This is a genomic window from Pseudochelatococcus sp., assembly GCF_050946405.1.
Classification (GTDB): domain Bacteria; phylum Pseudomonadota; class Alphaproteobacteria; order Rhizobiales; family Beijerinckiaceae; genus Pseudochelatococcus.
Map to the genome: position 1 here is coordinate 287,739 of NZ_JBMNUS010000001.1, position 56,460 is coordinate 344,198.

Sequence of the window (56,460 nt, forward strand, 5' to 3'; positions counted from 1 at the left end):
TCGCCGATCAGGGGCACAGGCTCGTCATCGGGCGGTTCTGCTCCATCGCCGACAAGGTGGAGATCCTGCTCGGCGGCGGCCATCACCTGCACTGGACGACGACCTACCCGTTCTCCGCCTTTCCCGACCGCTGGCCCGGAAGCGGCGCGTTGCCGGACTACCGCGGCGGCGGCGGCGATGTCGTCATCGGCTCGGACGTGTGGATCGGCTCGGGCGCCATGATCATGCCGGGCGTGACCATCGGCCATGGCGCGGCGATCGCGGCGCGGGCGGTGGTGACGCGCGACGTGGCGCCCTACACGCTTGCCGCCGGCGTGCCCGCGCGTCCCGTCCGCCGCCGCTTCGACGACGATACCGTCGCGGGCCTGCTGGAAACCGCATGGTGGGATCTGCCGGATGCGGCCATCGCCTCCCTGCTGCCGCTGCTGCAAGGCGAACGGGCCGGGGAACTCGTCGCCGCCGTCAGGCGGCTGCGGGCGGACGGCGGCTTGCCGCCCGCATGAGCCGCCCCTTGAGCGCCAGCGCCGGTTGCTCCGCCGCATACCACGACGCGGCCGCCACCAGCGCCGATATCGCGATGGCCGGCGCCAGCAACGCTAGGCCGCCGACAGCGGGAAACAACGCGAACAACGCCTGCTGCACCGGCCAGCCGTAAAGGTAAAGGCCGTAGGACAGATCGGCCCGCGGCGGCGCTCGCAGCAAGGGAGGGAGACCGAGCGCCAGCCACAGCACGCCGTAGGCCTGCGCCATGAACAGGAGCGCATGGTAGAACGGCGTACCGGCCGCGAGCCATGCACTCAGCGCAAGCATCGCCACCAGCGGCAGGTTGAGCACGATCCTGTCGCGGTACAGAAAAAGCGCGCTGCCGGTCAGGAAAATCAACAGCAGCCGGATGGTGGTTTGCGTGCCCTTGCCCGCTTCCGGCACGAGCACGTCGACACCGAGACAGGCGGCGAACAGCGCGCCCACGAACAACGCCACCGCAAGCCGATGCCGCAACGCCCCGAGCACACCGAGCAGCAGCACGAGCACGTAGCAGATCACCTCGTATTTCAGCGTCCAGACCGTGCCGAGCGGAAAGCGGAACGGGTTTTCCGTGAACACGCCCGGCAGGGGCGCGGTGCTCTTCAGCGTGGTCAGCGTGGCCTGCACGAAACGCCACAGCGCGGGATCGCGAAAATAATCGCTCAGCGACAGGACGGTCATCGCCGGCCCAAGCAGGAAGGCGCAGGCCAGCACGGCCGCGACCAGCGCGGGCGCAATGCGCAGGGCACGGGCAACGGTGTAGTCGAGCGGCCCGCGCCGCACGAAGCTCATGGCGACGAGAAAGCCCGAGATGGCGAAGAAGCCGTTGACCGCATGCTCGCCCAGCGAAAAACCCGTCGCGGCATGCAACGGCTCGTCCGCGCCGATGCCGGTGCCGACGCTGAAGGCGTGAGAAACGATGACGGCCAACGCCAGCAGGTGCCGCAGCAGGCTGAAGTTGTCGCCGCCGCGCGCCATCGCCGCCGCTATCGTTTGCCCGCGCAGGCTCATGAGCCAGCCGCCCCCGCGAGCCCTTCTTCTGCGGGCCCTTTCTTCTCAAGCCCTTGCCGCGACAATGCATCCCGCCCGCGCAGCCACGCCCATGCGCCGGCGGCCGAACCGCCGTAGCGGGCGGCGCGCGCGCGGTCGAGAATGAGCAGCGATCCCAGCGCCTTGAGCCCGTTCACGAGCGCCGCGCCGGGCGCCGGATCGGGCAGTCCGTATTTGCGGCTGACATAGGCGCGCGACCACGCCAGATGCCAGCGCACGTTGAACGCGCGGGCAAGATCGGGCGCGCTCGATGCGCCGCGCCGGTGCCGCGCCGTCGCCCCATGCACATGGACGAGCGAGCGGCCGGCGTCCGCGAGGCGGCGGCACAGGTCGTCATCTTCGTAGAACAGAAAGATATTCTCGTCGAAACCGCCGATCGCCAGAAAGACGTCGCGGCGCACCAGCAGCGCCGCGCCCGACAGAAACGGCGCGCAGCAATCGCCCTCGGGAAAACGGCGCGCGCCGGACGGGTTGGCGAGAAAGGAAGACAGCAGCGAACGGAACTGGAAGAAGAAGCGCCCGTCGTTCTCGACGATGCGCGGCGCGAGCAGGGCGGCATCGGGATATCTCTCCGCCGCGGCGAGCAGCCCGGCCAGCGCGCCGGGATCGAGCACCGCATCGGGATTGATGACGAGCGCGTAGTCGCCGTCAGCGGCGCGGATGCCGATGTTGTTCGCGCGTCCGTAGCCCTCGTTGCGCGCGTTGCGGATCACCCGCGCGCCATGCGCCTGCGCCACGGCGACGGAATCGTCGCCGCTCGCGTTGTCCACCACGATCGGCCTCGCGCCCTCGCGCCGCAGCGCATCGAGGCAGGAGGGCAGCACTTGCGCGCTGTTGAAGCTGACGACGACAGCCTCCAACCGGGCGTCACCCGCGTCCATCAGGCAGGCTTTTCGGGCAGGTTCAGGCGGATGTGCAGTTCGCGCAACTGCTTCGCCGTCACCTCGGAAGGCGCGCCCATCATGATGTCCTCGGCGCGCTGGTTCATCGGGAACAGCACCACCTCGCGAATGTTGGGCTCGTCGCACAGCAGCATGACGATGCGGTCGATGCCCGGCGCGATGCCGCCGTGCGGCGGGGCGCCGTAGCTCAGCGCGCGCAGCATGCCGCCGAACTTCGCCTCCAGCACGTCGTCGCCGTAGCCGGCGACGGCGAACGCCTTGCGCATGACGTCCGGCCGGTGGTTACGGATCGCGCCCGACGACAGCTCGATGCCGTTGCAGACGATATCGTACTGGAAGGCCGTGATGCCGAGGATGGTCGCCTCGTCCGCCGGATCGAGCGCCAGAAAGGCGTCGTGGTCGAAGTTGGGCATGGAGAACGGGTTGTGCGAGAAGTCGATGCGCTTCTCGTCCTCGTTCCATTCGTACATCGGAAAATCGGTGATCCAGCACAGGTCGAAGCGGTCTTTCGCGGAAAGGCCGAGTTCGTCGCCGATGCGGATGCGCGCCGCGCCCGCGAGCTTGGCCGCCTTCGCTTCCTCGCCGGCCGCGAAGAACACGGCGTCGCCCGCGCCCACGCCGGCCTTTGCGGCGATGGCAGCCTGCACCTCGGCCGGGATGAACTTGGCGATCGGCCCCTTGCCTGCAAGCTTTCCGCCTTCCTCCTCGAACACGACATAGCCCAGGCCCGGCGCACCTTCGCCGCGCGCCCAGTCGTTCAACCTGTCGAAGAAGGAACGCGGCTGGCTCGCCGCCCCCGTCGCCGGAATGGCGCGCACCACGCCGCCCGCCTCGATGACGCCCCGGAACGCCTTGAAGGTGACGCCTTCCGCCATGAATTCATCCGACACGTCGGCGATGACCAGCGGGTTGCGCAGGTCCGGCTTGTCGGAGCCGTATTTCAGCATGGATTCCTTGTAGGGAATGCGCGGGAACACCTGCGTGACCGGCTTTCCTTCCGAAAACTCCTCGAACACGCCGCGCAGCACCGGCTCGACCGCCTGGAACACGTCTTCCTGCGTGACGAAGCTCATCTCGATATCGAGCTGGTAGAACTCGCCGGGAGAGCGATCGGCGCGCGCGTCCTCATCGCGAAAACAGGGCGCGACCTGGAAATAGCGATCGAAGCCCGCGATCATCGTGAGCTGCTTGAACTGTTGCGGCGCCTGCGGCAACGCATAGAACTTGCCCGGATGCAGGCGGCTCGGCACGAGGAAGTCGCGCGCGCCTTCGGGTGAGGAAGCCGTCAGGATCGGCGTCTGGAACTCGAAGAAGTCCTGTTCGCGCATGCGCCGGCGAAGCGAATCGATCACCTGCCCGCGGCGAACGATGTTGCGGTGCAGTTTCTCGCGGCGCAGATCGAGGAAGCGGTACTTGAGCCGCGTTTCCTCGGGATAAACCTGATCGCCGAACACCTGAAGCGGCAGTTCGGCCGCCGTGCCCAGCACCTCGAGGGCGGTGATGTAGATTTCCACCTGGCCCGTGGCTAGATCGTCGTTCTGCGTGCCCTCCGGGCGGCGGCGCACCTTGCCGTCGATCCTCACCACCCATTCCGAGCGCACCTGCGAGACGGCATCGAAAGCCGGCGAATCGGAATCGGCGACGCATTGCGTCAGGCCGTAATGGTCGCGCAGGTCGATGAACAGCACGCCGCCGTGGTCGCGGATGCGGTGGCACCAGCCGGACAGACGAACCTCGGCGCCGATATCGGCTTCGCGCAGGGCGCCGCAGGTGTGGGAACGATAGCGATGCATGACGGAACAAGCCACGGTAAGATGACGGAAAAAGGCGAACGCCCGGTCGACGCGCCCGATCCGGCGGAGAAGTCCACGATGGACCCCGCTTGTCAAGCTTCGCTCGGAAAAAGACGCCGGAATGACGCGCAAATCGCCCCGCCCCCCGCGACAAGCGCCCGTCGCTTCGCTATAGCAGATGCATTATGAATCTGATCGCGACAACAGAAACGCTGGCGGCGGCCTGCGCCCGCCTTGCCCGGCACCCCTTCGTCACCGTGGACACCGAGTTCCTGCGGGAGACGACCTTTTTCGCGAAGCTGTGCCTCATCCAGATGGCGAGCCCGGACGAAGCCTTGCTCATCGACCCGCTCGCGCCCGACATCGATCTCGCCCCCTTCTTCTCGCTGATGACGGACGAGGCGGTGATCAAGGTGTTCCATTCGGCGCGGCAGGATGTCGAGATCATCTGGCAGCGCGGCACCGTCATCCCCACGCCGCTGTTCGACACGCAGGTCGCGGCCATGGTCTGCGGCTATGGCGATTCGGTGTCCTACGAGCAGCTGACGAACGACCTTGCCCACCAGCGCATCGACAAGTCGTCCCGTTTCACGGACTGGTCGCAGCGCCCGCTCGACAACCAGCAGTTGCTCTACGCTGAATCCGACGTCACCCATCTGCGCACCATCTATACCGCGCTCTCCGCCGACCTCGCGAAAACAGGGCGTTCCGCCTGGCTGGACGAGGAAATCGGCATCCTCACCTCGCCCGCGACCTATGAGCTGAAGCCCGAAGACGCCTGGCAGCGCCTGCGCGGGCGCGTGCGCAAGCCGCGCGAACTCGCGGTGCTGATGGAGATCGCCGCCTGGCGGGAAAACGAGGCGCGCACCCGCGACGTGCCGCGCTCGCGCGTCATGAAGGATGACGGGCTGATCGACATCGCCGTCCACGCGCCCCGCTCGGCTGAAGCGCTGGGGCGCCTGCGCTCCATCCCCAACGGCTTCGAGCGCTCGCGCGCGGCGGCGGACATTCTCGCGGCGGTCGAGCGGGGCCTTGCCCGCGATCCCGCATCGCTGCCGCCGCAGGAGCGCCCGCGCGGGCGCAACGGGGGCGGCGCCGTGCTGGAAATGATGAAAGTGCTGCTGAAAAGCGTCGCCGAGACGGCACGCGTCGCGCCCAAGATCCTCGCCACCGTCGACGATCTGGAGGCCATCGCCACGGACGACGACGCCGATGTGCCGGCGCTGCAAGGCTGGCGGCGCGCGCTGTTCGGCGAACAGGCGCTCAAGCTCAAGCACGGCAGGCTCGCGATCGCCATCGAGGGCAACCGGGTGATCCTGATCGACCGCTAGGCGTTGTCTGCATTCATCGTATCCAGATCATGGCACATGCGAGGTGCACGAAGCCCATAAAGGCTGTGAGGGTTTTCTCACAGCGCAGGGCGATCCTTCGGAAGCGTTTGAGCTTATTGAAGAAGCATTCGATCTGATGACGCTCTTTGTAGAGCCTCCAGTCGATTTTTGGGCTCGTGGTGCGTGTAGGGTTGGCCTTGATCTGCGCTGTCGCACCGAGCTCCTGGGCAATGAAGGCGCGTAGCGGATTGGCATCATAAGCGGCGTCGGCGATGACATGGCCGACGCCCTTCAAACCGCGCAGAAGCGCCTCAGCCTGTGGGCAATCCCCGTATTGTCCCGGTGTCGGATGGATTCTCAACGGCAAGCCGATCGCATCGACTACGGCGTGCAACTTGGTCGTCAGGCCGCCGCGCGAACGACCGATGGCGGCAGCTTCAGCCCCCCTTTTGCACCCGTCGCATCAGCATGGACCTTCGAGATCGTGCTGTCGATCAGCACATACTCAAAGTCTGGCGTATCGGCCAGCGTATGGAAAAGCCTCTCCCATACACCTGCATGCGACCAGCGTCGGAAGCGTGCATGAACAGCAGTCCATTTGCCGAACACCTCCGGCAAGTCACGCCAATGAGCCGCATTGCCTGCCATCCAAAGAATCGCATCGACAAACAGTCGGTTATCCACCCCACTACGCCCAGGCGTTCCAACACGACCGGGAAGATGCTTCTCGATCCGGCTCCATTGCTCATCTGTCAGTGTCCGTCTGCTCAAGGTCTGTCTCCTTCAACAACCTTGAATCAGAAACACAACGAAAACGGAATCCCTGAATGCAGACAACGCCTAGAGCAGTTTGCGTTCAAATCGATCCATCGGGTTGAATGCAAGTTGCGGTAAAATATAAAATTTAGAGCGGCGTGACGATTCCACTTGAATGCACGCCGCTCCAAGGCATGCCGACTCACCCGTTCGACATCAAAACCTGCGAGGCGCTCCGCGTTTCAACGAAATGCAAAGCGCCTTGAAAGAAAGGCGCTCCCAGGGGCGCCTCGCTTCTCAGCTCATATGTCCGGCACGGCGGTTCACGCGACAGCGCCGCCGGGCTTCGGCACCGTCACCACCGCGGGCTCGCGACCCACGATGCGCGCCAGTTGCCGCACGCGGTTCAACAGCCGCTCGTTCGCGAGCGGCTCCAGATCGGCCGGCAGCGACAGCACGAGCCGGGCGCCGCTGCCCACCAGCGGGGCGCGCGGCAGTATGCCCGGCATCGCGGCCGACACCAGATAAGCCACCCGCAACATGCCGCCCAGAATACGGGCGCGATTCAGCATGCGCGGCGACACGAGTTCCCGCATGCGTGAGCTGGCGCCGTCAAGCGACAGGCCCTCGTGCCGGAAGAAGACGGACAGCGCGACGAAAGCGCGGCCGGGATGGTCTATGCCCGTCAGCCCCGCATGGGCGATGAGGCTCAGGCTCTGCTCGCCGCGATAATCGGGATGCGTGCGCCAGGCGAGATCGGACAGCAGACACACCGCCTCGCGCTGGCGGCGTTCGTCCTCCGTCTCGTCGAGATGCAGCGAGGCGCTCAGGCGCGCCGTCCAGGCGACAAGATCCGCCGCATGAACGGGCGAACGCGCCATCAGCCGGTTAAGTTCACCGGCACTCGCCAGCAGCGGATCGGTGCGGCGCTCCTCATCGCCGAGCAATTCGTAAAGGAAGCCTTCACGCACGCCCTGCGCCGACATGACGATGGACTCGGGCTTGCCCCGCCTGATGATCTCATCGAGCAGCAAGGCGCCGTAGCCGAGCAGGGGACGGCGTGCTTCGGAGACGGATTCGATCGATTCCAGCATGTCCGTGTCGGCGCGCTCCACGAGCTTGCTGAACTCCGCCGCATCGCGCGCCGGAATGGTGTAACCGTGCATGACATGCAGCGGATAGGCTTTCTGCGCCATATGCAGCGCCGCAAGCGCGCGCCAGGTGCCGCCCACCGCATAGAAGCTGCGGCCGCGCAGCGCATCGAGCGGCGCCGCGGTCGCGAGCGCGTCACGGATCACCTTGACGGCCCGCTTCAGCGATCCGCCGGTGACATCCTGCAACGCCAGCCCGCCGAGCTTGGTCGTGATGCCCTGCGCCACCGTGTTGCCGATGACGTCGACGAGCTCCAGGCTGCCGCCGCCGAGATCGCCCACCACGCCATCGGCATGGTGAAAGCCGGACAGGATGCCGTAAGCGGAAAGCTGCGCCTCTCGCCGGCCGGACAGAAGCTCGATCCTTCTGCCCAGAATGCGCTCCGCCTCGGCGATGAAATCGGGACCATTGGCCGCGTCGCGCGCCGCGGCGGTGGCGAGCACATGCACGCGCTCCACCCCGACGGCCTCGCACAGAATGCGGAAGCGGGCAAGCGACCGGAGCGCCTTCTCGACAGCATCTTCCGCCAGCCGGCCTGTGGAGACGACGCTGCGCCCCAGCCCGCAAAGCACCTTTTCGTTGAACAACTGGGCCGGCGCGCGCGCCAGCTCCTCATAAATCACCAGTCGGATGGAATTCGATCCGATGTCGATGATCGCAATGGGCGAGCCGTTGGCGGCCCGCCCCGATTGTTGCAACCGTTCCGCCGCGCGCGCCGCATCGCCGGATGCGCCCTGCACGGCGGCGCCGTTATCCGGCAAGATGCGATCGGCCAATGAACCGCTTTCAGCCAGCGAAGCCTTTGGCGAGGCTCCGGGGGCGGGAATTTCTGAGAGACTTTCCACGTCCAGACAAACTCGGGTTGGTCATAAAGTACTCATGGGCGTTGAACGGCTCCTCACCCTCGGCAGGCTGGATGCGCGTGCTCTTCCCATCCGGGAGGATGGACCAGCTCTGCTCGTTATCGAGCAAATTGGCAAGCATAATTTGGTCGAGAACCTGTTGATGAACGGTCGGGTTCGAGATCGGGCACATGGCTTCCACACGCCGGTCGAGGTTGCGCTGCATGAGGTCGGCGGAGGAAATATACAGATGCGCCTGCGGGTTAGGCAGCTCCTGACCGTTGCCGAAAGCGTAGATGCGGCTGTGTTCGAGGAAGCGGCCGACAATCGACTTGACGCGGATATTTTCCGACAGGCCGGGCACGCCGGGGCGCAGGCAGCAGATGCCGCGCACGACGAGATCGATCTGCACGCCCGCCCGACTCGCCTCGTAAAGCGCGTCGATGACCTCGGTGTCGACCAGCGAATTGCACTTCAGCCACACGGAGCCGGCACGGCCGGCTTTCACATGCTCGATCTCTTCCCGCAGATGCTGAAGGATGCGCGGCTTGATGGTGAGCGGCGAGACGGCCATGCGCTCCAGCTCCGCCGGCTCGGCATAGCCGGTGATGAAGTTGAAGATGCGGGCGACGTCGCGCGCGACCGCCGGATCGGCGGTGAAGAACGACAGGTCCGTATAGATGCGCGCCGTGATCGGGTGATAATTGCCGGTGCCGACATGGCAGTAGGTGACGAGCTGGCCGGCCTCGCGGCGCACCACCGACGACAGCTTGGCGTGCGTCTTGAGCTCGATGAAGCCGAACACGACCTGCGCGCCGGCGCGCTCCAGATCGCGCGCCCAGCGGATGTTCGCCTCCTCGTCGAAGCGCGCCTTCAGCTCCACCAGGGCGGTGACGGACTTGCCGGCCTCGGCGGCTTCCGCCAGCGCCTTGACGATGGGCGAGTCGGAGGAGGTGCGGTAGAGCGTCTGCTTGATGGCGACCACGTTGGGATCGCGCGCCGCCTGCTGGAGGAACTGCACCACCACGTCGAAGGACTCGTAGGGGTGATGGACGATCAGGTCCTTCTCGCGGATCGCGGCGAAGCAATCGCCCGCGTGCTCGCGGATGCGCTCGGGATAGCGCGGATTGTAGGGCGTGAACTTGAGGTCGGGCCGGTCGAGGCCGACGAGCTGCGACAGCTCGTTCAGCGCCAGCATGCCGGTGGAGACGAAGATCTCGTCCGGCAGCACGTTCAACTCCTTGGCGACGAAATCACGCAGGTTCTCCGGCATGGCGCCCTCCAGCTCCAGCCGGATGACGACGCCGCGCCGGCGCTGCTTGAGCGCCGTCTCGAACACGCGCACCAGATCCTCCGCCTCTTCCTCGATCTCGAGGTCGGAATCACGCACGACGCGGAAACCGCCCTGCCCCTGCACGGAATAGCCGGGGAAGAGACGGTTGACGAACAGCACGAGCACCTGCTCCAGCACGATGAAGCGGGACGCGCCCGTCTCGGCGAAATCGGGCAGCTTGATGAAGCGCTGCACCTTGCTCGGAATGCGGATCAGCGCGTTCAGCGTCTTGTTGTCGCTCTGGCGATGCAGCGAGAGCGCCAGCGAGAAGCCGAGGTTCGGGATGAAGGGGAAGGGATGCGCCGGGTCGATGGCGAGCGGCGTCACCACCGGGAACACGTAATGCAGGAAGTAGTCGTCGAGCCAGTTCAGCTCGGCGCGCGTCAGTTCCTCGGCGTCGATCAGCACGATGGCGTTCTCGACGAGTTCCTCGCGCAGCTCCAGCCAGCGCTTCTGCTGGTCGCTGGCAAGCTTCGCGACCTCGGCGCCGATGCGCGCGAGCTGCTCGGCCGGCGTCAGGCCGTCCTGCGAGAGAACCGACACGCCCGAGCGGAGCTGGCCGCGCACGCCCGCCACGCGAACCATGAAGAATTCATCGAGGTTGTTGGCGGAAATCGACAGGAAGCGAAGCTGTTCCAGCAGCGGATGGCGGCGGTTGGACGCCTCTTCCAGAACGCGCCGGTTGAACTGCAACCAGGACAGCTCCCGGTTGACCAGACGCTCCGGCGAACCGAGCAGCTCCGCGCCGGCGGCCTCCGCCTCGGGAGCGCCCGCATCGGCGCGAATCCCGGTGTCCTCGTTTGCCACGTTCTGAACCGCTTCGATATCCGTCATGGTGAATCTCCACCTTCGTCCCTGGCCGCGTTCGATGCTCGCCCGCCATTATCCGCACTCAAGCCGCGTTGTCGCAATCTTGTGCGACATTTCCACGACGAAAAATCATGAAACCACAACACGAAACACCTGCTAGGCGCCATCGCCGGCCACGCGGTCCAGCACTTCGAGGGCAAAAGTGCGGGTAATGCGCCGCCCGACGCTCAGCGCCTCGCGGTCCAGCACCTCCACAAGCTCCCGCGCCGCCGCGAGCGAGCGCTCCATGCGCCGCCCGAGCGCCTCGATCACGTTGGCGTCGACGACGAGTTGCCGGTCCAGGAAGAGCTTCACCAGCACGGCCCGCAGCAGGACGTCGTCGGGCGGCTCGATGGCCACGGAGGGCGACAGGCGCAGGCGCGACAGCAGATCGGGCGTGGCGAGCCCCCAGGCCTCCGGCGCGCCGCGCGCCGTGATCAGCATGGAGGCGCCCGTGCGCCGCACCACGTTGAGCAGGTGAAACATCGCATGTTCGTCGAGCGGCGTCCGGTCCGCGTCCTCGACCACGAGCGCGCTCGCCCGCGCGAGTTCCTCGACATTCCCGGCCGCGACAGCCCCCGCCGGCACGATGCGCCCGCCTGCCCGCCGCGCCCAGATCGCGGCGAGATGCGTCTTGCCCGAGCCCGCCGGGCCGATGACGCGCAACAGCCCGTCCGGCCAGGCCGGCCAGCTCTCGATCATCGCGAACGCCTGCGCGTTGGCCGGGCCGACCAGGAAATCCTCCGCGCCGAGACGCGGCTCCACCGGCAGGTCCAGCGGCAGTTGCCGCGGCACTTGCGGGCCGAAGGCGTCAGACATCGAGGCGAATCCGCGGCGCCTGCTCCTCCTCCACGCCGGTGTAGAGGGGGCTCGCCAGGTAGAGTTGCAGCGCGAAACGCGTCAGCACGCCGATGGCGGCGGCGATCGGCACCGCGAGCAGCAGGCCCACGAAGCCGAACAGCGAGCCGAAGGCCACCAGCGCGAACATCAGCCACACCGGATGCAGCCCCACCGCGTCGCCCACGAGCTTGGGCGACAGGATGTTGCCCTCCACGAACTGGCCGAACAGGAAGATGCCGACGGTGACGGCGATCATCGTCCATTCCGGCCAGAACTGCACCAGCGCCACCCCCACCGACAGGACGAAGCCGGTGAACGAGCCGACATAGGGAATGAAGGTCAGCGCGCCGCTGACAAGACCGATCAGCAGGCCGAAGTTCAGCCCGATGGCGGTCAACGCGATGGCGTAGAACGAGCCGAGGACGAAGCACACCAGCGCCTGTCCGCGGATGAAACCGGCGATGGCGCCGTTCATGTCCTGCGCCAGCGTGCGGATGGTATCGGCATGGCGGCGCGGCAGCCAGCTGTCGATCGTCTCGACCATCCGCCCCCAATCGACCAGCAGGTAGAAGGCGACGACCGGCGTCACGACCAGCAACGCGAATACGCTCATCACCGCCTGGCCGCCCGACCACAGCGAGGTGGCGAAGGTGCCCATCCACCGCGCCGCCTGCCCGACGAGATCGGTCAGCGAGCGCTCCACGTTGGCCAGCGCCTCCTGCCCGCCGAGACGCTCGACCAGCGGGCCGCCGTATTCCACCGCGAGCTGTTGCAGACGCCTCGCATTCGCCGGGAGGTTCTCGATCAGCACGCCGAACTGGTTGACCACCACCGGCAGCAGCAGCAGCAGCGAGAGAATGAAGGCCAGCACGAAGAGCAGCAGGATCAGGAGCGAGGCGGTGAGCCGCCCCATGCCGATCCGCTCCAGCCGCGTCGCCACCGGATCGAGAACATAGGCGAGCGCCAGCCCGGCGACGAAGGGCAGCAGGATGCCCCGCAGCAGGTAAACCCCGACGAGCAGCACCGCCAGCGCCACGATCCAGAAGCGCATCTGACGCTCGACAGGGGAGAAGTCAGTCATCCGCCAGTTCATTTCCGCCAACTCCGTTCCCGCCGGCGCATCGCGCGAAGAATATCCGCTTCCGCACCATCTAATACCGATTTTTCATTCGGCCATATGACGAAGCCACAGTGCGAGATAGGCGCCCGCAGAAGCAAGCGTCAAGACGACGACGGCGGCCATGCCCGCATTGAACAGCCACGGCGCGGCCGCGTCCGGCCCCGCGCCCGTGAGCCCGAGGCTGCCGAGGGCGAGCGCGGCGAGCCCGATCTGCGCCGCCGTGTTCAGCTTGCTGACCAGCAGCGGGCTGATCGCCACCGGCCGCGCCATCAGCCAGGAGATGACGACGGCCATCAGAATCAGCACATCGCGCGAGACGACGAGAATCGCCATCCACCCCGGCAGCACGCCGGCGATGGCGAGCGAGACGTAGATCGACACCAGCAGGGCCTTGTCGGCGACGGCGTCGAGATAGGCGCCGAGTTCGCTGCGCATGTCGAACCGGCGCGCGATGTAGCCGTCGACGCCATCGGAGAGGCCGGCGATCACAAAAAGCGTGAAGGCCGCGACCCATGCCCCGGCGCCGATCGACACCACGATGACAGGCACCAGCAGCAACCGCACGATCGTGATCAGGTTGGGAATCGTCATGATAAGGACGCTCGTCCTCCGGCTTGCGGGCCGCGCCTTCCTCGCCGCGCGGCCCTGAAAGGGCACAATAGCAACTCGCATTCGCCTTATACCGCTTCTCGGCGAGCTTGACCCGTTGAGAAACGGTCAGGCCCATCGCAGACCGGGAGCATCGGCGTCAATGCGCGAATCGGGCGCAAGTTGCACAAAGAGATGCAAATCGCGCAGAGGGATGAAGACGGAAGCGATTCATGCGGCAGGCCCGGTCCGGCGCACGAGCGCGGGCGGGTTGGCCTGCCACGGTTTCCGGGGCTTGCCCCTTGCCTTTGAGCTTCCGGCAGCGTAGGTGCCTGATGAAGGGCAGCAGCGGGAATTGCAGCGATGTCGCAGACCGAACATGACGAACCGGACAGGAACGGATTGACCTACGCGCAGGCGGGCGTCGACATCGACGCCGGCAACGCCATGGTGGAAGCGATCAAGCCGCTCGTGCGCACGACGCGCCGCCCCGGCGCGGACGGCACCATCGGCGGCTTCGGCGGCCTGTTCGACCTGAAAGCCGCCGGCTATACCGACCCGATCCTCGTCGCCGCCAACGACGGCGTCGGCACGAAAGTCAAGATCGCCATCGAGACCGGCCGCCACGAGACGATCGGCATCGATCTCGTCGCCATGTGCGTCAACGATCTCGTCGTGCAGGGCGCGGAGCCGCTGTTCTTCCTCGATTATTACGCCACCGGCAAGCTCGACCCGCGCGAGGGCGCCCTCATCGTGCAGGGCATCGCCGAAGGTTGCCGGCAGGCGGGATGCGCCCTGCTCGGCGGCGAGACGGCGGAAATGCCGGGCCTCTACGGCCACGGCGACTACGACCTCGCCGGTTTCGCCGTGGGAGCCGCGGAGCGCGGCGGGCTGCTGCCGCGCGGCGACATCGGGCCGGGCGACGTCATCCTCGGCCTGCCCTCCTCCGGCGTTCATTCGAACGGGTTCTCGCTCGTGCGCCGCATCGTCTCCGCCGCCGGTCTCGGCTGGGACGCGCCCGCGCCGTTCGCGCCTGGAAAATCCCTCGGCGAGGCGCTGCTGGAGCCCACGCGCATTTATGTGCGCCCGCTGCTCGCGGCCCTGCGCCGCACGGACGCCATCAAGGGCCTCGCCCACATCACCGGCGGCGGCTTCATCGACAACATTCCGCGCGTGCTGCCGGAAGGCACGGCCGCGCGGCTCGATCTCGGCCGCATCGCGCCGCCGCCGGTATTCGGCTGGCTCGCCCGCACCGGCGGCGTGGCGGAAGCGGAGATGCTGCGCACTTTCAACTGCGGCATCGGCATGGTCGTCATCGTGGCGGCCGGGCAGGCCGATGCGGTGACGCAGGCGCTGATCGCCGAGGGCGAGGCGCCGGCGCCGATCGGTGAAATCACCGAGGCGGGCGAGGGACCGCGCGTCGTCACCGCCGGCGGGCTGGCGCTGTGACCGGCGCGACGACCGGGCGGCTGCGCACGGCGGTGCTGATTTCCGGGCGCGGCTCCAACATGGCCGCGCTGCTGACGGCGGCGGCGGCAGCGGACTTTCCCGCCGAGATCGTGCTCGTCGCCGCGAACCGGCCGGACGCGGGGGGCCTTGCCACCGCCCGCGAGGCGGGGATCGCGACGGAAACCGTCGATCACAAACCCTTCGGGCGCGATCGCGAAGCTTTCGAGCATGCGCTCGACGCGCGGCTTGCCGCGCACGGCATCGAGCTCGTCTGCCTCGCCGGCTTCATGCGCATTCTCACGCCGTGGTTCGTCGGGCGCTGGCTCGGGCGGCTCGTCAACATCCACCCGTCGCTGCTGCCCTCCTTCCCCGGCACGCGGACCCATGAACGCGCGCTCGAGGCCGGCGTGCGCCTGCACGGCTGCACGGTGCATTTCGTGGAACCCGAGGTGGATGCCGGCCCCATCATCGCGCAGGCGGCCGTGCCGGTGCTGCCGGGCGACACGCCGGAGATGCTGGCGGCGCGCGTGCTCGTGCAGGAGCACGGGCTTTATCCCCGCGCGCTCGCCCTCGTCGCGAGCGGGGCCGTGCGCTTCGTGCCGGGACAACCTTCCGGCAGGGCGGAAACGAGCGCCGCCGCCGACACCACGCCCGCCACGCTCGCCCTTAGCGTTCCAGCCTGAAGCGACGCCCCGGCAAGCGGGGCCGCGACGCAAGGCTCGGGGCACAAATGCGCCTGCGGAAAACGCGCCCTCGGGCGGGAGCGCGGCGCCCCCGCCCTCTGTTGAAGAAGCGTCAGCGCAGCTCGCGCGGCGCGGCGCTCACGGTGACAGCCGCGTTCTGGCGCACTTCCAGCACCGCCAGCGCACGATCGTTGGTGCCGTTCGTGTTGAAGCGGAACACGCCGTCCGCGCCGGCGAAGCCAGCCCGGTTGGTCAGCACGGCGGTGGAGAAGCGCTGCGACCCCTGCGTGCGCACGAGCGCCGCCGCCAGCGACACCGCGTCATACGTCAGGCTCGCGATGCGCGCCGGCTCCGCGCCGTATTTCGCGCGGTAGCGCTGCGCGAAGGCGTTGAAGCCCGCGCCGTCGGGAGCGGCGAACCAGCCGCCCTGAAGGCCGGGCGCCGCCAGCGCGCGCTGGTCGTTCCACAGCGACGTGCCGAGCAGTTTCACCCGCCCCGTATCGACGCCCGCCGCGCGCAGGTATTGCGCGATGCTCGGCAGCGTATCGGCGTTATCGGGCAGGAACAGCGCATCCGCGCGGCCGGCGCTCGCGGCGATGCGCTGCACGGCCTGCGGCAGGTTGGAGCGGTCGGCGGCGTAGGATTCGATGGCGACGACACGCCCGCCCGTGGCCGCGACCGTCTCCTGGAACGCCGCCCGCACGACCTGCCCGTAGGCGTTGTCGGGAATGAGCGCCGCGAACGAGCGACGGCCCCGCTGGGACGCGAAGCGGATGATGCGATCCACCTCCGTTTCCGGCAGGAAGCTCAGCAGGTACACGCCCGGCTGGGCGACGTTGCTGTCGGTGGAGAAGGAGATGACCGGCCGGCCCTGCTGCCGCGCGACGGAGCCCGCCGCGGCGGTGGAGGCCGAGAACAGCGGGCCGAGCACCAGCTCCGCCCCCTGGCCGATCGCGGCGCGCGTCGCCTCGCGCGCGCCGGCTTCCGAGCCGCGATCGTCGCGCACCAGAATCTGGATGTCCGGCTCGTTGAATTCGCTGATGGCGAGTTCCGCCGCGTTGCGCAGCGATTGCGCCGTCGCACCCGCGCCGCCCTGCGCCGACAGCGGCAGCACCAGCGCCACCTTCACCGATCCCGCGCCGATCACGCTGTCGGCCACAGCCCCGGACGCGGCGCCGTCATCCGCGCCGCCGAGGCCGAAAAGCCCGCCGGAACCGGAGGAGCAGCCGGCAAGCATCAATCCCGCGCACAGGGCGGCGGCAAGGCTCCTGAGCCCCGCACGCCGCGCGCGCGACTCCGGCGCCCCGATCTGCGGCCGGCAAGTCTGCGGCCGGCAAGCGTCCGATCGTGAAGATTTGGCTGGCAGACTGCGGTTGAACGCTCGGATCACGGAACTCTCCCTGGCTACGGACAAGACAGGCTCACTCACAACGCAAGCGTGCATCCTTCCGATACAATCTTGCGGGGGGCCGACGCAAGGCCGATACAAGCGCAATGCGCAAACGTTGCCGATACTACCGACCTGTCGCTGTTTCGCAATCAAAGCTTAACACCCGTTTACGTCACGGCGAAAACGTCGCCCTCGCGCAGGCGCCATTGTCGGGCGCGCCGCGGGCTGCTATCCCCATTTATCGGCGGCCCGGTCCCGTGCCATGCTTGTGCCATGCCACAGGCCGCGAACCGCGATCGCGCACGCGGCCGAAGACGCGGCGGGCGTGAACAGGATGTTGATGACATGAGCGATGACAAGCGCGCGCCAGCGCCAGAAACCGACAGCGCGACGAATGCGCCGACTCCCGCGCCGCTTCGCGCCCCGCCCGCTTCCCTGCCCGGCGCCGTGCCGTCCGCCTCGCATTTCACCGCCTTCGGCCTCGCCGCGGAGGCGGAGCCGATCGCGCCGGGGCTGCATATCGTCGCGACGCCCATCGGCAACCTCAAGGACATCACCTTCCGCGCGCTCGGCACCCTCGCGGCCGCCGACGCCGTGCTCGCCGAAGACACGCGCGTCACCAAGGTGCTGCTCGCCCATTACGGCATCACCACGCCGCTCATCGGCTATCACGAGCACAACGCGGAGCAGATGCGCCCCAAGGTTCTCGCCCGCCTGCAAGCGGGAGAGGCGCTGGCGCTGGTGTCGGACGCCGGCACGCCGCTCGTCTCCGATCCCGGCTATCGGCTCGTCGAGGATGCGCTGGCGCACGGCATCCGGGTCACGTCGAATCCCGGCCCTTCCGCCGTGCTCACGGCGCTCGTCGTTTCCGGCCTGCCGACCGATCGCTTTTTCTTCGAGGGGTTCCTGCCCGTCAGGAGCGGCCCGCGCCGGGCGCGGCTGGCGGCGCTGGGCGAGGTGCCGGCGACGCTGGTCTTCTTCGAATCGCCGCGCCGGGTCGGCGACATGCTGGCCGATGCCGCCGCCGTGCTCGGCGAGCGCCCCGCCGCCGTGGCGCGCGAACTGACGAAGCTTTACGAAGAAGTGCGGCGGGACACATTGCCGGCGCTGGCGCAAAGCTACGCGCAGGAAACGCCCAAGGGGGAGATCGTGGTGCTGGTCGGCCCGCCGGGCGCGGATGCGCGGGCGCTGTCGCAGGCCGATCTCGACACGCGCCTTGCCGCCGCCCTCGCGCGCCACAGCGTCAAGGACGCCGCCGCCATCGTTTCCGCGGAGACGGGGCAGCCGAAACGCGAGGTCTATGCCCGCGCGCTGCAACTGACCGCCGCCCGCCCGGACGACGACGGCGAGCCGCCGGCGCCATGACGAGGCGAACGGCGGACGCCAGACGCGCCGCGACGCACGACGCGGGCTTGCAGGCCGAAAGGCTCGCCGCCTTCCTGCTGATGCTGAAGGGCTATCGCATCCTCTCGCGCCGCTACCGCGCCGGAGGCGGCGAGATCGATATCGTCGCGCAGCGCGGCAACACCGTCGCTTTCGTCGAGGTGAAGGCGCGCGCCGCGCTCGACGATGCCCGCCAGGCCATCACCGCCGACAAGCAGCGGCGCATCGTGGGCGCCGTCCGTCACTGGCTGGCGCGCAACGCCTGGGCGATGCCGATGACCCTGCGCTGCGACGCCGTGTTCGTCGGCCGCAAGGGCCTGCCGCGCCATGTGCGCGATGTCATGACGCTTTATCTGGACTGAACGTTTTGCGATTGCGGGCCGCGCGCCGGAGCCGCATAAATCGGGACGTATCAATTCAAGTGGAGCATTAGGCGATGAGTCTTGTCGTGGCCGTCCAGATGGACCCGATCGAGCATATCAATGTGGCGGGCGATTCCACCTTCGCCCTGCTGCTGGAGGCGCAGGCGCGCGGGCACGAACTGCTGTACTACACGCCGGACTCGCTCTCGCTGCGCGACAGCCGCGTCACCGCGAAGGTGCGCCCGCTCACCGTGCGCGACACCGCCGCGCCCGGCCACGCCACCCTCGGCGAGGCGCGCCGCATCGACCTCGAGAGCGAGACCGACGTCGTGCTGCTGCGGCAGGACCCGCCCTTCGATCTCGCCTACATCACCTCCACGCACCTGCTGGAGCGTATCCACCCGAAAACCTTTGTGGTCAACGATCCGGCCGCCGTCCGCAACGCGCCGGAGAAGGTTTTCGTGACCGCTTTTCCCGAATTGATGCCACCCACGCTGATCACCCGCGACAAGGACGACATCGAGGCTTTCCGCCGCGAGCACGGCGTCATCGTGATGAAGCCGCTTTACGGCCACGGCGGCGCGGCGGTGTTCCAGGTCAACGAGCAGGACGGCAATTTCGGCTCGCTCTTCGATCTCTTTTCCGTCACCTTCCGCGAACCTTGGGTAGTGCAGAAATTTCTGCCGCAGGTGAAGTTCGGTGACAAGCGCATCATCCTCGCCGATGGCGAACATGCCGGGGCCGTCAACCGCGTGCCGGCCGAAAACGATATACGTTCCAACATGGTAAGGGGTGGGGCCGCGGTCGCCGCCGAGCTGACGGAGCGTGAGCGCGAGATCTGCGAGACCATCGGCCCGCATCTGCGCGAACGCGGGCTGCTGTTCGTCGGCATCGATGTGATCGACGGTTGGCTCACCGAGATCAACGTCACCTCGCCCACCGGCATCCGTGCGATCCGGCGCAACGGCGGGCCGGATGTCGCCGCCATCATCTGGGACGCCATCGAGCGCCGCCGCGCGCAGGGTCAGCGGGCGTGAAAGCGGGTTCCGTGACCGTGATTCCCGTTTCCGTGACCGTTGTTCCCGGCGAAGAGTCAAGCGGTTTTCGGCTCATAACGACATAAGTCGTTGATGATGCACTTCGGGCATTCGGGCTTGCGCGCCTTGCAGACGTAGCGCCCGTGCAGGATGAGCCAGTGGTGCGCATGCCGGCGGTAACGGGCCGGCACGATGGCCGCGAGCCCCAGTTCCACGGCGAGCGGGGTCGCGCCGGGAGCCAGCGGAATGCGGTTCGACACGCGGAACAGGTGCGTGTCGACCGCGATGGTCGGCTGGCCGAAGGCGATGTTGAGCACGACATTGGCCGTCTTGCGCCCCACGCCGGGCAGTTGCTCCAGTTCCTCGCGCGTCTGCGGCACGGTGGAATCGAAGCGGTCGATCAGCATTTTCGAGAGCGCGACGACGTTCTTCGCCTTGTTGCGGAAGAGGCCGATGGTCTTGATATAGTCGCGCAACCGCTCCTCGCCGAGCGCCACCATCTTTTCCGGCGTGTCGGCGACGGCGAACAGGGCGCGCGTGGCCTTGTTGACGCCGACGTCCGTCGCCTGCGCGGAAAGCGCCACCGCGACGAGCAGCGTGAAGGGGCTGGTGTATTCAAGCTCGCCTTTCGGCTCGGGATCGGCCTGCTCGAAGCGATGAAAGATCTCCGCCACGGTCGCGGCATCGACGGGAGAGGGGCTGTCGACAGTGGTCACGGCTTTTACGATTCGCTCCATCCATTTGTTGACGCATCGCGTTTCTCCGGAAAGCGTTTACACTTTTCGCTTTGATGCGATTAGAGGCTTTCCGCGTTTCGCTGAAACGCAAAATCCTCTAACTTTTTGATTTTGAGTGAATTCCGATCGATTAAATGATTCCATTCAATCGGAACGCACTCTAAGGTGACGGGCTGAAAGCGTGACATGACATGAACCCGGCCGACACTCCCGCCGCGAATGCGCCTGACGCGACGCTGTTCGCCGCCCGCATCACCCCGCACCGGTCGATGGGGCGGCAGGCGTTCCGCATTACCATGACGCTCGTCTGCCTGGCGAGCGTGATTTCCAGCCTGCCCTTCGTGCTGATGGGCGCATGGCCGGTGGCGGGTTTTTTCGGTCTCGATCTCGCGGCGCTCTACATCGCCTTCCGCATCAACTTCCGCCGGGCGGAATCCTTCGAGGAAGTCTGGCTGTCGCGCGTCGAACTGCTGCTGCGCAAGGTGAGCCATCGCGGCATCTGGCGGGAATGGCGCTTCAACCCGCTCTGGACGCGCCTCGAACAGACGGCACATGTCGAATCGGGCGTGGAGAGGCTCGCCTTCGTCTCGCGCGGCGAGCGGGTGACGGTGGGCGACGCGCTCTCGCCCCACGAAAAGGCGAGCCTCGGCACCGCGCTGCGCGACGCGCTCAACGAGGCGAAGCGGTAGGGTTATGCCGCCAGCTCCGCGATCACCGCGTTGAGCACCGGCAGGCCGGCGGCGGTGGCGCGCAAGCGGCCGCCGGAGAGCGCGACAAGGCCCTGCTCTTCGAGAAAACGCAGCTTTTCCGCCCGCAGGGGCCGGCCGGCGAAAGCGGCGTAGCGGGCGGTGTCGATGCCCTCCGTCAGCCGCAGGCCCATGAGCAGGAACTCGTCCGCCTGCGTTTCCATGTCGAGGCATTCCCGCTCGACGATCGCGTTGCCGTCGCGCTCCACCAGCGCCAGCCAATCCTCGGGGCTGCGCTCGGTGGAGAGCGCCATGCGCCCCTCGTTGGTGACGAGCCGCCCGTGCGCGCCGGGGCCGACCCCCGCATATTCGCCGTAGCGCCAGTAAAGCAGGTTGTGGCGGCTCTCCGCGCCCGCGCGGGCATGGTTCGACACCTCGTAGGCCGGCAGGCCGTGGCGGGCGCAGACCTCCTGCGTCACGTCATAAAGATCGCGCGCCGCCTCGTCATCCGGCACCACCAGCTTGCCCGCCGCGTGCAGGCGGGCATACCAGGTGCCGGGCTCGATGGTGAGCTGGTAGAGCGACAGGTGTTCCACCGCATGCGCGATCGCCCGCTCAAGCTCCGCCGCCCATGCGGCGGGCGTCTGGCGCGGCCGGGCGTAGATCAGATCGAAGGAATAGCGCTCGAAGTTTTCCGCCGCCAGCTTCACGGCGGCGAGCGCCTCCGCCACCGTGTGACGGCGGCCGAGCGCGCGCAGATCGGCGTCGTCGAGCGCCTGCACGCCGAGCGACACGCGGTTGACGCCGGCCGCCCGATAGCCGCGAAAACGCCCGGCCTCGACGCTGGTGGGATTGGCCTCCAGCGTGATCTCGGCGCCGGGCGCGATGCGCCAGTGGCCGGCGATGGCGTCGAGAATGGCGGCGATGGTCGCCGGTTTCATCAGCGAGGGCGTGCCGCCGCCGAAGAAGACGGACGTCACCGCGCGCCCCGGCGCGAGCGCCGCGTTGTGGGCGATCTCGCGCGCGAAGGCCGCGGCGAAGCGCGCCTCGTCCACCGGCTGATGGCGGACGTGGCTGTTGAAATCGCAATAGGGACATTTCGAGGCGCAGAACGGCCAATGGACGTAGACGCCAAAGCCGACATCGCGCGTGGGATGATCGCTCATGACATCCCTCTGAACGCATCCGGCGCGAAACGCAAGCGACTCGACCCGCTGGCGCAACGGCGCGCGACGTGCGACAAGAAGGCTCGTTTTCGCCGTGACAGCCGGCATGGACAGATCCCGGCATGGATGGATCGTAGTGGCCAGACAGATCAGGAACCGCCCCGCAACCGCGACCGCCGCCGGAACCCGCAAGACGCGTCTCCGCGCCCGCACGCCGGAGGCGTCCGCCGCCGATTCGCCGGAAGCGTTTCTGCCCACGAAAGAGCAGATCGTCGGCTTCATCGCCGAGTCGCCCGGAAAGGTCGGCAAGCGGGAAATCGCGCGCGCCTTCGGCATCGGCGGCGGCCAGCGCATCTGGCTCAAGCGCATCCTGCGCGAGCTTGAGGACGAGGGCGAGATCGACCGCCGCCAGAAAACCCTGCATCGCGCCGGCACGCTGCCGCCCGTCGTGCTCGCCGACATCACCGCCCGCGACAGCGACGGCGAACTCATCGCCAGGCCCGCCGAATGGGACGACGCCGGCGGCACGGTACGCGCGCCGCGCATTCTCGTGCATCTGCCCCGCCGGCCGAAGCCCGGCCAGCCGGTGCCGGGCGTCGGCGACCGCGCGCTGTTGCGGATAGAGCCTGTCCATGACCGGGATTCCGAAAAATCGGAAGCCGGATCAATTGCTTATATCGGTCGCATCATCAAGGTGCTGGCCAGGGTGCGGGCGCAGGTGCTCGGCATTTTCCACGCAAGCCCCGACGGAGCCGGCGGCCGGCTCGAACCCGTCGACAAGAAGCTGCTCGGGCGCGACCTTCCCATCCGCCCCGGCGACGCGGGCGATGCGCAGGACGGCGACCTCGTTTCCGTCACCGTCGCGCGCACCGGGCGCTTCGGCTCCTCGCACGCCAGGGTGGCGGAGCGGCTGGGATCGCTGCGCTTGGAGCGCGCCGTGAGCCTGATCGCCATCCATGCGCATGACATTCCGCATGTCTTCCCGCCCGCCGCGCTGCGGGAGGCGGAGGAGGCGCGGCCCGTGCGGCTCGATGCGCAAGGGAGCGCGCGCGAGGACTGGCGCGCGCTGCCGCTCGTCACCATCGACCCCGCCGACGCCAGGGACCACGACGACGCGGTGCATGCCGCGCCCGACCCCGATCCGGCGAACGCCGGCGGCTTCATCCTGACGGTGGCGATCGCGGACGTCGCGGCGTATGTGCGCCCCGGCACGGCGCTCGACAAGGCGGCGCTGGAGCGCGGCAATTCGGTCTATTTCCCGGACCGGGTGGTGCCGATGCTGCCGGAGCGCATCTCGAACGATCTGGGCTCGCTGCGCCCGCACGAGGACCGTCCGGCGCTGGCGGCGCGCATCGTCATCGACATCCAGGGCCGCAAGCGCCGCCACTCCTTCCACCGCATCATGATGCGCTCGGCGGCGAAGCTCGCCTACGGCCAGGCGCAGGCGGCCATCGACGGCACGCCCGACGACACCACCGCGCCGCTGCTCGATACCGTCCTGCGGCCGCTGTGGAACGCCTATGCCGCGCTCACCGACGCGCGCGACGAGCGCGACCCGCTGGCGCTCGACCTGCCGGAGCGCAAGCTCGTCCTGAAGCCCGACGGCACGCTCGACCGCGTGATCATGCCGGAGCGGCTGGACGCGCACCGGCTGATCGAGGAATGCATGATCCTCGCCAATGTCTGCGCGGCGGAGACGCTGGAGCAGGCCGGCCTGCCGCTGATCTACCGCGCGCACGACGAGCCCTCCGCCGAAAAGCTGCGCGCGCTCGCGGAGGTGCTGGCCTCCATCGGCATCAAATCGCCGAAGACCGGAGCGCTGACGCCGACGATGTTCAACCGCATCCTCGCGCTGGTGGAAAATTCGCCCAACCGCGATTTCGTCAACGAGGTGGTGCTGCGCACGCAGGCGCAGGCGGAATATTCCGCCGACAATTACGGCCATTTCGGCCTGCACCTGCGCCGTTACGCGCATTTCACCTCGCCGATCCGCCGCTATGCGGATCTTGTCGTGCATCGCGGCCTGATAAGGGCGCTGAAGCTCGGGCCGGACGGCCTGCCCGACGGCACGACGCGCGAGGAACTGGCGGAAATCGCGGCGCAGATATCGGCGGCGGAGCGGCGCGCCATGGCGGCGGAGCGGGAGACCGTGGACCGGCTCGTGGCGCATTTCATGGCCGACAGGATCGGGGCCGAGTTCTCGGGGCGCATCGCGGGCGTGACGGGCGCGGGCCTGTTCGTGAAGCTCGACGACACCGGGGCCGACGGCTTCATCCCGGCCTCGACGCTGGGGCAGGACTATTTCCGCTACGACGAGACGCTGCATGCGCTCGTCGGCAGCCGCTCGCGAAAAAGCTTCCGGCTCGGCGACCGGCTGGAGGTGCGCCTGGTGGAAGCCGTGCCGGTGGCCGGCGCGCTGCGGTTCGAGCTTCTTTCCGGGAGCGGCGGGGAGCGGCGCGGCGTGAGGGCGCAGCGCTCCGGCCGGCCGAAGGCGACGGGCGCGCGGCGCAGATACGGCTGAACCGCAAGGCTTGCGATGCCATGATCGGGGCAATTCCGATTTGACTTCAACGCCCCGCGCATTATGTCTTGAGGTGGAGGCGCGTTCCTGCGCCTCCGAGGCTTAGAAACCTCTCAAACAGCGGTCGGCGCCAACCGTGAGGCGCTCCCTAGCCCATGGCCGGGGAGGCGCTGGCTATGTTCAGGGCTCCGCCTAAAGGCCAGCGCGGCCGTCTGTTTGCGGTTTTCTAACTCTCCCGGCCACCAGCGGGCGCTCAGGTGCCTTTCTGGTGGCTTCTTCACCCTGAAGGAGAGTTATCATGACCGACGAACATCCCGGCGCGAGCCTGCTGACCATTTTTGTACAACTGACGCCCTGGGTGCAGGCCGTCGTGGCATTTCTGGCTTGCGTCCTCGCACTCGGGCTTGCTTATCTGTTCAAGGAAACCGTGGCCGCCCTGACGCATCCGTTCATCCGGCCGCCGCCGGGGCAAGGGGCGCAACAGGGCGCATTCGTGCGCACAGTCAAGGAAGTCCATGACGATTGAATCCCTCACCGGCAGCGGTGCCGACCAGCCGCACCGCGCCGTCTGGCCCGCCGTGCGGCGCGGGCTGCAAGGCCGTTGCCCCGCCTGCGGCGAGGGGCCGCTCTTCGACGGCTATCTGCGCATCGCGGACCGCTGCGCCGCCTGCGGCGAAGAGCTGCACCACCACCGCGCGGACGATCTGCCGCCCTATATCGTGATCACCATCGTCGGGCATATCATCGTCACGCTCGTGCTGGCGGTGGAGATGCTTGCGGATTATTCCACCCTGACGCAGATGATCGTATGGCCGCTGTTGACGCTGGCGCTGTCGCTGGCTCTCATGCGGCCGGTCAAGGGCGCGGTGGTGGGCTATCAATGGGCCTTGCGCATGCACGGCTTCGACGGCGCGCGGCGCGACGAGAGCGCCCACGAACGATAACAGGGGAAATGGCATGAGCGAAACGAGCCAGGTGGCGGAAGACAAGCCGGATTACACGCAGATCGTGCCGCGCGACGCGGCGTCCCTCATCATCATGGACCGCACGCCGGGCGGGCATTACGTGCTGATGGGCCGCCGCCACGAGCGCCACGTCTTCATGCCGGACGCCTATGTCTTTCCCGGCGGGCGGCTGGAGCCCTGCGACGCCGAGATGGTCGTCGCCGGCGCGCTTCACCCGGCGGCGGAGCGCAAGCTGATGGCGATGGTCGACGACCCCTCCCCGCTCGCCGCCCGCGCGCTGGCGCTCGCGGCGATTCGCGAGACGTTCGAGGAGACGGGGCACCTCGTCGGCTCCACGGACTACGGCGCGCCGGAGGAGACGCCGGAAGCCTGGCGCGCCTTCGCGGAACATGCCGTCTTCCCGGAGCTGGACGCGCTGCACTTCGTCGCCCGCGCCATCACGCCGCCGCGCTATCCGCGCCGTTTCGACGCACGCTTCTTCGCCATCGACGCCTCGGCCATCGCGCATACGGTGGAGGGCGCGCACGGCCCCGATCACGAGCTGGTGGAACTCGTCTGGGTCGGGATCGACGACGTGGCGTCGCTGAATACGCCGCGGATCACCCGCCTCGTGATCGATGCGGTCATTCACCGGCTCGCCGGCGGCTTTCTTCAGGAAACGGCGGTGCCGCTGTTTCGCGGCGATTCGCTCGCGGGCGCGGCCGAATTGTGACATCGCCGCAAGCCGGCGTTGCTTTTCGGCGCAAAATGGTGTAACCGGTTCGCTTCGTCATATACCGTTGCGCGCAGGAGAAGGAGCCCGCCATGGCTCGCGTCACCGTCGAAGATTGCATCGACAAGGTCGATAACCGTTTCGAGCTGGTGCTGCTCGCCAGCCATCGCGCCCGCATGATCTCCTCCGGCTCGCCGCTGCTGGTCGAGCGCGACCGCGACAAAAATCCCGTCGTGGCGCTGCGCGAGATCGCGGACGAGAAGTTCGCGCCGGAGGATCTGAAGGAAGAGCTGATCCACTCCCTGCAAAAGTACGTCGAGGTCGACGAGCCGGAGGAAGACGCCGTTCCGCTGATCGGCACCTCGGTGACGGGCGCGGTCGACGACAGCGAAATCCAGTTCGACCGCATGAGCGAGGACGATCTGCTGCGCGGCCTTGAGGGGCTCGTGCCGCCGGCCGCGAGCGACGACGAGGACTGAGATTTCGCATGCCGCGTCCCGTCAGGGGCGTCGCCGCACCAGACGATGCGACCGGCCCGGATCTTTCCGGGCCTTTTCGTTATCCGGCGCTGCGCCGCCGTGCGGGCGCGCGCGAGCGGGCACAATCATCTTTGTCTTTCAGCGAAACCTTTGTCATAATTCTACATTGGCCCGGAAGGGCGCGCAGGCGAAGGAAGTCGGAATCATTGTGGCGGACAGTCAGGTGAAGGAAATCGGCCCCGCGCCGGAGCGGGCCGCGGAAGGGGCGGAAACGGCGCGGGCGAGCCGGAGCGCGCCGATGATGCGCCAGTACGAGCTGGTGGAGCGCGTGAAGCGCTACGACCCCAACGCCGACGAAAAGCTTCTCGACCGCGCCTATGTCTACGCCATGCGCGCCCACGGCAACCAGAAACGCGCCTCTGGCGACCTGTTCTTCTCGCATCCGCTGGAAGTCGCGGCGATCCTGACCGATCTCAAGCTCGACGACGCCACCATCGTCGCCGCCGTTCTGCACGACACGATCGAGGACACCAGCGCGACGCGCGAGGAGATCGACCAGTTGTTCGGCCCCGAGATCGGGGCGCTGGTGGACGGCCTCACCAAGATCAAGAAGCTGGATTTCGTGTCGCGCAAGGCGACGCAGGGCGAGAACTTCCGCAAGCTGCTGCTCGCCATCGCCGCCGATGTGCGTGTGCTGCTGGTGAAGCTCGCCGACCGGCTGCACAACATGCGCACGCTGGGTTTCATGGCGCAGGAGAAGCGCGCGCGCATCGCCGAGGAAACCCTGGACATCTATGCCCCGCTCGCCGGGCGCATGGGCATTCAGGAAATCCGCGACGAGCTGGAGGACCTCGCCTTCCGCCACCTGAAGCCGGAAGCCTACGAGACCATCGGCCGCCGGCTGGAAGCCGTCAGCGCGCGCAACGGCAAGCTGGTGGAGACGATCGAGCGCGACCTCACCGGCCGGCTCGCCGAAAAGGGCATCGCGGCCCGCGTCAAGGGGCGGCGCAAGCGTCCCTATTCCATCTGGAAGAAGATGGAGCGCAAGTCGCTCGGGTTCGAGCAACTGTCGGACATCTTCGCCTTCCGCATCATCGTCGGCTCCATCGACGACTGCTACCGCGCGCTGGGTATGGTCCACACCGCCTGGCCGATGGTGCCCGGCCGCTACAAGGATTACATCTCGACGCCGAAGCAGAACGACTACCGCTCCATCCACACCACGGTCATCGGCCCCGGCCACCAGCGCGTGGAATTGCAGATCCGCACGCAGGAGATGGACGACGTGGCGGAATACGGCATCGCGGCGCACGCGCTCTACAAGGACGGGCGCACGCAGCGCCTGCTCAACGAAAGCCGCGCCTACCAATGGCTGCGCCGCACCGTGGACCTGCTGGCCGAGGGCGACAGCCCGGAGGAGTTTCTCGAACACACCAAGCTGGAGCTGTTCCACGATCAGGTGTTCTGCTTCACGCCCAAGGGCCGACTCATCGCGCTGCCGCGCGGCGCGACGCCGATCGATTTCGCCTATGCCGTCCATACCGATGTCGGCAACACCGCGGTGGGAGCCAGGATCAACGGCCAGATCGCGCCGCTTTTGTCGGAATTGCAGAACGGCGACGAGGTGGAGATCGTCCGCGCGGACGGCCAGACGCCGCCGGCTGCGTGGGAATCGCTCGTCGTCACCGGAAAAGCCCGCGCCGCGATCCGGCGGGCGACGCGCGACGCGGTGCGCCGGCAATATGCGGGGCTCGGCGCGCAAATCCTGGAGCGCGCCTTCGCGCGCGCCGGCCGCGCCTATTCGGACGAGAAGCTCAAAGCCGCCCTGCCCCGGCTGGCGCGCGGGTCGCTCGACGACACGCTGGCGGCGGTGGGCCGCGGCGAGATGTTTTCCGGCGATGTGGTCAAGGCCGTCTATCCCGACTACAAGGACGAGCGGCGCCCGACCGTCGACGGCCTGTCCGGTCACGGCTGGTTCGGCCTCAAGGGCAGCGAGACCCTGAAGTTCAAGGTGCCCGACAGCGAGGCCGACGGCAACCACGCCATCCCGATTCGCGGCTTCAACAGCGACCTGCCGGTCACGTTCGCGCCCGAAGGCGGCGCCGTGCCGGGCGACCGCATCGTCGGCATCCTCACGCCCGGCAAGGGCATCACCATCTACCCGATCCAGTCGAAGGCGCTCGCGGCGTTCGAGCACGAGCCGGAGCGATGGCTCGACGTGCGCTGGGATGTCGACGAGGAAAACATCCGGCGCTTTCCCGCCATCATCGCCCTGCAAGCCGTCAACGCCCCCGGCGCGCTGGCCGAAATCACGCAGATCATCGCCGACCACGACGCCAATATCGAGGATGTCGCGATGAAGCGGCCGACGCCCGACTTCACCCACATCACCATCCGGCTGTCGGTATGGGACCTCAAGCATCTCACCAGCCTGGTCGCGGAACTGCGGACGACGCGCTACGTGAGCGCGGTGGAACGCCTCACGGACTGACGCCGGCGTGAAAAAGGCGCGCCCGCTCCATGCGGCGGCCCGGTCGGCGGCTCAGGAGACGGGCGGTTTCCCCACCCGCCCCGTCTCCACGATCCGGTGGTTTCGATATTCTCCATGGAGAAGGTAGCCGTGCCGTATTGTTTTCTCCTTGCGTGGATGGCCATATGCGATATAAAGATGTAAATTATATGCCACGCTATCTTGTTATATGTATATATCGCAGGTTTGATGCCTGTTCTCTTGGTATTGATGCCCGAACGTATTCCTCATCAATATTCGTTTGAATCCGATCGGAAATTAGGTATTGTGCAGAAGCAGGTTTTCTGGTCGGCATCCTTCGGTTGCACGGCGGGGCAGCGAGTGATGCATGCGGAGTGGTGCGTGCCGCCTGACCTGCCGGAAACGATCCGGGCGACTGCGGTTGCGGGCGATTGCGGTTGAAAGGCACGATGCATATTGCCAAAGTTAAAGCATAATCATTCCTCGGCCAGTCCGGGCCGGCCGATGAACACGTTCGCTGCGCTGGGCGAGACAGTCGCGGCATCAGTCAATTATACTTAACTTTAGAGAAATATAACATGTCCACAATCTGCCGGCGCGCCTTGTTCATCGACGGGGCCAATCTTTACGCCACGACCAAAACCCTTGGCTTTGATGTCGATTTCAAGCGGCTGCTGCGCTCCTACAACCATAACGGCCGCCTGATCCGCGCGTTCTATTACACCGCCATGATCGAGGATCAGGAATACTCGTCCATTCGTCCGCTGGTCGACTGGCTCGATTACAACGGTTATCGGGTTGTCACGAAGCCGACGAAGGAATTCATCGACTCGTCCGGCCGGCGCAAGGTCAAGGGCAACATGGATATCGAGCTTGCCATCGATGCGCTCGAACTCGCCCCTCATATCGACGAGATGATCCTGTTTTCGGGCGACGGCGACTTCCGCTCGCTGGTGGAGGCCATGCAGCGCCGGGGCGTGCGCGTGCTCGTCGTCTCCACCATCCAGACCCAGCCGCCCATGATCGCCGACGAATTGCGCCGCCAGGCGGACGAGTTCATCGACATCACGCAGCTCATTCCCCTCATCGGCCGCGAGCACAGCGAACGTCCCGAACGGGCGGTGCGGGTTGCGCCGGAAGGCGACGACCGCCCCGAGACGATCAAGGGCCGGTCGCTCGTCGAGCGGCGCTACGGCATCAGGAACCCGGTGGACAACGATGACAACGGTCGCGGAGCCTGAAACGGGCGCCGTGCCGAACCCCGATTGCGGCCTGTGTCCAAGGCTTGCGGCCTTTCGCCACACCTGGCGGGCGCGGGAGCCCGCATGGTTCAATGCGCCGGTGCCGAGCTTCGGCTCTTCGGACGCACGGCTGCTGGTGGTGGGGCTTGCGCCGGGATTGCGCGGCGCCAATCGCACCGGGCGGCCTTTCACGGGCGATTACGCCGGCGATCTTCTCTATGAGACGCTGCTGGCCTTCGGTTTCGCACACGGCAGCTACGAGGCGACACCGGACGACGGGCTCGAACTGACGGACAGCCGCATCACGAATGCGGTGCGCTGCGTGCCGCCGGAAAACAAGCCGACGGGGGCGGAAATCGTTTCCTGCCGCTCTTTCCTCTCCGCCACCATCGCCGAGATGACGGAGCTGCGCGCCGTCGTCGCGCTCGGCCGCGTGGCGCACGACACCGCCGTGCGCGCTCTGGGCCGCACGCCGTCGCGCGTCGCCTTCCGCCACGGCGGCCATCACGATCTGGACGGCCTGCGCCTTTTCGACAGCTATCACTGCTCGCGCTACAACACCAGCACGCGCGTGCTGACGCCGGAAATGTTCCGGGCCGTGTTCTCGCAGGTGCGCGCCTTTCTGGACGCGGTGCCGCACGCGGCCTGAGCGGCTCACCTCCCATCGGCGGGCCGGGGCTTGGCCGCCGTCCGATGAATCAGGCTCATCGAGCGGCGGCATCAGCCCTTGTCGCGCATGATCCGCGCGCGGTCGCGATCCCATGCGCGTTTTTTCTCCGTCTCGCGCTTATCGTGCAGGTTCTTGCCGCGTGCAAGCGCGATCTCGACCTTGGCGCGCCCGCGATCGTTGAAATAGATCTTCAGCGGCACGACGGTGAAACCCTCGCGCTGGGTGGCGCCCAGCAGGCGGTTGATCTGGCGCTTGTGCAGCAGGAGCCGGCGCGGGCGGCGCGGCTCGTGGTTGAAGCGGTTCGCCTGCAAATATTCCGGGATATAGGCGTTGAAGAGAAAAAACTCCTCGCCCGAGGGGCCGGCATAGGATTCGCCGATCGTGGCCTTGCCGGTGCGCAGCGCCTTCACCTCCGTGCCGGTCAGCGCGATGCCCGCCTCGATGGTATCGACGATCTCGTAATTGAAGCGGGCCTTGCGGTTGTCCGCGACAATCCGCTGCCCGCCCTTCTCCTTCGGCGCCATCGGGTTATCCGTCGATCACGCCGGCATGCGCGAGCGCCTCGTCGACCTTGGCCTTCGCCGCCGCCGACACCGGCACCATCGGCAGGCGCACCTCGTCGCGAATCCGCCCTACGCGCGCGAGCGCATACTTGACCGGCGAGGGATTGGTGTCGATGAAGAGCGCCGTATGCAACGGCAGCAGCCGGTCCTGCCATGCGAGCGCGGTGGCGAAATCGCCCGTCAGCGCGGCGTGGAGCAGATCGGCGCATTGCCGGGGAGCCACGTTCGACGACACGGAGATGCAGCCGTGGCCGCCGTGCGCCACGAAGCCGAGCGCCGTCACGTCCTCGCCCGAGAGCTGGATGAAATCGGGCCCCAGCACCTGGCGCTGCAAGCTGACGCGGGCGATGTTGGCGGTGGCGTCCTTGACGCCGACGATGTTCGGCAGCTCGAAGAGCCGCGCCATCGTCTCCACGGACATGTCGATCACCGAACGGGGCGGGATGTTGTAGATGACGATCGGAATGCCGATGGCGTCATTGATCGCCTTGAAGTGCTGATAGAGCCCTTCCTGATTCGGCTTGTTGTAATAGGGCGTCACGACCAGCACGGCATCCGCGCCGACCTCTTCCGCATGACGGGCGAAGTCGATGGCTTCGGCGGTGCTGTTCGAGCCCGCGCCGGCCATCACCGGGACGCGGCCCTTCGCCTCCTCCACCGCCCATGCGACGACCTGCTTGTGTTCGTCGTGGCTCAGCGTCGGGCTCTCGCCCGTCGTGCCGACCGGTACGAGGCCGTCGACGCCGCTCTCGATCTGCCATGCGACGAGTTCGCGAAAGGCGCCCTCGTCGACCTCGCCGTCGCGGAACGGCGTCACGAGCGCGGTGTATAAACCCTTGAAGCGGGGATTTGCTGTCATGATATATCCCCCTGGATGACGGGGGCTCTCCGGGTATGGTCTGATCGTCGTCGGGCCTGGACGACCCGCGCAAGCCGCTACTTAAACATCCGAACGCCGTTGCGCAAAGTCTCATATTGCCGCTTGCGGAACAATCGGGTGCGTTTGTCGCCATCTTTTCGTGTCGCGACGCTTCTTTTCGTGTCGCGACGCCTCGGCCACGGTCGTGGTTAACAATTCTTGAACGCTTGTCGGCGACATTGGCGGAAACGAGGCGGCCGGCGGGCTGGCGGCAGCGGGGCCGAAGCCCGGTTTCATCCGTTGATGCGTCACGCCAGGGCATTTCTACGTTTCCTGAAACGAAAAAATGCTCCGGCTTTTTGATCAGGCATAGCCTTTTCCCAAAAGCGGCATCCACTTTTGGGGATTATGCGCCAGGGGGATTTGCTGATGCGCCTGCGAACCGCGCTCGTTCTTTCATTCGCCGTCGTCGCGGTCATCCTGGGACCGGGCCTGATCGCGGACAGGCGCGAGGCGGCGGACAGGACGCCGGAAGCGCCCGCGACCGAAGCCGCGACACCGGAACCGTCGATGCAAACGGCAGCCCTGCCGACGCCCGTCCCGGAAGCCGCCGCGCCGGAAGCCGTGCCGGAAGTGACGCCGCGCTGGCCGGCGTTCGACATCCCCGCCTTCCGGGAGGCGCTTTCCCTCTACCGCGCGGGCGATCCGGCGGCCGCGGACGCCGCCGCCGCGCGCGTGCCCGATCCGGCGACGCGCGACACCCTGGAATGGATCGCCATCCGCTCGGCCGGCGCGGGCATCGAGCGGGCGCGCATCGAGGCTTTTCTCGCGCGCAATCCCGACTGGCCCGGCGCCGCCGCTTTCCGGCGGCGCATCGAGGCTCAGTTTCTGCAAAGCGCCCCGGCGGCAGACGACGTGCTCGTTTTCTTCGACGGGCAACCACCGGCAACGGTGGCGGGCAAGCTCGCCTACAGCCGCGCGCTGGCCGGCGGCGGGCGCGGCGAGGAAGCGCTCGCACTGGCCCGCGCGCTCTGGCACGAAGAGCCCCTTTCAACCACCGCCCGCCGCTCCCTGCTCGACACGCACGGCGGCAACCTCACCGCCGACGATCACCGCATCCGCATGCGCAACCTGCTCTATGCCGGCGAGTGGGAAACCGCCGCCGAGGCGGCGCTGCGGGCGGGGCGCGACGAGGTTGCCCTCGCGGAAGCCTTCACGGCCGTGACGAAGCGCACGCGCGACGCCGCCAAGCTGCTTCAGACGGTTCCCGCGTCGTTGCAGGACGCACCCGAATGGCTGCTGGCGAAATCGCGGCTGGAGCGGCGCGGCGGCGACCTGAAGGCGGCGGCGGGCGCGCTCGCCCAAGCAGCGCCCAAGCCAGCACCCAAACCGGCACCCGAGCCGACCGCCGCCCCGAGCCCGGCGGCGAATGAACGGACGGAGCAGGAGGAGCAGACGGCCCTGCCCGAAGGCGCCGACGATACGCCCGCCATCCGCGTCATCGAGGCGCCCGTTCCCGAGGGGCCGGTCGCCGACGACGGCGCCAGCGGCTCCGGCTGGGCGCTGGAACAGCGGCTCGTCGCCCGCGCCCTGCTCGACGCCGGCCAGCCGCGGGCCGCCTACGAGGTCGCGGCGCTGCCCTTCGCCGTTCGTGAATCGGACCATATCGAGGCCGCCTTCTTCGCCGGCTGGATCGCGCTGCGGTTTCTCGATCAGCCGGCGAAGGCAGCCGCGCATTTCGCCGACGCCGCGCCGCACGCCACCTTGCCGATCTCCATCGCCCGCGTCGCCTACTGGCGCGGCCGCGCCGCGCGGGCCCTGGGCAAGGCGGACGAGGCGCAGGCGCATTTCGCGCAGGCAGCCGATCATTCGACGACCTATTACGGACAGCTCGCGCGCGAGGAACTCGGCCTCCGCGCCCTGGCGGTGCGTGCGCTGCCGGAGCCTACCGCGCAGGCCCGCTTCGATCTGTCGCAGATGCGGCCCGCGCAGGCCATGCGGCTGCTGTTCGCAGCGGGCGAAACCGATCTCGCGTTGCTGTTCCTGCCCGATCTCGCCCGCTCGCTCGACGACGATCATCTCGCGGCGCTCGCCGAAGAGGTGCACGAATCGGGCGACGCGCGCGCGGCGCTCATTCTCGGCAAGGCCGCCGGCTACCGCGGCAAGCCGTTCGACGTGCCGGCCTTCCCCACATTCGGCATTCCGGGCGTCGACGGCGCGGCGATCGAGGAGCCGATGATCTACGCCATCACCCGGCAGGAAAGCGCCTTCGACGGCAAGGCCGTTTCCCATGCCGGCGCGCGGGGCCTGATGCAGCTCATGCCCGCCACCGCGCAGGCGACGGCGCGCAGCGCCGGGCTGCCGTTCGATCTCACGCGCCTCACCAGCGATCCCGCCTATAACGCGCGGCTCGGCGCGAGCCATCTCGGGGAACTCGTGGCGCGATGGAACGGCTCCTACATTCTCGCCATCGCCTCCTACAACGCCGGCCCCGGCAACGTGCGCAAGTGGATCGCCGCCTACGGCGACCCACGCTCCCTCAAGGTCGATCCCGTCGACTGGGTGGAACGCATCCCCTTCGCCGAAACGCGCAATTACGTGCAACGGGTGCTTGAAAACCTGCAAGTCTACCGCGCACGCCTCAACAACGAGACCGCTCTGCGCCTTTCCAGCGACATGGAACGCGGCCGAAACTAGGATAGCTCACGTTCATGCGCCGCCGAAACTGAGCGAAAGCAAAGATTTATCCTCATGCAATAATACAGTGGTCACAGACCGGTGATAGTCGGGAAAATACCCTGCGCATGCCGTCTGCCGCGAGGGCGAATCGCGCCGCGTATTTTCCGGCCAAGACACCAACGGCCGCCGGAAGCCGAATAATCGCCAGGAGAGGATAAAATGACGACGAACGAGACTTCCCGCGATGATCAGGCTTTCCGCGACGTCTATGTGTCGGCCAAGGACGGGCTGAAGCTCCATGTGCGCGAGTACGGCCCGCAGGTGACGCAGACGCCCGCCGTCGTCTGCCTGCCCGGCATGGCCCGGACCGCGGCCGATTTCCATCCGCTCGCGACGCTGCTCGCCAACGACCCGCAGCAGCCTCACCGCGTCATCTGCATCGACTATCGCGGGCGCGGCCTTTCGGAATGGGACCCGGACTGGACGCATTACAACCCCTTTACCGAGCTGGACGATCTTCAGCAGGTGCTGGCGGCGCTCGGCGTGCCGAAGGCGGTTTTCGTCGGCACCTCGCGCGGCGGCCTGATCGTGCTCGGCCTCGTCGCCGTAGCGCCGGAGCTGATCCACGCTGTCGTCTTCAACGATGTCGGCCCGGTGGTGGAGCCGCAGGGGCTCGTGCGCATCCGCGGCTATCTGGGCAAGCTGCCCCAGCCCGCCGATTACGGCGAGGCGATCGCCATTCTCAGGAGCTATTCGGACGCGCAGTTTCCCTCCCTTGACGACAGCCATTGGGAAGCGCTCGCGCACGGCACCTGGCACGAAGTCGACGGCAAGCTGCAACTCGCCTACGACCCCGCGCTCAAGAACACGCTGGAAGGAATCGACCTGACGAAGGCGGCTCCGCCGCTGTGGCCGATGTTCGACGGCCTCAAGGAGCTGCCGGTGCTCGTCGTGCGCGGCGAGAAATCGGATATCCTGCGCCCGGACACGCTGGCGGAAATGCAGGCGCGCCACGGCAAGCTGGAAACGGTGCTCGTGGCGGATCAGGGACATACGCCCGTCATGAGCCATGCCGACGTCAGCCTGCCGATCGTCAGTTTCATCAACCGCGTCAGCCTGCCGGGCGGCGTGTGAGGCGGGTTGCGGCAAATCCGGGAAGCGGGGGCGGTTCGCGAACCGCCCTCATCCGGTTACGATGCGCATGCCGTCGTAAGCCGGCTCCACACCCGGCGGCAGGCGCGCGCTGAGCGCGTCATAGTCGAGATCGGCGTGCAGATCCGTGAGAACGGCGCGGCGCGGCGCGACGCGCGCAATGAGATCGAGCGCTTCTTCCACGCAGAAATGCGACGGATGCGGGTTGTCGCGCAGCGCGTCGATGATGAGAACGTCGAGGCCGCGCAGAGGCGCGATGCCGGCCTCCGGCACCTGCACGACATCGGGAATATAGGCAATCGCGCCCGATCCGATGTCGAAGCGGAAGCCCAGCGCATCGATATCGCCATGATGCACCCGCACCGGCAGCACGCCGATCGCGCCGCCGTCTCCGGCCAGCGTCAGCGGCTCGCCGTCGGCAAGGCCGTGCATCGTCAGGATGGGCGGATAATGGCTGCCGGGCGGGGTGATGAAGCAATAGGAGAAACGCTGGAGCAGCAGCGCCCCGGTTGCCGGGCTGGCGTAGACATCCAGCCGGCGGCGCTGGGCCAGCGCCAGCGTGCGCAGATCGTCGATGCCATGGGTGTGGTCCGCGTGCTCGTGCGTGTAGAGAACGGCGTCGAGCTTTTCCACCGCGGCATCGAGCAATTGCTCGCGCAGATCCGGCCCGGTATCGACGAGAAGCAGCGTCTCCCCGGCCTCCCGCGTGCCGCGCGAGACGAGGATGGAGCACCGGCGGCGCCGGTTTTTCGGGTTGGCGGGATCGCACGCGCCCCAACCGGCCCCGGCGCGCGGCACGCCCGTCGAGGAACCGCAGCCGAGAATGGTGACGGTGAGCGTCATGCGGCGAGACTTCCCGCCAGCCTGTCGCTGCCCGTCTTGCCGAACAACCGGCGGAAATTCTCGGTGGTGAGTTGCGCCAGCGCCTGCTCGCTGACGCCCCGCACCTCGGCCAGCATCCGCGCCGTGTGAGCGACGTAAGCCGGCTCGTTGCGCTTGCCCCGGAAAGGCAGCGGCGCGAGATAAGGCGCGTCCGTCTCCACCAGCAACCGGTCCAGCGGCACCGCGCGGGCGATAGCGCGGATCTCGTCGGATTTCCTGAAAGTCAGAATGCCGGAGAACGAGACGTAAAGCCCCAGTTCCACCCCCACCCGCGCCAGTTCCGGCCCGGACGAGAAGCAGTGCAGCACGGCGGTGAAGCGGCCCTTCGCCATTTCCTGCGACAGAATGGCGATCATATCCTCGTCGGCGCTGCGGGCATGGATGACGAGCGGCAAGCCGGTGGCGCGCGCGGCCGCGATGTGGCGCACGAACACCTCCTTCTGCACGGCCATCGACTCACGCTCGTAGAAGTAATCGAGCCCCGCCTCGCCGATGGCGACACAACGCGGATGCGCGGCGAGCGCTATGATTTCCTCCAGCGTCACATCCGGCTCGTCCTTCGCCTGCATGGGGTGCGTGCCGATGGAGAAGAAGACGCCCGGATGCGCCTCCGCGATGGCGCGATAGGTGGCGGCCTCGCGGACGCGGGTGGAGATCGTCACCACCTGCCCCACGCCCGCAGCCGCGGCGCGCGCCAGCACGCCGTCGATTTCCTTCAGGAAATAATCCAGATGACAATGCGTATCGACAAGCATTATGCGCCGGCCCCTTCCTCCGGCTCGACATAGCGGGGAAACACGCCCACGGGCTCGGGCAGCGTCACGCCCGGCGCGATGCGGCCGGCCTCCCCGAGCGCGGCGAAATCGCGCGCCTCCTCCGGCACCGCCAGCAGATCAAGCAAACGCGCGGCGGCGTCCGGCGTCGCGATGCGCGCGAAGATCGCCACCTGCCGCAGCACTTCCGCCGTGACGTAAAGCACCGTGCCCATGCGTTCCGGGTCCGTCTTGCGCAGCGCCCACGGCGCTTGCGCGGCGAAATAACGGTTGGCGTCCGCCACCACGGCCCACACATCGTTGAGAACGGTGTGGATGGCCAGATCCGCCATCGCCGCCCGCGCCTTGCCGATGAGAGCATCGGTGGCGGCAAGCAGCGTGCGGTCGGCCTCGTCGAGCGAGCCGGGCGCGGGCAGCACGCCGTCGAGGTTCTTGGCGATCATCGACAGCGACCGCTGCGCCAGATTGCCGAGATCGTTGGCTAGATCGGCGTTGATGCGGTTGACGATCGCCTCGTGGCTGTAGCTGCCGTCCTGCCCGAAAGGCACCTCCCGCAGCAGGAAGTAGCGCAACTGATCCACGCCGTAGGCTTTCGCCAGCGCGAGCGGATCAATGACGTTGCCGACCGACTTCGACATCTTCTCGCCGCGGTTGAACAGAAAGCCGTGGCCGAACACCCGCTTCGGAATCGCCAACCCCGCCGACATCAGGAACGCCGGCCAATAGACGGCGTGAAAGCGGGTGATATCCTTGCCGATGACATGAACATCCGCCGGCCAGAAGCGCCAGTCGGCATCGTTCTCGTCCGGGAAGCCGACGCCGGTGAGGTAGTTGGTCAGCGCATCCACCCAGACATACATGACATGGCCCGGCGCATCCGGCACCGGCACGCCCCAGGTGAGCGTCGTGCGCGAGATGGACAGGTCCTGCAAGCCGCCCTTCACGAAGCTTACCACCTCGTTGCGGCGGCTGTCCGGGCCGATGAAATCGGGATGCGCGTCGTAATGGGCGAGCAGCCGCTCCTGATAGGCGGAGAGGCGGAAGAACCAGGTTTGCTCCGTCGTCCATTCCACCGGCGTGCCCTGCGGGCCGAGCCGCACGCCGTCGCGCACCGTCGTTTCGCTCTCGTCGTAGAACGCCTCGTCGCGCACCGAGTACCAGCCCTCGTAGGTACCCAGATAGATATCGCCGGCGGCTTTCATCCGCCGCCACAATTCCTGCGACGCGGCGTAATGCGCGGGCTCGGTGGTGCGGATGAAACGGTCGCGCGAGATGTTCAGGGCGTCCACCATGGTGATGAACTGGGCGGTGTGGCGGTCCGACAGTTCCCTGGGACCGATGCCTTCCTTCGCCGCCGTCTGCGCCATCTTCAGGCCGTGCTCGTCGACGCCCGTCATGAAGAAGACATCGCATCCGTCGAGCCGCTTGAAGCGCGCGATGGCGTCGGTCGCGATCGCCTCGTAGGCGTGGCCGATGTGCGGCGCGCCGTTCGGGTACGAGATCGCGGTCGTGATATAGAAGGTGTCAGCGTCGGCCATAGAACCTGCCAGAGTGCGGGATCGCGGCGTCAGGCGGCGCGAGCGCGCCGGGCGGCATCCGCGAGTTCGCCGAAAAGGGTGAGGACCAGCGGGCGGCGATCGAGATTCAACACCTGCGTCTCGCGCGCCGCACGGGCGATGTTGTCCCACACCTCGACAAAACGCGCAAGCTTTGCCGCTCCCTCGCCGGCGCGGCGATGGATCAGCCCTGCGATCCAGTCATGGGTCGTCGACAGCAGCACCGCGAAATCGCCCTCCGCCTCCCGCCCCGCCATCTCCCCGGCAAGCGCGTGGATCGCGGCGGCATCGGTCTCCGGCAGGCGGTCCAGCAGGCCGCGCACGCGCTCCACCAGCGCGATGGTGCGCGCGTCCATCAGCCCGAGCGCCGCGCGCACCGAGCCGCCGGACAGCGCCGCAGCCCGCGCCAGCACCGCCGGCTCCGTATCGCCGAAGGGGGCGGGCAGCGACCGCACCGCTTTCTCCACATCCGCAGCCGGCAGCGCCCGCAGCAGCAGGCGCCGGCAGCGGGAGCGGATCGTGGGCAAGACCCGGCCCGGCGCATGCGCCACCAGCAGGAACAGCGCGCGGGGCGGCGGCTCCTCGATCACTTTCAGCAGCGCGTTAGCGCCGGCCGCGTTCAGGTCCTCGACACTGTCGACGATGCAGATGCGATAGCCGTCGTTGCCCGCCGTCGCGGCGAAGAGCGACAGGGCGCGGCGCACGGCATCCACGGGAATGATCGTGGACGCCGCTTTCTTGTCCGTCGCGGGCGCGCGCCGCAGCACGACGAGATTCGGATGCGACAGGGCGGCGATTCCGGCGGCAACCCTGGCCGCCGCGGGATTCTCGGGATCGGTGGCAAGCGTCGTCGCCTGCCGCGCCGCCGCGCTCGCCGGATCGGGATGAGACAGCAAAAAACGCGCCAGCCGATAGGCCAGCGTCGCCTTCCCGATGCCCTGCGGCCCGCCGATCAGCCAGGCGTGATGCAGCCGCCCGGCGCGGAACGCCTCTAGAAAGGCATGCTCCGCCGCTTCCAGACCGAACAGCGCCGTCTGCGCGCGAGGATGCGGCGCGCCGGGAAACCGGTCCGGCTCGATGTCGGCCATGCTCATGAAATGTCTTCCGCCGGTGCGTCTTCAGGCTGCGTATCGTCTTTTTCCGGCGACAGGAGCCGCTCGTCAACCGCCTGCCAGATGCGCTCGCCAACCGTCTCTACCGGCGCGTCGGCATCGATGACCACACAACGCGCGGGCTCGGCCGCCGCGATGGTCAGAAAACGCTCGCGCAGATCGCGGTGGAAAGCCGGCGCCTCGCCTTCGAAACGATCCGTCGGCTCGCCCCGCTGCCGGCGGCGGGCGTCGGCGCGCGCCAGACCGATTTCCGGCGGCAGGTCGAGAATGAGCGTCAGGTCGGGATGATCGTCGCCCGCCACGATCCGCGCCAGCGCCCGCAGCACGGCCGGCTCGGGCTCGCCGGTGGCGCCCTGGTAGGCGATCATCGAATCGATGAAACGGTCGCAGATGACCCACGCGCCCCGCGCCAGCGCGGGCCGGATCAGCGTATCGAGATGGTCGATGCGGGCGGCGGAAAACAGCAGCGCCTCCGCCATCGGCCCGAGGAACTTCGTGCGCCCCGAGAGAATCGCCTCGCGGATGATCTCCGCTTTCGGCGAACCGCCCGGCTCGCGCGTGGTGACAACCCGAATGGCCTGCGCTGCGAGGCGCGCCGCGAGCAGACGCATCTGTGTCGACTTGCCGACACCCTCGCCCCCCTCCAGCGTGATGAACCGGCCCCGGCCGGGCTTGAGCCGCCCGTTCACATCAGGCTCTCGAACGCGCGGCGCACCATTCCCGTGCTCCATTCCAGCGCCGCGTCGCGCGCCCGCTGCGAGAGGCTGCCTCGCTCGATCGCCTCGCCGGTGACGAGCGGCAGGTCGAGCACCTTCAACTTGCCGTGCTCGACCTGCAAATGGCCGACCGGCGCGCCCTTCTCGACCGGCGCCATGACCGGGCCGCGATAGACGATGCGCGCCGACAGACGCGCGTCCGAACCGCGCTGCACCAGCGCGCGCACCGGCTCGGGCGACACCAGCGCCACCCGGCCCTTGTCGCCGCCGAAAACACTCGCCTCGCCGATCGCCTCGCCCGCGGCGAAGAGCTGGCGCATCTCGAAGGAACGCAGGCCCCAATCCAGCAGCTTGCGCGCCTCGATGTCGCGCTCGCGCGCCGTCTTCGCGCCGGAGACGACGACGATCAGCCGCTGTCCGTCCAGCACCGCCGAGCCGACGATGCCGAAACCCGCGGCGTCCGTGAAACCGGTCAGAAAGCCGTCGGCGCCGATGTTCAGCGCCAGCAGCGGGTTGCGGTTGCGCTGCCGGATCTTGCTCCAGACGAACTCGGGCTCGGAAAAGACGCGATAAAATTCGGGATAGGTCTCAATGACATGAGCCGCCAGCCGCGCCATGTCGCGCGCTGTCGTCACCTGCCCCTCGGCCGGCAACCCGGACGCGTTGACGAAACTGGAAGCGGAAAGGCCAATCTCGTCGGCGCGCCGGTTCATCGCCCGCGTGAAAGCCGTTTCGGTACCGGATATGCCTTCGGCGATGACGATGGCGGCGTCGTTGCCCGAGGGAATCAGCAGACCGCGCATCAGATCGCCGACCGGCACGTTGCTGTTGACGGCGGCGAACATCGCGGTGCTGCGCGAGGGCGCGCCCCCCGTGCGCCAGGCGTATTCGGAGACGAAGAACTCGCGGTCGAGCGTCAGGCGCCCCTGCGCGATCTCATGAAACAGCACCTCCGCCGTCATGATCTTGACGAGGCTCGCCGGCTCGAAGGGCGTGTCGGCGTCTTTCTCGAAAAGCACCGTGCCGGTGCCGACATCGACGAGCAGGGCGCGCGGCACGTCCGTCTGGAACCCCTGCGCGCGCGCGCCGCCCGCCATGGCGGCGAAGAACGCCAAGAGCGCGCACCCCAGAACCGCCAGCCGCAATGCCGCGGCGGCGCGCCGGCACAATGACGGCAAACTTCGGATCACAGTCATTTTTCTCGCCACGCCAGATCGAATGCGTAACAGGCTCCGCAGCCGGATCATCAGGCCCGAGAACGGCATCCGCCTCGCCGGAAAGACCCGATGCCGGAACGACCTTCCAGAGCGAAATCCCGGCTCGCGCTCAGGGCGTCCCGGCTGTTCACCGGCCAGGTTCGCCGAAGGACACGAAACGCTGGGGCGTCAGATCGGACAACGGCATCGGCTCGAAAAACACACCGGCCTTGTCCTGCTGCCGCGGCGCATAGGGCAAGCTCGCCACGAGCGAGCGGCGCGTCGTCGCTTGCGATTCGGCGGGCGCGGCAGGCGACGAGGCGAAAACCGTCCGCCGGGGCGCCAGTTCGAGCGGGCGCGACGGCGGCAACACCGTGCCGCCCTCCGCCGCAACCTCGCGCACAAGCTCCGTCAAACCGCCCTGCTGCGCCGGCGCGGGGCCGGAGGGTGCGGTGGCGACCTCAAGCGGCGCGGGCATGGGCGCGCCTGCCGGCACGGGCGCGGCGGCAGGCGTCGTCTCCGTCGCGGCGGCGACGAGCGTTCTCGACATATGCGGCCTGCCGGCATCATTGACGGCATCGTCATGCTGCGCGCGGGCCACGATAGTCCGGGACGGCGCCGGTTCCGGCGTCGGCTCCGCGACCTGCGGGCGAACGATCGGCCGGGGAGCGGCTTGCGGCAACGCCGGCTGCGGCTCGGCGCTGGCCACCATCACAGTCGGCGCCACAGGCGCGGCAGGCCGCGCCGGGGCTACCGCAGGAATGGCGGCAGGCGCGCCGGCATTGAGCGTCGCCAGCAACTTGCGATCGTCGCTGCCGCCAAGCGAAGCCCGGCCGACATATTCGACCTTGACCTTGGCCGTGCCCTGACGATGGAAATCGAGCGCCTCGGCGGCGGTTTTCGACAGATCGATCAGCCGGTTGCCGTGGAAGGGGCCGCGGTCGTTGACGCGCACCACCATGGAGCGGTTGTTGCTCAGATTGGTGACGCGGACATAGCTGGGCAGCGGCAGCGTGGGATGGGCGGCGGCGATGGAGTGCTTGTCGAAAATCTCGCCATTGGCCGTTCTGCGGCCATGGAACGCGGCCCCGTACCACGAAGCCGTGCCGACGGCGGTGTAATTGTCGTTCTCTTTGGGAGTAAACGTCCTGCCGGCCACGACATAGGGCTTGCCCACCATGGACCGCCCGCCCCCCTTCGGCACGGCCTTGCCGCTGCTGACGACGCGCGGACTGGGCTTGACGCCGTATTTGGGATCGACCTTCGCCTGCGCGGGCTTGGCGCCGCCGGTCTGGCGCGGCGCGGTGCTGCAATTCGCCACGCCGAGCGCGACCACACAAACACCCAGCAGCTTCAGAAACATGCCGCACGACGTATATGGCGGACCCTGAACGAGAGGCACATCGACCTCATCCGGTTCTCCCGAACGCATCGTGATGTTGGCTCGTTTCGTCAACCGCATGGACCCGTCCCGCATAATCGCTCTCACCGCCTGCCAGCGTAGACAGGGCGGCGGCGCGCTTCGGCGCGCAGCCGCTCATCCGACGATAAGGAACGAACTTCGTTGATGGAACGTTAACAGGATCGTTTTGCCTGTTACAAGAGGGGGCGGGCCATTTCCCGCCCCCGATTTCGCAAGATGGTTACCGCCCGGCGCGGGCGTGACCATCGGTCACGGTCTTCACGCGACGTTCCAGTCGCCGCCGACGAGGTTGCGGCCGCCGAGCTGGAATTCGTCGCTCGCAACGAAGGACAGGCCGACGAGGTTGAACGACAAAACGTCGCTGTCGATCTGATTGATCCAGTAAGCACGGCCCTCCGCGTCCGCATCGCGGCCGAGAAGGTTCGTGTAGAGCGCGTCGACCAGCTCTTCCGTCGACTTGCCTTCCTGGAACGCAGCGGCTTCGTCGGACGCACCGATCGCCGAGATCAGGCCGCGCAGATCCACGCCGTCGGCGCTCCTTCCCGCCCAGTAGCTGAAGCCGTCGGTCTCGGCGGCGCGGCCGAGCAACGCACGGTAGATGCCGGCGATTTCGGTCTGGTCGGTGGCGAACAGATTCTGCTCGCCGTCGCTGAACACGATCCGCTGCACGTTCGTGATCGTGGTCGTGGTCTGGTGCTCGATATCTTCCAGCACGGCGCGGCCGTTCTCGATGCGCACGTTGTAGCGATCGGCGTTGCCTTCGACGTGAAGAACGTCATGACCGGTGCCGCCGTCGACGTTGTCGTTTCCGCCGCGCGCAAAGAAGTCGTTGCGGCCGGCGTTGCCCAGGATCACGTTGTCGAGCGCATTGTCGGTCACGGACGTGTCCGCCGCGCCGGAAAGCTCGATCTGCTCGATGTTCTCCGGCAGGATCACCGCATCGGCGCCGCTGTAGAACACGCGGTCGAACCCGTCGGTGCCGTGCTCCGCGCTGAGAAGCGCGGCATTGTTGAGGTTGATGTCGTTGCCGCCCAGTTCGTTGCCGCGGACGCCGACGGCCAGCTCGCGGAAGTTGACGACGCGGCTGTCCTCGGACGCAGGCGTATCCGCCTCGTTGAAAGGCGTCTCGCTGTAATTCGCAGCGAGATACTCGGCGAAGGCGTCCTGTTCGGTCCCGGCGGCGGCGAAGGTCGCCTCGCCGTCCTGGCCCGCGAGCGCTTCGGTGAGCTTGATGAGATCCGTGCCCTCGACGCGGTTGTCGACGAAAGCGGTGTAGCCGTCGCCGCCGTTGGCGAGATAGGTGAGCGTGACGACCTTGATCGCGCGGCCGGCATCGCCCTGAAGCTCGCCGTTGGCGATGATGGAATCGATCACGGCGCCGTTTTCATCCACGACGGCAAGGCTGACGACGCGGCTTCCGGCGGCGAGCGACGGATCGTAGACCACCTCGACGCCCGAGATCTGCGGGAAGGAGCCCGGCGTCGCGCCGGGACGCACGCCCGAGAAGCCCTGCTCGAACACCTTCGCCAGCCCGTCGGCCGTCAGGGTCACGATGGCGAGATCGTTGTTGAAGCGCAGCGAGTTGACGATATCGAGCTGCGAGATGTCGCCTTCCAGCTTGCCCGCGCCGGGGTTGGCGGCCGGCGGCGCCAGCACCGCCTCGCCGCCGACGGCGTTGACGAAGCCGATGGCGTCGCGAATGCCGCCACCGTTCTTGATCGAGACCACGACTTCCGCATCGACCTTGCGCGCTTCGGCGAGGTTCGCGTCGGCCGTCAGGTTGCCGAGGTTCGTCTCCTCTGTGCGGACGGCGGAGCGGCGGCCCTCCAGGAACACGTCGGTGCGGCCGAAGATGTTGCCGTCCTGCTCCTGGATGACGGTGCCGATGCCCTTCGTGACGCGCTCGTCGTTCTCGCCCCAGGCGCCCCAGATGATCTGGTCGACCAGATGCCCCTTGGTGCCCGCCGCGAACGGATCGGCGTCGCCCCACAGCTCGGCCACCTTGGCGTCGGTCGTGACGTAGGCGCCGTTGATCGTGTCGTCGAGGCTGTCGAGGACGATCTTGCCCTCGGCGTCGAAGTCCACCACGAGGCGGCCGACGTAGGAATATTCGTTGTCGGTGTTGACGATCAGCAGCGGATCGCCGCCCTTGTTGGCGGTGACGATGGGATAGGTGCCCTGGGCCTCGTCGCCCTCGCGCAGCGTGTCGTTCTCGTCGGCGAGGCGCGTGTGGGAGCCGCCGGCGATGATGATGTCCACGTTCTCCAGCAGCGGCGCCAGCGCCTGCTCGAGGCTGAGCTGCTGAAGATGGCTCGCCACGATGACCTTGTTGATCGTCGGGTCGGCGGCGAGGATGCGCGCCACCTCGGCGTTGATCTGCTCGGCGAGCAGCGGAATGTCGTCGCTCGTCGCGCCGATGACCTTGGTGTCGCCGGGCGAGGAAATGCGCGAGAGACCCTGCGTCGTGGCCGCGACGACGGCGATCTTCTCGGTGCCCTGGGTGATGATCGTGGACGGAGCGATCTTCTTGCTCGCGTCATTCGCGAACGAGGAGGCCTCGCGGATTTCGTCGGTGAAGAGCCCCGCAAGGTTGCTGTCGCCCGAGAAGTCGAGGTTGGCCGACAGATAGGGGAACAGCGTGCCGATATTCACGTCGTCCGCCGTGCCGACGACGCCGTCCGCGCCAGCGGCGGCGGCGATGATATCGCGGATCGCGCTCGTGCCCGAGTCGAACTCGTGGTTGCCGAACGTCGCGGCCTGCACGCCGATGATGTTCTGGATGGCGACATCGGCCCGGCCGGCGGCGGCACCCAGCGCGGTGAAGACGACTTCGGCGTCCGCCGTGGAAAAGAACTGGCTGTAGACGGCGCGATAGGTATCGACCAGCGCGGCGTCGGCGCCGGAGGCGTAGAACGGCCCCGGAATCCAGCCGTCGCCCGACGACAGGATCAGCGTATTCTCATATTCGTCTTCCAGGATATCGACGATGGCGGCGAAGTTCGCTGCCCGGTCGAGGGCCTTCACACCGGCTTCCCAATCCGATGCGTGAAGCAGTTGCAGCGTGAAGGTGTTCTGGGTGGCGGCGGTGTCGGACATGAGAAAGCTCCCTGGCGGATGATCGAGCAAAAGGGTTGCAACGGCGCAAAACGCGGCACACCGGACCGCCAGCGGCTGGCTCCGGCAACTACCGATCATAAAGCATCACTGACGCCCGACCTTAGCTGCTTGCCAAGTCAGGCATCCAAACTATCCAGCTAACGATGCTCAACGAATACCGTCCTCGTTTGACAATTGGATGACCACCGAACGGCCGCCGTCCGCGCTTTTTTCGGCGAAGGCGTTCAAAAATAAGCCGGATAAGCACGAGAACGGGGGTCGCCGCAGCGCCGCATCCGAAAAACGCACCGGAGAAGCGCGTGCAGGTGAATGACGGAGTTGGCGTTTCGGCCGCAAGCGATTATGGTGCGCGCGAAGAGCGCACCGATCGCCGGATCGCCCCTCCGCGGCGGGCCGCGGGCGCGCATGTCGAGCTTGTCGCACTCAGGTGAAGGATTTCTGTCGATGGCCGCGAGCACCATCCCCCATTTCCACAACACGCCGGGCGTGCGCGTCGTTCATGTCGGCTCGAAGGAATTCATGTGCATCGGCGCGCTTCCGCCCTTCGACCATCCCCATATCTACATCGACATGGGCGGCGATTCGGAAGCCGTTTGCAGCTATTGTTCCACCCTCTACCGTTTCGATCCCGCGCTGGCGGAAGGCGCGTGCCTGCCGGCCGAATGCCTGTGGGACGACGGCCATGAAGAGATCGCGGCCGATCGGGCCTCGGCGGCGTGACCTCGAACGCGCCTGAAAGCGAGATGTCCGAATCGATCGTGGTGGCGGGCGCCGGCATCGGCGGGCTGGCTCTCGCCTTGCAGCTTGCGCGCGCAGGCGCGCCCGTCACCGTTCTCGAAAAACGGACGGCGCTGGTGGAGGCCGGCGCGGGCATCCAGCTCTCGCCGAACGCCAGCCGGATCCTGATCGATCTCGGGCTCGGCGCGGCTCTCGGCCGGCGGGCGGTGGAACCGGCCCGGCTTTCCGTCAGGGATCTGGGCAACGGCCGCAAGCTCGGCGCCATGCCGATGGCGCAGGCGATTCGCGACCGCCATGGCGCGCCCTACTGGGTCATCCTGCGCGCCGACCTGCACGCGGTTCTGCTCGACGCGGTGCGCTCCGAGCCCGGCGTGAAACTGCTCGTCGGCCGGCAAGTGACCGGATACGCCGAACGGGACGACCATGCGGAGGTGCACCTCGCGAATGGCAACGGAACGCCGCAGACGCTGCGAACGCCGTTGCTCGTCGCCGCGGACGGCGTCTGGTCCACCCTGCGCACGGCGATCGGCGACGGCGATGCGCCGCGTTTTCGCAACTTCGAGGCCTGGCGCTGCGTCGTCACACGCGAGAACGTGCCCGAGGGCCTGCGTGCGCCCGACGTCGTCGCCTGGCTCGGGCGCAGCGCGCATATCGTGCATTATCCGGTCGCCGGCGGCGACGCGTGGAACATCGTCGTCATCGTGCGCAGCCGGGCCGCCGTCGAGGGATGGGGCCTGCCCATGGACCGGGACAAGCTCGACGCCCTCGTCGCCCGCCTCGGCAACCCTGCGCTGCACGACCTGCGCAACCTGCTGGCGAGCGGCGAGAACTGGCGGCTGTGGTCTCTTTTCGACGCGCTGCCGGCCGTGCGCTGGAGCACGCCGCACGCCACCCTGCTGGGCGACGCCGCCCATCCCCTGCTGCCGTTTCTCGCGCAGGGCGGCGCCATGGCCATCGAGGACACGGCGATTCTCACGCGGGCGCTCGCGGCCCATCCCGGCGACACGCGCGCAGCGCTTATGGCCTATGAGGAAACCCGCTATCAGCGCGTGCGCCGGGTGATGGAAGAATCGCGCAGCAACGGACGATCCTTCCATTTTTCAGGCGTCACCGCGCTCATCCGCAATCTGCTGCTGCGCCATTTCGGCATGGAGGGCCTCAGCGCGCGCTACGACTGGCTGTACGGCTGGCGGCCCGACTGACTGCGCGGCGCGGGAACCGACAGCCCGCGCCCCGCCGAAAGCCGGAGGCGGCCTCAGGGCTGCTGCGCGGCAAAAGTATCGCAGGCCGCGACCTTGCCGGACTGGAAGCCGCGCGTGAACCAGCGCATCCGCTGCGCGGACGAGCCGTGCGTGAACGAATCGGGCACCACCCTGCCCTGCGCCGCCTGCTGGAGCCTGTCGTCGCCGATGGCGGAGGCGGCGTTCAGCGCCGCTTCGATATCGCCGGGTTCGAGCGCGTTCCAGCCGGTGTTGCTGTGGTAGGCCCATACCCCCGCCAGGCAGTCCGCCATCAGTTCCACGCGCACCGACAGCCTGTTCGCCTCCGCCTGCGAGCCGGCCTGCCGCTGCGCCTGCTGCACTTTCGGCAGGATGCCGAGCAGGTTCTCGACATGGTGGCCGACTTCATGCGCGATGACGTAGGCATAGGCGAAATCGCCCCCGGCACGGAAACGGTTGCGCATCTCCTCGAAGAAATCGACATCCAGATAGACCTTCCGGTCGAGCGGGCAATAGAACGGCCCCATGGCGGACTGCGCCGCGCCGCACCCCGAACGCGTGCCGCCCGTATACATCACGAGGCCCGGTTCGCTGTAGGCCGTCCCGGTCTGCTGGGGCAGCACCTTTCCCCACACGTCTTCCGTGTTGCCGAGCACGGCGGCGACGAACTGGCCGTCCCGGTCGGCGGGCGTGCCGGGCGACGACTGCTCGCCGGCGACATATTCCGACCCGCCGCCCGACAGCATCTCTGCGCCGCTGATGAGGATACGCGGATCGACGCCCAGCGCCCAGCCGACGATGCCGAGAATCATCAGCGCCCCGATGCCGAGCCCGCCGCGCCCGCCGCCGGTCGGCATCCTGAAACCGCCGCCGCGCCTGTCCTCGATGTTGCCGGAACGGCGAAACTGATCCCAACGCATGCTGCCCTCCCCCGAAAGGCGTTGCCGCCGGTTGCCTTTCATCCTGTCAGGATAACTTGCATAGCGGCAAACGGGTTCACCCGGCAACCGCAAGGATTGCGCCGCCGCGGGCGCAAACGCCACCGCGCCGCCGGCGTGGCGCGACTTGACGCGCGTTTGTCGTTCGTGGCAGAAAGCGGCTTGGTCCGGGACGGGCCTGAAGCCGGGTTAGCTCAGTTGGTAGAGCAACCGCCTTGAATGACGAGTGCCCCGGAAGAAATTCCGGGAGCAGAACTGCCCAAACTCGGGGAAAGCTAACGCCCGACCGGCTGTGCCGGTGGCCATGCCAATCCCGAGCCAAGCCCCGTTGCGCGGGGAAGGTGTAGAGACTAGACGGGCAGCGCCTAAGGTCCGACGGACTATGGCGAAGGGATAGTCCAGACCACGAACGCAGGCGCCCCGGCGCGCGCCTGCGGCGGCGAAAGCCGAAGTGGGACGGTAAGCGGTAGGTCGTCAGTTCAAGTCTGACACCCGGCACCAACTTCTGACAGGGCGTTCAAGGCCGCACGAACCGATCCGCCTCCCCGGAGGCGCGGTTGGGGCTTTATTCGATTTCCCTGCATGATGCATGATTTTGCCCCATCCGCGCGCGTTCACTCTGCTATGGTTCCGGCGCAATGTGGCGGCTCCGCCCGCTCTGAACGAGAAACGAAGATAGTCCGCAAGCCGAAATGAAAGTGCACCAGTTCGAGCCCAACGCCCAACAATCCCGGTCGACCGACGTCTTCGCCGGCGCGCGCTACGCGGTCGCGCCGATGCTCGACTGGACGGACAGGCATTGCCGCTATTTTCACCGCCTGCTCTCGCGCCGTGTCCAGCTCTATACGGAAATGATCACCACCGGCGCGATCGTGTTCGGCGACCGGGCGCGGCTTCTGGATTTCTCCGCCGAGGAACAGCCTCTCGCCGTGCAGCTCGGCGGATCGGACCCCGCGGAGCTGGCGCGGGCCGCGCGCATCTGCACCGATTGGGGCTATGGCGAGATCAACCTCAATGTCGGCTGTCCGTCCGACCGCGTGCAGAACGGGCGCTTCGGCGCCTGCCTCATGCGCGAACCCGCCCTCGTGGGCGATTGCGTCGCGGCGATGAAGGCGGCCGTCGACATCCCCGTTACGGTCAAATGCCGCATCGGCGTCGACGATCAGGACACGGGACCCGCGCTCGACGCCCTCGCGGAAGCCGTGGTCGGGGCCGGCGTCGACGGGCTCGTCGTGCATGCCCGCAAGGCGTGGCTGGCCGGCCTCAGCCCGAAGGAAAACCGCGAGATCCCGCCGCTCGACTACGCCCGCGTCCACCGCCTCAAGCAGGCGCGGCCGGGGCTGCCCGTCATGCTGAACGGCGGCCTCGCCACGCTGGAAGCCGCCGAAGCCGCCATCCGCGGCCAGGACGCGCCCCCGCTCGACGGCGCCATGATCGGCCGCGCCGCCTATCAGAACCCGGAAATCCTGCTCGGCGTCGACGCCCTCACGCCCGGCGCGCGAGCGCCCGCAGGCATGGCGGACGGCTTCGAAGCGATCGAGGCATTCATGCCCTATGTCGCCGCGCAGCTCGAATCGGGCGCGCGCCTCAGTCAGATGACGCGCCATCTGCTCGGGCTCTTTCCCGGCCGGCGCGGGGCGCGGCTTTTTCGCCGCCATCTCGCGACGGAGGCGGTCAGGCCCGGCGCGGGTCTTGACGTCCTGCGCCAGGCGGTGGCCTTCGTCAGCCGGGAGGAACCGGCCGGAGCCTTGCCGGCGGAACCGCTGCGCAACGCCTCCTGACGCGGCCGCGCGCATTTGGCCCTTGCATCCGCGCGTCGGGCGCGCCATGACACGGTAAAGGCTGAACCAGGCAATCATGACCGACACGACACAGATCTATCTCGCATCCCGCATCATCGACGACGCGCAAAGCGCCATCGCGTCGCTGGCCGACGCTTGTGACGGCGGCGCGGTGGCCGCGATCCTGCTGTCGTTCGCCTTCACCGACGAACGCGAGCAGATCAACGCGCTGAAGGCCATTGCGCCGGTGCTGCAAAAGTCGGGCACGGCGGTGATCGCGCGCACCTCGCCACGCGCGGCAGTGCGCGGGGGGGCGGACGGCGTGCACCTGGACGAGCCGGGCGAGACGCTTGCCGACGCCATCGCCGCCCTGAAGCCTGACCGCATCGTCGGTGTCGGCGGGCTGCGCACGCGCCATGACGCCATGAGCGTCGGCGAGACCGATGTCGACTATCTGCTGTTCGGAGAACCGCGCCCCGACGGCAGCCTGCCCGATCGCGACGCCACGATCGAACGGACCGCCTGGTGGGCGGAGATTTTTTCCGTTCCCTGTGTCGGCTTCGTGCACGACCTTGCCGATGTCGAGGCGATGGCGGCGACGGGCGCCGAGTTCGTCGGGCTCGGCGAGGCCGTCTGGTCGCACGCCGAGGGACCCGCGGCGGCCGTGGCGCTGGCGCGGACGGCCATCGCGGCGGCGAACCGGACCGACGATGACGGGGAAACCGGCCGATGACGGCGGCATCGCCGTTCCGCCCGCTTCCGGGCCGCCGCCGGCGGGCAGGAGGCGCACCAAAAGATTTTCGGTTTGGAGGTTTCGGGCTTGCTGTCATCCTTGCCGGCGGCCTGCTCGCCACCCATCCGGCCCGGGCGCAGAACAAGGACGGGCCTACGCTGAACATTCCGTTCACCGGCGACTTCGGCCTGCCGGCGGCGGGGCCGCGAAACGAACTGCCGGAAAGCCCGGCGGACGGGCGCTTCCTGCCCTCGCCCGTCACGCCGCGCTCCGGCGGCGCGGACGACATTCCCACGCTGCCTGATTTCTCGGCGGATCACGCCTATGCCGATTATCAGCGCGGCTTCTACAAATCGGCTTTCGAGGGGGCCTCCCTGCGCGCAGCGCGCAACCCGCGCGACGGTGCGGCCATGACGCTGCTGGGCGAGATCCACGCCAACGGGCTCGGCGTGGCGAGGGACATGCAGCGGGCAGCCGACTGGTATCGGCGCGGCGACGCCGCAAACGATCGCAACGCCACGTTCGCGCTCGCCATGTTGACCCTCGCCGACGGCACCGACGCGGACGCAAAGCGCAAGACGGCGACGACGCTGCTTGAAAAGGCCGCCGCAGCCGGCCATCCGCTCGCGGCCTACAATCTGGCGCTCTCGCTGCTCGCGGCCCGGCAGGCGGCCGAACTGCCGCGCACCGTCTCCCTGCTGGAGCAGGCGGCGGCCGCCGAAGTGGCGGACGCGCAATATGCGCTGGCGGTCATGTTGCGCGAGGGGCAGGGCGCGGCGAAGGACTCAAAGCGCGCGGCGCAATGGATGGCGCGGGCCGCCGCGAACGGCAATATTCCCGCGCAGGTCGAACTCGCCATCATGCTGTTCAACGGCGACGGCGTGGAGGCGAACGAGGAGAGGGCCGCGCGTCTGTTCGCCGTCGCGGCCGCGCGCGGCAATGCCATCGCGCAGAACAGGCTGGCGCGCATTCTCGCGGCCGGGCGCGGCCTGCCGAAGGATCTGGTGCAGGCGGCCTCGTGGCATCTGATGGCCGCGGCGCAGGGGCGCGCGGATACGTGGCTCGACACCGCGCTGAAAAATCTCACCGCCGACGAACGGCGGCGGGCGGAAGCGCTGGCGCAGGAGCGCACTGAAGACATCAACTTCGGCCTCGCGCCGGAATGACGCACGGCGCGCCCTTTGACGGCCTGCGCCGGATGTGAGCGCAAGCTGTCGAAAATCCCTTGGATCAGAATGGCTTGATCGGATTTTTCGTCTGCGCGGCCATGCACACCGCTCTTGACGCCGCCGCCGCTTGCGGGCAGATAACGGCGCACGCTTCCCCTCCCCGGTTCCGGCGCGGCCCATCCGTGCTCGTTTCACAGGCAATTTCCATGATTCGCTCACCCATCATCACCGTCATGACCGACGCCGTCATGAAGGCGTCCCGCTCGCTCAAGCGCGATTTCGGCGAACTGGAGGCGTTGCAGGTCTCGCTGAAGGGACCCGGCGATTTCGTTTCCGCCGCCGACCGCAAGGCCGAAAACATTCTGCGCGAGGCGCTGGAAAAAGCCCGTCCCGGCTACGGTTTCGTACTGGAGGAGGGCGGCGTCGTCGCCGGCTCCGACACGACCCATCGCTGGCACGTCGACCCGCTCGACGGCACGACGAACTTTTTGCACGGCATTCCGCATTTCGCGCTGTCCGTGGGGCTGGAGCGGCAGGGCCAGGTCGTGGCCGGCGTGATCTACGATCCGATCAAGGACGAAATGTTCGTGGCGGAGAAGGGCAGCGGCGCCTATCTCAACAACCGCCGCATCCGCGTCGCGGCGCGCCGCGAGCTCGCAAGCGCGGTTATCGCGACCGGCATTCCGCATCTGGGCAAAAGCGGCCATCCGGCCTTCATCCGCGAACTCGCGGCGGTGACGGTGCGCACGGCGGGCGTGCGCCGCATGGGCGCGGCCGCGCTCGATCTCGCCTATGTCGCGGCCGGCCGTTACGACGGCTATTGGGAACGGGGCCTGAGCAGCTGGGACATCGCCGCCGGCATCGTGCTGCTGCGCGAGGCGGGCGGCTTCATCGCCGACGCCGACGGCGGAGACAACCCGCTGGAGACCGGCAGCGTCGTTTGCGGCAACGAGGTCATCCAACGGGAACTGGCCGGACTTCTGCGCGCGGCGCGCGCGTGAGGCGCAGGCGGTCAGGCGGTTTCGGCATCCTGGAGACGGGATGCCTCCTGAAGCACGCCGCTGATCGCGCGATCGGCGACACCGGTTGTCACCGCCGCTTGCTTGGCAAACTCAAGTGCGGCTTTTCCGAGAAGGCTGACAGGCTGCAGAGGAGCGAAAACCTTCAGACGCGTTCCCCCGCTCTCGTCAGATGACAGCATAAGGGTGGCCGTGCCGGTAAACGCCACACTCAAATCAGCAGCCTGGGCATAACCCTCCCTGAACGTGAGCGTTATCTGATCGCCGTTGCGACCGAACGCGAGAAGCGGCGGCTTTGCATTGAACACCTGACGCCGCTGATCCGGCGTGAGCCTGTTCCTCACTGTCGTCTGAACGGCCTGGTAAACGTTCTTCCTGAAAGCCTCGGTCAACGGCCTGCCGGAGACGCCGACGACGAGCGCGGCGCCGGAAGGAACGGCGCTGACGGCGGCACTCCCGGCAACGTCGGGAGCAGGCTCCTGCACAGCTGCGGCAGAAACCACTTGTTCGGCGGCAGATGTCTCGGACTGCCCGGCGGCGGGCACGGGCTGCTGCGATGCATGACCGAACATGCCGGCCAGAAACCCGCCCACCGTCGACGCCACGCCCGCCGCCGTTTCGAGGAAATCATCTCCGGCTTGCGCCACTCTTTCAAGCGTCGATTTCGCGCCCGGTTCCTCAAGCGACAACAGGCCCCAAGCCTCGAAGAAATCGCGAACCGGGCCCGCCGGCGGCCGGGAAGACGGTTCGCCTGACGGGGCGTTGCTCACAGGGACGCGCTCTTCCAAGCGCACCCGGAGGCTTTCGATCCGCTCCCGGAGCGCTGCCGCTTCACTTCCCCCGTCCCGCCGCGCCCATCTGACGATGCGCCCCTCCGGCGGCTTGAGATCACGGATACCATCCCAAATGGCCTGCAAATCACTCTGCATCTCTCCATCCAGAAGGCCGCCAACCTGGTTATCGTCGGCCCAGCTCTTAAGACCGCTCATCTGTGTGGAGAGTTCACTGGCGTGCCGTTGCCGCTCGGCCCACCGGGACCACGGCGGTTGAAAGCTTCCCCGAAACCAGGAAACACTACGGTTGTCGGAATGACCGGCAACGGAAGTGCTGCCGCCTGCGGGGGCGTTGTTCGGCGGATCGACATGGCAGGGATCAGCAACAGCAAGAGACCTGACGACCGAAGAAATGCGCCTCATTATGACCTCTGAAATCAAATGTGATAAATAATTTGAGTATTGTAGGGAAAACACTTCGCCAATGCAACGACACTCTCAAGACACAAAATTATACAGCAGAAAATAATATCTTCATTTAATTACGGTAGATATTTTCATGAAATATAGAAAACAAAACAATTTAACTATAATTATTTTATAGAATCATTTCATATCCGCCGGAGCTGTATTGAGCGTCACATTAGAATTCCCATGATCCCGGAGCGGCCGGGCATGGAGCGAGACGGCATCCACCCACTGTCTCCGATCGTGCACAGCCGCGATTGTCATTGTCGTTTGGCATCGATATCCTTAACGTTGCGGGCGATATCGCATTGCACAAACGGAGGCCGGGGGCCGAGACAATGACGTTTGCCGCTCCAAAACTGTCCACGCCGCGCATCTATCTCGTGCGGGCGGCTGTCTTTCTCATTCTGATCGGCTTCCTCGTGATGATGCTGCAAGCCCGCATCATCGAGGCGTTCATGGCCAATCCCGGCCTCAACGGCCTGATCGTCGGCGTCCTGCTGATCGGCATCCTGCTGTCGTTGCGCGAAATCTGGCTGC

49 protein-coding genes (2 of these 49 running past the window's edge) are annotated in these 56,460 nt (G+C 67.4%); 25 read left to right on the forward strand and 24 right to left on the reverse strand.

Translation table 11 applies throughout. From position 1 onward, the window contains the following. A protein-coding gene (locus ACOYJQ_RS01195; RefSeq protein ID WP_433455720.1) for a CatB-related O-acetyltransferase crosses the window boundary here: on the forward strand, positions 1 to 503 show its 3' portion. It extends 130 nt beyond the left edge of the window; only the last 503 of its 633 coding nucleotides appear in the window; the start codon falls outside the window, past its left edge; its stop codon occupies positions 501 to 503. On the opposite strand, the gene ACOYJQ_RS01200 is transcribed toward ACOYJQ_RS01195, so the two are convergent. From ACOYJQ_RS01200 to aspS, 3 genes are read right to left on the reverse strand one after another with little or no spacing between them, the layout of a single operon-like run. After that, positions 463 to 1,536, reverse strand: coding sequence for an acyltransferase family protein (locus ACOYJQ_RS01200; protein WP_433455722.1), 1,074 nt, complete (start codon positions 1,534 to 1,536; stop codon positions 463 to 465). The two genes, ACOYJQ_RS01195 and ACOYJQ_RS01200, sit on opposite strands and share 41 nt — an antisense overlap. Continuing rightward, positions 1,533 to 2,456 carry a glycosyltransferase family 2 protein gene (locus ACOYJQ_RS01205; RefSeq protein WP_433455724.1) on the reverse strand — a complete coding sequence of 308 codons (924 nt, stop codon included), beginning with the start codon at positions 2,454 to 2,456 and terminating at the stop codon, positions 1,533 to 1,535. Before ACOYJQ_RS01205 ends, ACOYJQ_RS01200 begins: the two co-directional genes overlap by 4 nt. Then, entirely contained in the window at positions 2,456 to 4,270 is a 1,815-nt protein-coding gene (gene aspS / locus ACOYJQ_RS01210) for an aspartate--tRNA ligase (protein ID WP_433455726.1), read from the reverse strand. Before aspS ends, ACOYJQ_RS01205 begins: the two co-directional genes overlap by 1 nt. Positions 4,271 to 4,455: 185 nt before the next feature. Between aspS and rnd the strand changes: the two genes are divergently transcribed. Further along, positions 4,456 to 5,601, forward strand: coding sequence for a ribonuclease D (gene rnd, locus ACOYJQ_RS01215; RefSeq protein WP_433455728.1), 1,146 nt, complete (start codon positions 4,456 to 4,458; stop codon positions 5,599 to 5,601). Positions 5,602 to 5,614: 13 nt separating this feature from the next. On the opposite strand, the gene ACOYJQ_RS01220 is transcribed toward rnd, so the two are convergent. The 6 genes from ACOYJQ_RS01220 to ACOYJQ_RS01245 all read right to left on the reverse strand — a co-directional run bounded on the left by ACOYJQ_RS01220 (position 5,615) and on the right by ACOYJQ_RS01245 (position 13,084). Further along, a protein-coding gene (locus ACOYJQ_RS01220; RefSeq protein WP_433455730.1) for an IS5 family transposase occupies positions 5,615 to 6,372 on the reverse strand; the annotation gives its coding sequence in 2 pieces (ribosomal slippage) (positions 5,615 to 6,042 and positions 6,042 to 6,372; 759 coding nt in all). A 308-nt stretch (positions 6,373 to 6,680) separates the two neighbouring features. Beyond that, on the reverse strand, positions 6,681 to 8,207 hold the full coding sequence (ppx, locus tag ACOYJQ_RS01225) for an exopolyphosphatase (RefSeq protein WP_433456393.1): 1,527 nt from the start codon (positions 8,205 to 8,207) through the stop codon (positions 6,681 to 6,683). Positions 8,208 to 8,295: 88 nt separating this feature from the next. Then, positions 8,296 to 10,518, reverse strand: a complete 2,223-nt coding sequence (locus tag ACOYJQ_RS01230) for an RNA degradosome polyphosphate kinase (RefSeq protein WP_433455732.1) — start codon at positions 10,516 to 10,518, stop codon at positions 8,296 to 8,298. A 132-nt stretch (positions 10,519 to 10,650) separates the two neighbouring features. Next, positions 10,651 to 11,352 carry a hypothetical protein gene (locus ACOYJQ_RS01235; protein WP_433455734.1) on the reverse strand — a complete coding sequence of 234 codons (702 nt, stop codon included), beginning with the start codon at positions 11,350 to 11,352 and terminating at the stop codon, positions 10,651 to 10,653. Continuing rightward, positions 11,345 to 12,454 carry an AI-2E family transporter gene (locus ACOYJQ_RS01240; protein ID WP_433455736.1) on the reverse strand — a complete coding sequence of 370 codons (1,110 nt, stop codon included), beginning with the start codon at positions 12,452 to 12,454 and terminating at the stop codon, positions 11,345 to 11,347. Before ACOYJQ_RS01240 ends, ACOYJQ_RS01235 begins: the two co-directional genes overlap by 8 nt. Before the next feature lie 84 nt (positions 12,455 to 12,538). Then, positions 12,539 to 13,084 carry a CDP-alcohol phosphatidyltransferase family protein gene (locus ACOYJQ_RS01245; RefSeq protein ID WP_433455738.1) on the reverse strand — a complete coding sequence of 182 codons (546 nt, stop codon included), beginning with the start codon at positions 13,082 to 13,084 and terminating at the stop codon, positions 12,539 to 12,541. 360 nt (positions 13,085 to 13,444) lie between these two features. On the opposite strand from ACOYJQ_RS01245, the gene purM reads away from it, so the two are divergent. Next, positions 13,445 to 14,530, forward strand: a complete 1,086-nt coding sequence (purM, locus tag ACOYJQ_RS01250) for a phosphoribosylformylglycinamidine cyclo-ligase (protein WP_433455740.1) — start codon at positions 13,445 to 13,447, stop codon at positions 14,528 to 14,530. Positions 14,531 to 14,589: 59 nt separating this feature from the next. Further along, the gene (gene purN, locus ACOYJQ_RS01255) at positions 14,590 to 15,213 is read left to right on the forward strand and encodes a phosphoribosylglycinamide formyltransferase (protein ID WP_433456395.1); all 624 of its coding nucleotides are present in this window, start codon (positions 14,590 to 14,592) and stop codon (positions 15,211 to 15,213) included. Between the two features lie 112 nt (positions 15,214 to 15,325). Here purN and ACOYJQ_RS01260 read toward each other — a convergent pair whose 3' ends face one another. Continuing rightward, the gene (locus ACOYJQ_RS01260; protein WP_433455741.1) at positions 15,326 to 16,450 is read right to left on the reverse strand and encodes a penicillin-binding protein activator; all 1,125 of its coding nucleotides are present in this window, start codon (positions 16,448 to 16,450) and stop codon (positions 15,326 to 15,328) included. A gap of 498 nt (positions 16,451 to 16,948) precedes the next feature. Here ACOYJQ_RS01260 and rsmI point away from each other — a divergent pair, with 498 nt between their 5' ends. From rsmI to gshB, 3 genes are all read left to right on the forward strand, one after another. After that, the gene (gene rsmI, locus ACOYJQ_RS01265) at positions 16,949 to 17,968 is read left to right on the forward strand and encodes a 16S rRNA (cytidine(1402)-2'-O)-methyltransferase (protein WP_433455743.1); all 1,020 of its coding nucleotides are present in this window, start codon (positions 16,949 to 16,951) and stop codon (positions 17,966 to 17,968) included. Next, a complete protein-coding gene (locus ACOYJQ_RS01270) occupies positions 17,965 to 18,348 on the forward strand; it encodes a YraN family protein (RefSeq protein WP_433455745.1) in 384 nt (127 codons plus the stop codon). Before rsmI ends, ACOYJQ_RS01270 begins: the two co-directional genes overlap by 4 nt. 74 nt (positions 18,349 to 18,422) lie before the next feature. Further along, the gene (gshB, locus tag ACOYJQ_RS01275; protein WP_433455747.1) at positions 18,423 to 19,385 is read left to right on the forward strand and encodes a glutathione synthase; all 963 of its coding nucleotides are present in this window, start codon (positions 18,423 to 18,425) and stop codon (positions 19,383 to 19,385) included. A gap of 56 nt (positions 19,386 to 19,441) precedes the next feature. On the opposite strand, the gene nth is transcribed toward gshB, so the two are convergent. Further along, positions 19,442 to 20,122, reverse strand: coding sequence for an endonuclease III (gene nth / locus ACOYJQ_RS01280; RefSeq protein WP_433455749.1), 681 nt, complete (start codon positions 20,120 to 20,122; stop codon positions 19,442 to 19,444). Between the two features lie 191 nt (positions 20,123 to 20,313). Here nth and ACOYJQ_RS01285 point away from each other — a divergent pair, with 191 nt between their 5' ends. Continuing rightward, entirely contained in the window at positions 20,314 to 20,811 is a 498-nt protein-coding gene (locus ACOYJQ_RS01285) for a DUF2244 domain-containing protein (RefSeq protein WP_433455751.1), read from the forward strand. A 2-nt stretch (positions 20,812 to 20,813) separates the two neighbouring features. Here the strand turns inward: ACOYJQ_RS01285 and hemW are convergent, their stop codons facing one another. Beyond that, positions 20,814 to 21,974, reverse strand: coding sequence for a radical SAM family heme chaperone HemW (gene hemW / locus ACOYJQ_RS01290; protein ID WP_433455753.1), 1,161 nt, complete (start codon positions 21,972 to 21,974; stop codon positions 20,814 to 20,816). Positions 21,975 to 22,080: 106 nt separating this feature from the next. Between hemW and rnr the strand changes: the two genes are divergently transcribed. The 8 genes from rnr (at position 22,081) to ACOYJQ_RS01330 (ending at position 31,032) form a co-directional block, all read left to right on the forward strand. Further along, positions 22,081 to 24,495, forward strand: a complete 2,415-nt coding sequence (gene rnr, locus ACOYJQ_RS01295; protein ID WP_433455755.1) for a ribonuclease R — start codon at positions 22,081 to 22,083, stop codon at positions 24,493 to 24,495. Between the two features lie 298 nt (positions 24,496 to 24,793). After that, entirely contained in the window at positions 24,794 to 25,021 is a 228-nt protein-coding gene (locus ACOYJQ_RS01300; protein ID WP_433455757.1) for a hypothetical protein, read from the forward strand. Next, positions 25,011 to 25,439 carry a DUF983 domain-containing protein gene (locus ACOYJQ_RS01305; protein ID WP_433455759.1) on the forward strand — a complete coding sequence of 143 codons (429 nt, stop codon included), beginning with the start codon at positions 25,011 to 25,013 and terminating at the stop codon, positions 25,437 to 25,439. Before ACOYJQ_RS01300 ends, ACOYJQ_RS01305 begins: the two co-directional genes overlap by 11 nt. A gap of 13 nt (positions 25,440 to 25,452) precedes the next feature. Beyond that, complete coding sequence (locus ACOYJQ_RS01310; protein WP_433455761.1) at positions 25,453 to 26,172, forward strand: NUDIX hydrolase; 720 nt, start codon at positions 25,453 to 25,455, stop codon at positions 26,170 to 26,172. 92 nt (positions 26,173 to 26,264) lie between these two features. After that, positions 26,265 to 26,651, forward strand: a complete 387-nt coding sequence (gene rpoZ / locus ACOYJQ_RS01315; RefSeq protein ID WP_433455763.1) for a DNA-directed RNA polymerase subunit omega — start codon at positions 26,265 to 26,267, stop codon at positions 26,649 to 26,651. 298 nt (positions 26,652 to 26,949) lie between these two features. Beyond that, positions 26,950 to 29,142, forward strand: a complete 2,193-nt coding sequence (locus tag ACOYJQ_RS01320; protein ID WP_433456397.1) for a RelA/SpoT family protein — start codon at positions 26,950 to 26,952, stop codon at positions 29,140 to 29,142. Between the two features lie 578 nt (positions 29,143 to 29,720). After that, a complete protein-coding gene (locus tag ACOYJQ_RS01325; protein WP_433455765.1) occupies positions 29,721 to 30,383 on the forward strand; it encodes an NYN domain-containing protein in 663 nt (220 codons plus the stop codon). Further along, positions 30,361 to 31,032, forward strand: coding sequence for a uracil-DNA glycosylase (locus tag ACOYJQ_RS01330; RefSeq protein ID WP_433455767.1), 672 nt, complete (start codon positions 30,361 to 30,363; stop codon positions 31,030 to 31,032). Before ACOYJQ_RS01325 ends, ACOYJQ_RS01330 begins: the two co-directional genes overlap by 23 nt. 71 nt (positions 31,033 to 31,103) lie before the next feature. Here ACOYJQ_RS01330 and smpB read toward each other — a convergent pair whose 3' ends face one another. Together smpB and dapA are read right to left on the reverse strand one after the other, a co-directional pair. Next, on the reverse strand, positions 31,104 to 31,577 hold the full coding sequence (smpB, locus tag ACOYJQ_RS01335) for an SsrA-binding protein SmpB (RefSeq protein ID WP_433455769.1): 474 nt from the start codon (positions 31,575 to 31,577) through the stop codon (positions 31,104 to 31,106). A gap of 4 nt (positions 31,578 to 31,581) precedes the next feature. Next, positions 31,582 to 32,475, reverse strand: coding sequence for a 4-hydroxy-tetrahydrodipicolinate synthase (gene dapA, locus ACOYJQ_RS01340; protein WP_433455771.1), 894 nt, complete (start codon positions 32,473 to 32,475; stop codon positions 31,582 to 31,584). Positions 32,476 to 32,904: 429 nt separating this feature from the next. Here dapA and ACOYJQ_RS01345 point away from each other — a divergent pair, with 429 nt between their 5' ends. Together ACOYJQ_RS01345 and ACOYJQ_RS01350 are read left to right on the forward strand one after the other, a co-directional pair. Next, complete coding sequence (locus tag ACOYJQ_RS01345) at positions 32,905 to 35,172, forward strand: lytic transglycosylase domain-containing protein (RefSeq protein WP_433455773.1); 2,268 nt, start codon at positions 32,905 to 32,907, stop codon at positions 35,170 to 35,172. Positions 35,173 to 35,373: 201 nt separating this feature from the next. Next, positions 35,374 to 36,288, forward strand: coding sequence for an alpha/beta fold hydrolase (locus ACOYJQ_RS01350; protein WP_433455775.1), 915 nt, complete (start codon positions 35,374 to 35,376; stop codon positions 36,286 to 36,288). 48 nt (positions 36,289 to 36,336) lie between these two features. On the opposite strand, the gene ACOYJQ_RS01355 is transcribed toward ACOYJQ_RS01350, so the two are convergent. The 8 genes from ACOYJQ_RS01355 to ACOYJQ_RS01390 all read right to left on the reverse strand — a co-directional run bounded on the left by ACOYJQ_RS01355 (position 36,337) and on the right by ACOYJQ_RS01390 (position 47,060). After that, positions 36,337 to 37,149: an MBL fold metallo-hydrolase gene (locus ACOYJQ_RS01355; protein WP_433455777.1), complete on the reverse strand. Its 813-nt coding sequence runs from the start codon at positions 37,147 to 37,149 to the stop codon at positions 36,337 to 36,339. After that, positions 37,146 to 37,943, reverse strand: coding sequence for a TatD family hydrolase (locus ACOYJQ_RS01360; protein WP_433455779.1), 798 nt, complete (start codon positions 37,941 to 37,943; stop codon positions 37,146 to 37,148). The genes ACOYJQ_RS01355 and ACOYJQ_RS01360 overlap by 4 nt, the downstream gene beginning before the upstream one ends. Beyond that, the gene (gene metG / locus ACOYJQ_RS01365) at positions 37,943 to 39,499 is read right to left on the reverse strand and encodes a methionine--tRNA ligase (protein ID WP_433455781.1); all 1,557 of its coding nucleotides are present in this window, start codon (positions 39,497 to 39,499) and stop codon (positions 37,943 to 37,945) included. Before metG ends, ACOYJQ_RS01360 begins: the two co-directional genes overlap by 1 nt. A gap of 29 nt (positions 39,500 to 39,528) precedes the next feature. After that, positions 39,529 to 40,611 (reverse strand): DNA polymerase III subunit delta', encoded by a 1,083-nt coding sequence (locus ACOYJQ_RS01370; protein ID WP_433455782.1) that lies wholly within the window; start codon positions 40,609 to 40,611, stop codon positions 39,529 to 39,531. After that, complete coding sequence (gene tmk, locus ACOYJQ_RS01375) at positions 40,608 to 41,318, reverse strand: dTMP kinase (RefSeq protein WP_433455784.1); 711 nt, start codon at positions 41,316 to 41,318, stop codon at positions 40,608 to 40,610. The genes ACOYJQ_RS01370 and tmk overlap by 4 nt, the downstream gene beginning before the upstream one ends. Continuing rightward, a complete protein-coding gene (locus ACOYJQ_RS01380; RefSeq protein WP_433455786.1) occupies positions 41,315 to 42,460 on the reverse strand; it encodes a D-alanyl-D-alanine carboxypeptidase family protein in 1,146 nt (381 codons plus the stop codon). The genes tmk and ACOYJQ_RS01380 overlap by 4 nt, the downstream gene beginning before the upstream one ends. A 229-nt stretch (positions 42,461 to 42,689) precedes the next feature. Next, a complete protein-coding gene (locus tag ACOYJQ_RS01385) occupies positions 42,690 to 43,904 on the reverse strand; it encodes a septal ring lytic transglycosylase RlpA family protein (RefSeq protein WP_433455788.1) in 1,215 nt (404 codons plus the stop codon). A gap of 318 nt (positions 43,905 to 44,222) precedes the next feature. After that, the gene (locus ACOYJQ_RS01390) at positions 44,223 to 47,060 is read right to left on the reverse strand and encodes a 5'-nucleotidase C-terminal domain-containing protein (RefSeq protein WP_433455790.1); all 2,838 of its coding nucleotides are present in this window, start codon (positions 47,058 to 47,060) and stop codon (positions 44,223 to 44,225) included. 465 nt (positions 47,061 to 47,525) lie between these two features. Between ACOYJQ_RS01390 and ACOYJQ_RS01395 the strand changes: the two genes are divergently transcribed. Together ACOYJQ_RS01395 and ACOYJQ_RS01400 are read left to right on the forward strand one after the other, a co-directional pair. Next, positions 47,526 to 47,801 carry a zinc-finger domain-containing protein gene (locus ACOYJQ_RS01395; RefSeq protein WP_433455792.1) on the forward strand — a complete coding sequence of 92 codons (276 nt, stop codon included), beginning with the start codon at positions 47,526 to 47,528 and terminating at the stop codon, positions 47,799 to 47,801. 23 nt (positions 47,802 to 47,824) lie between these two features. Next, entirely contained in the window at positions 47,825 to 49,021 is a 1,197-nt protein-coding gene (locus ACOYJQ_RS01400; protein WP_433455794.1) for an FAD-dependent monooxygenase, read from the forward strand. A 53-nt stretch (positions 49,022 to 49,074) separates the two neighbouring features. Here the strand turns inward: ACOYJQ_RS01400 and ypfJ are convergent, their stop codons facing one another. After that, entirely contained in the window at positions 49,075 to 49,959 is an 885-nt protein-coding gene (ypfJ, locus tag ACOYJQ_RS01405) for a KPN_02809 family neutral zinc metallopeptidase (protein WP_433455795.1), read from the reverse strand. Positions 49,960 to 50,669: 710 nt separating this feature from the next. Between ypfJ and dusA the strand changes: the two genes are divergently transcribed. From dusA to ACOYJQ_RS01425, 4 genes are all read left to right on the forward strand, one after another. Continuing rightward, entirely contained in the window at positions 50,670 to 51,758 is a 1,089-nt protein-coding gene (gene dusA / locus ACOYJQ_RS01410) for a tRNA dihydrouridine(20/20a) synthase DusA (RefSeq protein ID WP_433455797.1), read from the forward strand. A 76-nt stretch (positions 51,759 to 51,834) separates the two neighbouring features. Further along, on the forward strand, positions 51,835 to 52,491 hold the full coding sequence (locus tag ACOYJQ_RS01415; protein ID WP_433455799.1) for a thiamine phosphate synthase: 657 nt from the start codon (positions 51,835 to 51,837) through the stop codon (positions 52,489 to 52,491). Then, positions 52,488 to 53,657, forward strand: a complete 1,170-nt coding sequence (locus tag ACOYJQ_RS01420) for a tetratricopeptide repeat protein (protein WP_433455801.1) — start codon at positions 52,488 to 52,490, stop codon at positions 53,655 to 53,657. The genes ACOYJQ_RS01415 and ACOYJQ_RS01420 overlap by 4 nt, the downstream gene beginning before the upstream one ends. A 209-nt stretch (positions 53,658 to 53,866) precedes the next feature. After that, on the forward strand, positions 53,867 to 54,661 hold the full coding sequence (locus tag ACOYJQ_RS01425) for an inositol monophosphatase family protein (protein WP_433455803.1): 795 nt from the start codon (positions 53,867 to 53,869) through the stop codon (positions 54,659 to 54,661). Positions 54,662 to 54,672: 11 nt separating this feature from the next. Here ACOYJQ_RS01425 and ACOYJQ_RS01430 read toward each other — a convergent pair whose 3' ends face one another. Next, the gene (locus ACOYJQ_RS01430) at positions 54,673 to 55,668 is read right to left on the reverse strand and encodes a hypothetical protein (RefSeq protein ID WP_433455804.1); all 996 of its coding nucleotides are present in this window, start codon (positions 55,666 to 55,668) and stop codon (positions 54,673 to 54,675) included. Positions 55,669 to 56,258: 590 nt separating this feature from the next. Here ACOYJQ_RS01430 and ACOYJQ_RS01435 point away from each other — a divergent pair. Continuing rightward, positions 56,259 to 56,460 carry the beginning of a flagellar motor protein MotA gene (locus ACOYJQ_RS01435; RefSeq protein WP_433455806.1) on the forward strand. It continues 827 nt past the right edge of the window, so 202 of the gene's 1,029 nt are visible here — the first part of the coding sequence; it begins with the start codon at positions 56,259 to 56,261; its stop codon lies off the right edge, out of view.

What these genes read in the sequence shown, in the direction of transcription:
- ACOYJQ_RS01200 (WP_433455722.1), bottom strand. Translation starts at nt 1,536, where the DNA reads ATGAGCCTGCGCGGGCAAACGATAGCGGCGGCGATGGCGCGCGGCGGC.
- ACOYJQ_RS01205 (WP_433455724.1), bottom strand. Translation starts at nt 2,456, where the DNA reads ATGGACGCGGGTGACGCCCGGTTGGAGGCTGTCGTCGTCAGCTTCAAC.
- aspS (WP_433455726.1), bottom strand. Translation starts at nt 4,270, where the DNA reads ATGCATCGCTATCGTTCCCACACCTGCGGCGCCCTGCGCGAAGCCGAT.
- rnd (WP_433455728.1), top strand. Translation starts at nt 4,456, where the DNA reads ATGAATCTGATCGCGACAACAGAAACGCTGGCGGCGGCCTGCGCCCGC.
- ACOYJQ_RS01230 (WP_433455732.1), bottom strand. Translation starts at nt 10,518, where the DNA reads ATGACGGATATCGAAGCGGTTCAGAACGTGGCAAACGAGGACACCGGG.
- ACOYJQ_RS01235 (WP_433455734.1), bottom strand. Translation starts at nt 11,352, where the DNA reads ATGTCTGACGCCTTCGGCCCGCAAGTGCCGCGGCAACTGCCGCTGGAC.
- ACOYJQ_RS01240 (WP_433455736.1), bottom strand. Translation starts at nt 12,454, where the DNA reads ATGACTGACTTCTCCCCTGTCGAGCGTCAGATGCGCTTCTGGATCGTG.
- ACOYJQ_RS01245 (WP_433455738.1), bottom strand. Translation starts at nt 13,084, where the DNA reads ATGACGATTCCCAACCTGATCACGATCGTGCGGTTGCTGCTGGTGCCT.
- purM (WP_433455740.1), top strand. Translation starts at nt 13,445, where the DNA reads ATGTCGCAGACCGAACATGACGAACCGGACAGGAACGGATTGACCTAC.
- purN (WP_433456395.1), top strand. Translation starts at nt 14,590, where the DNA reads ATGGCCGCGCTGCTGACGGCGGCGGCGGCAGCGGACTTTCCCGCCGAG.
- ACOYJQ_RS01260 (WP_433455741.1), bottom strand. Translation starts at nt 16,450, where the DNA reads ATGCTTGCCGGCTGCTCCTCCGGTTCCGGCGGGCTTTTCGGCCTCGGC.
- rsmI (WP_433455743.1), top strand. Translation starts at nt 16,949, where the DNA reads ATGAGCGATGACAAGCGCGCGCCAGCGCCAGAAACCGACAGCGCGACG.
- ACOYJQ_RS01270 (WP_433455745.1), top strand. Translation starts at nt 17,965, where the DNA reads ATGACGAGGCGAACGGCGGACGCCAGACGCGCCGCGACGCACGACGCG.
- gshB (WP_433455747.1), top strand. Translation starts at nt 18,423, where the DNA reads ATGAGTCTTGTCGTGGCCGTCCAGATGGACCCGATCGAGCATATCAAT.
- nth (WP_433455749.1), bottom strand. Translation starts at nt 20,122, where the DNA reads ATGGAGCGAATCGTAAAAGCCGTGACCACTGTCGACAGCCCCTCTCCC.
- ACOYJQ_RS01285 (WP_433455751.1), top strand. Translation starts at nt 20,314, where the DNA reads ATGAACCCGGCCGACACTCCCGCCGCGAATGCGCCTGACGCGACGCTG.
- hemW (WP_433455753.1), bottom strand. Translation starts at nt 21,974, where the DNA reads ATGAGCGATCATCCCACGCGCGATGTCGGCTTTGGCGTCTACGTCCAT.
- rnr (WP_433455755.1), top strand. Translation starts at nt 22,081, where the DNA reads ATGGACAGATCCCGGCATGGATGGATCGTAGTGGCCAGACAGATCAGG.
- ACOYJQ_RS01300 (WP_433455757.1), top strand. Translation starts at nt 24,794, where the DNA reads ATGACCGACGAACATCCCGGCGCGAGCCTGCTGACCATTTTTGTACAA.
- ACOYJQ_RS01305 (WP_433455759.1), top strand. Translation starts at nt 25,011, where the DNA reads ATGACGATTGAATCCCTCACCGGCAGCGGTGCCGACCAGCCGCACCGC.
- ACOYJQ_RS01310 (WP_433455761.1), top strand. Translation starts at nt 25,453, where the DNA reads ATGAGCGAAACGAGCCAGGTGGCGGAAGACAAGCCGGATTACACGCAG.
- rpoZ (WP_433455763.1), top strand. Translation starts at nt 26,265, where the DNA reads ATGGCTCGCGTCACCGTCGAAGATTGCATCGACAAGGTCGATAACCGT.
- ACOYJQ_RS01320 (WP_433456397.1), top strand. Translation starts at nt 26,950, where the DNA reads ATGATGCGCCAGTACGAGCTGGTGGAGCGCGTGAAGCGCTACGACCCC.
- ACOYJQ_RS01325 (WP_433455765.1), top strand. Translation starts at nt 29,721, where the DNA reads ATGTCCACAATCTGCCGGCGCGCCTTGTTCATCGACGGGGCCAATCTT.
- ACOYJQ_RS01330 (WP_433455767.1), top strand. Translation starts at nt 30,361, where the DNA reads ATGACAACGGTCGCGGAGCCTGAAACGGGCGCCGTGCCGAACCCCGAT.
- smpB (WP_433455769.1), bottom strand. Translation starts at nt 31,577, where the DNA reads ATGGCGCCGAAGGAGAAGGGCGGGCAGCGGATTGTCGCGGACAACCGC.
- dapA (WP_433455771.1), bottom strand. Translation starts at nt 32,475, where the DNA reads ATGACAGCAAATCCCCGCTTCAAGGGTTTATACACCGCGCTCGTGACG.
- ACOYJQ_RS01345 (WP_433455773.1), top strand. Translation starts at nt 32,905, where the DNA reads ATGCGCCTGCGAACCGCGCTCGTTCTTTCATTCGCCGTCGTCGCGGTC.
- ACOYJQ_RS01350 (WP_433455775.1), top strand. Translation starts at nt 35,374, where the DNA reads ATGACGACGAACGAGACTTCCCGCGATGATCAGGCTTTCCGCGACGTC.
- ACOYJQ_RS01355 (WP_433455777.1), bottom strand. Translation starts at nt 37,149, where the DNA reads ATGACGCTCACCGTCACCATTCTCGGCTGCGGTTCCTCGACGGGCGTG.
- ACOYJQ_RS01360 (WP_433455779.1), bottom strand. Translation starts at nt 37,943, where the DNA reads ATGCTTGTCGATACGCATTGTCATCTGGATTATTTCCTGAAGGAAATC.
- metG (WP_433455781.1), bottom strand. Translation starts at nt 39,499, where the DNA reads ATGGCCGACGCTGACACCTTCTATATCACGACCGCGATCTCGTACCCG.
- ACOYJQ_RS01370 (WP_433455782.1), bottom strand. Translation starts at nt 40,611, where the DNA reads ATGAGCATGGCCGACATCGAGCCGGACCGGTTTCCCGGCGCGCCGCAT.
- ACOYJQ_RS01385 (WP_433455788.1), bottom strand. Translation starts at nt 43,904, where the DNA reads ATGTTTCTGAAGCTGCTGGGTGTTTGTGTGGTCGCGCTCGGCGTGGCG.
- ACOYJQ_RS01390 (WP_433455790.1), bottom strand. Translation starts at nt 47,060, where the DNA reads ATGTCCGACACCGCCGCCACCCAGAACACCTTCACGCTGCAACTGCTT.
- ACOYJQ_RS01395 (WP_433455792.1), top strand. Translation starts at nt 47,526, where the DNA reads ATGGCCGCGAGCACCATCCCCCATTTCCACAACACGCCGGGCGTGCGC.
- ACOYJQ_RS01400 (WP_433455794.1), top strand. Translation starts at nt 47,825, where the DNA reads ATGTCCGAATCGATCGTGGTGGCGGGCGCCGGCATCGGCGGGCTGGCT.
- ypfJ (WP_433455795.1), bottom strand. Translation starts at nt 49,959, where the DNA reads ATGCGTTGGGATCAGTTTCGCCGTTCCGGCAACATCGAGGACAGGCGC.
- dusA (WP_433455797.1), top strand. Translation starts at nt 50,670, where the DNA reads ATGAAAGTGCACCAGTTCGAGCCCAACGCCCAACAATCCCGGTCGACC.
- ACOYJQ_RS01415 (WP_433455799.1), top strand. Translation starts at nt 51,835, where the DNA reads ATGACCGACACGACACAGATCTATCTCGCATCCCGCATCATCGACGAC.
- ACOYJQ_RS01420 (WP_433455801.1), top strand. Translation starts at nt 52,488, where the DNA reads ATGACGGCGGCATCGCCGTTCCGCCCGCTTCCGGGCCGCCGCCGGCGG.
- ACOYJQ_RS01425 (WP_433455803.1), top strand. Translation starts at nt 53,867, where the DNA reads ATGATTCGCTCACCCATCATCACCGTCATGACCGACGCCGTCATGAAG.
- ACOYJQ_RS01430 (WP_433455804.1), bottom strand. Translation starts at nt 55,668, where the DNA reads ATGAGCGGTCTTAAGAGCTGGGCCGACGATAACCAGGTTGGCGGCCTT.